The organism is Acrocarpospora sp. B8E8 (assembly GCF_039871605.1).
GTDB lineage: Bacteria > Actinomycetota > Actinomycetes > Streptosporangiales > Streptosporangiaceae > Acrocarpospora > Acrocarpospora macrocephala.
Window position 1 is genome coordinate 1 of the sequence record NZ_JBDPLV010000042.1, and the last position, 57,671, is coordinate 57,671.

Genomic DNA, 57,671 nt, shown 5'->3' on the forward strand with positions numbered 1-57,671 from the left:
GGTCGGAACTCAAGACGATAGGCTTTCTCGGCGTGAAGAACCCGCCCGCGGATCTGGCCCAACGCCTGCTCGATGTCAGCGAACACGTGCTGCACACCGACCCGCCGCCCCGACTGGAGGACGTCGCGCAGCTGGTGGGTGCATCGCGTGCAACGCTGTACTACTACTTCTCCGGCCGCGAAGACCTGCTGACCTTCCTGCTCACCGCACACGCCAGACGCGGTGCCGAGGCGGTGCAGGCCGTGACGATGCCCGGCGACCCGCCCGAGCCGCGGCTACGGGCCATGGTCTCCGCGCTGGCCGAGTACCTCGGCCAGCACCCCGGAACATGCGCCGGCCTGCTCGGCGCCCTGGGAGCCAGTGGACGCATGAGCGAGGTCCTCGCGGCCAATGACACTTGGATCGCCGGCCCGCTACGTGATCTGCTCGCCGAGGGCCGCAAAACCGGCGCCTTCGCCGTCGAGGACATCACCGACGCGGCCAACACCGTGCTCGGCGGCCTTCTCCTGGCGGTCCTCGGCCGGTCGATGGCCGGAGCCGATGCCACCGACGCCGCCTTCCGCCACCAGCTCACCGAACAGACGATCCGCGGCATCCTCACCCGCTGATCCGAATCAGGCCCCGGTCCGCTCCGCAAGGCGACTCGCACGCAGCTGATCGCACGCTACTGCGGGATCCCCGTACAACCTGTGGGGCTCGATAACCGGATTTGGCTATGCGACCTGGGCGTATTCGTTGATCAGCCCGCCGAGGACCGTGCGTCGGGTGACCCGTGCCTGCTCGAAGCTGATCGCTTCAGAGCGCGGGTCCGGCGGTCGTTGGTGCAGGGAGCAGTGCGGCCGGTGCCGGTTGTAGTGCCGGACGTACTCGGCCAGGACCGCGCGCAGGTGACGTTCGTTGAAGATCAGCATGCGGTCGGTGCACTCGCGGCGTACCGTGCCCACCCAGCGTTCGGCATAGCAGTTCGCGACCGGCGCCCGGGGAGGAGTCTGCAGGACTCGTACCCCGATCGAGGCGAACACCGCGTCGAAGTCGGCGACGAATTTGCTGTCCCGGTCGCGGAGCAGGAACCTCATCTGGCCGATCCAGTCGTCGGCGTCCAGGAGCAGGTTGCGGGCTTGCTGGGCCATCCACGTCCCGGTCGGGTGCGCCGTGACACCAACGATGTGTACCCGACGGGTGGCTACCTCGATCACGAACAGCACATAGATCCGCTTGAGGAACACCGTGTCGACGGTGAAGAAGTCGCAGGCCAGCATGGTCTTGGCCTGCGCGGTGAGAAACTGCCTCCACGTCGGTCCGGATCGGCGTGGCGCCGGGTCGATTCCGGCCTTCTTCAAGATGAGCCATACGGTGCTGGGAGCTAGTTCGTAGCCCAGGCCGATCAGCTCTCCGTGAATGCGCCTATGCCCCCATGTTGGGTTCTCGGCTGCCAGGCGCAGGATGAGCGCGCGGATCTCGGGTGAGATCGGTGGACGGCCCGGCCGGCGCTGCGGGTAGGTCCACTTTCGTCGGACCATGTCGCGGTGCCAGCGCAACAGCGTGGCCGGGGTCACGACGAACGCCGACCACCGGATCCTGGGCAGCAGCCGGGACAGCACCGCCAGCAGCGCCCGGTCCGTCGGCGAGGGGCGCATCGGGCCGGTCTGGCGGCGCAGAACGGCAAGCTGATGGCGCAGGACGATGATCTCGACGTCCTTACTGGTGTCGGTACGTAGGCGTAGCAGCAAGAACTGGCCGAGCCGAACCAGCGAGAGATAGAGCAGCGAGACGAACACGGGTCGCGATCCTGCCAGACGGACCATCCTGATCGTGCGGCAACATCGCAGGTCACAGCACGAATCTGAGTTTTCGGACCCGACAAGGTCCAGTGCCGCTTGACCAGCCGACGATGCCAGGCCAGCAGGATGCCCGACGTCACGATCCGATGCGCCCGAAGCCAGCGCGGAAGATGTCGAGTGAGAGCGGCCAGGATCGCCCGGTCGGCCCAGTCCGGCCGCGGAGCAGCGACCTGGCGCCGCAGCACCGCCACCTCATGCCGCAGCACAAGGATCTCCACCTCTTTGGAGGCACCGCTGCGGGCCACAAGGACCATCCAGCTCACGACTCGAACGAAGATCAGATGCAGCAGACGAAAGCACATGAGCCGTCACGCTAACCGCAGGTCAACCATCGTGCACGAGTATTGGCACATCACACGGCCGTCAACGTCGCGGAAGAGCGAGAACCTTCTTCGCGCGTGCCGATGGAGCTGAATTGGCGTGCGGATTCAGGCCACGCCGACGACGTCCAGGATCTCCTCCACATGGGCCAGGTAGGGATTCTGGCGCAGTTCCTGGTGCGCGGTATACAGCATCGACATGGCCCGAATCGAAGCGAGCCGGTGGAATTCGAGAAACTCCGTGAGTGATACCCGAGCTTCCCCGGACTGACCCTCGACCTGGACCAACACGTGCTCCCCCACAAGCCGGCAGACGAGCATGATCTGATTTCTTGAGGCAGCGGCCTCGACGAACCCTTCTCTGATCAATGATTTCCTGATCAGCTCAAACATCAGTATAAGGTCGACCACCGGGACGGTGAGGCGCCTGCGCTGAACGCTCAGTTGCGCTATGGCCAGGTCCACTTCCACGTGAAAGTAGTCGAATAGGAACGCGTACTGGTCCACCTCCTGCGGGGACACGTTCCTGCCGCTGCTACGCGGGCTCCATTTGTCGGTCCATGAGTCATCGGAAGCCGACGGGGTGAACTCGAAGGTGATCATGTCGGGGCTCCTTAGCGGCCGGGTGTGGGAAATGCGCTCTTCATTCTCCCCCACTCGTCCACGGGCACCTGCAGGCCGTGTTGGTAGTTTCGGCCGACTTCTTCCTCGAACGTGTTAACCCAGTAACGTCCATCGCGGTCGTCGTTCCTGCTGCGCTCGACCGGGTCACCGTTATCGAGAGTTTCCTGGATCATCCGGAAGTAGTCCTCCCTGGTCACGTTATCGGCGAGGACGTTGTTCTCCAGCAATCGCCGTTCGTCGTCCGAGAGGTCAGGGTTCTGTGACTCCTGATCGTAGGTTCCGCCGGGCCTGTGTCTGTTCCAGTGCTCCTCGAACACCTGCTCCGGAATTCTCGGATCGTGGAGGCCGTCGTCTTCCTCGACGTCTTCGACGTCTTCGACGTCCTCCACGTCTTCGACGAAGTCCAGGACGCCATCCCCGTCGTCGTCCGTGTCCACGATGTCGGGGACGCCATCACCATCGTCGTCGTGGTGAACACGGGTGCCATCGCACGAGAGCAGGACGACGGGGCAGTCGCCATTGGCGAAACCACCGGGGCCGCCGATTCCCGGGGGGAACAGGATACCGGGGCCGAACCCTCCGCCGCCGATAACGTACGGCGGCAATTCTTCCGGGATTTCGGGGAGGGTGCCAGGACAGCCGAGACACCATTCACCTTGGTCTCGTGGGGCCGGGGGAAGGATCTCCTCGATCGGGCCGATGGGTTCGGGGTTGGTGGTGCAGGCGAATGTTCCGGGATCGGTGGTCCAGATGCATTCGGGACGAATGTCGTCGGGAATGTCGATGATGGGCGCTCGGTCATTGCCGCCCCGGTCGATATCCACATTTACGGCCGCACCGCATTCGGACTGCGGCATGATGGAGCAAACGCCGTTAGCGTACGGATCCTTCTTCGGAGGCGGTGGAGGCGGCGGCTTGTCGTCGCCCTTGCTGGATCCCCCGCCGCCCTTTCCGCCGCCCTTTCCGCCGCCCTTGTTGCCGTTCCCACCGCCGTTCCCGCCGCCCTTGTTGCCGTTCCCACCGCCGTTTCCACCACCTGTCCCGCCGCCTGCGGGGGCGCTTCTCGGCGTGGACTCGGCGGAATTATTGCCGGTGCTTCCGTTGCCACCACCGCCAATGGTTGAGGGGTCCTTGACTTCACACGGGTCGCTGGGGACCGGGATCTTCTTGGAGGTGGACTTCTTGGAGGTGGACTTCTGTGTGGCGGCGGCCTTGGCCTCGCTCAGGGTGAGCGGGACCTTCGGAGAGAGCAGGCAACGGTCGCTAGGGCTGGCAGGTTCGCTACTGTTGCCGGGGGGCTCGGGGCGGTGGCCTGACGGGTCGATCTGGTTGAGCGGGTCGCCGTTGGCGTAGGCGTAGCGGTTGGCCGCGCCGGACGGGATCGGGGCGAGGTTCCAGGTGTCGCGGCTGAGGAAGCCGCCCAGGCCGGGCTGGTACCAGCGGGCATGCATGTTGGTGGCGCCGGTGTCAGCGTCGGTCCATTCGCCCTGGTAACCGAGCTGAGACTGGGCGCCGGAGGTAGTGAGGACCGTGCCGAACGGGTCGAACGCGGAGGAGCCGGTCAGCGCGCCCGTGCTGAAGCTCGCGATGATGTCGCCGTGCCGGTCGGCCATCAGAAAGCGGGCGGCGGAGACGCCGGTCTTGGCGGACAAGGCGTCACCGAACGCGCCTCGGCCGTAACTCTCGATCGTGGTTCCGGCGGCGTCGGTGACGGCCGCCAGATCGTTTCGGGTGTCGGCGTACCGGAAGCGGGTGGTGACCCCGAGCCGGGTGCGCGAAGCCAGGCGGTCCAGCGCGTCGTAGGCGTAGGTGACGTCGCCGTCGGAGGTCATTCGGCCGAAGGCGTCGAAAGCGTGGGTCTTGGTGGTGGCACCGGTGGTCGCGGTGGCGATGGTGCCGCGCGGGGCGTAGGTGTAAGAGGTGCTGCCATCGCTGATCAGCCGGTTGCGCTGGTCGTAGGTGAAGGTGTCAACCCCGGCACCGATGCGGTTGCCGGACTTGTCCCAGTCGTAGACGGTGACCGCTCCACCTGGAGCCGTCCACGAGGTGAGGCGTCCGGCCTGGTCATAGGCATATTCGTTGGTGCCGGAGCCAGCGGTGCCAGTGGTGGTCTTGGAGGTGAGACGGCCTTCGTTGTCGTAGCCGTACCCGATGGTGGCAAGCGTCGTGCCGCCGCCGGTCTTCAAGGTGTCGGTGGCCAGGCGGTTCAACGCGTCCCAGGTGTAAGTGCGGACCGGACCGCCGGCGCCGTGCGTGGCCGAAGTGACCCGGTCAGCCTTGTCGTAGCCGTAGGTGATGGTTACGCCGGTGAGCGGATCTTTCTCGGTGGTGAGCCGGTTGTCGCCATCCCAGGTGAAGTTGGCCGTTCCGGCCGCGTCCGTGCGCAGGTTGAGGCGGCCGTTGGCGTCGTAACCGAAGCTGGCCTGCCCTACGCCGCCGGCCGTGGTGGTGAGCAGGCGGCCCCGGTCGTTGAAGGTGAAGGCCAGATTTCCCGCGCCGGTGGCGCGACCGGCGAGGTCATAGGTGTAGGCGCGGCTCACGTCGGCGGACTCGGCGCCGGTGCCGTTCTCGGCGGTGATTCGGCCCAGGTTGTCGAAGGTGCGGTCGAGTTGGACTCCGCCTGGTTCCACCAGCTTGATCGGGTGCCCTGTGGCGTCGTAGGAGGTGGTCCAGGTCCGGTCGGCCAGCGCGGGATGCTGGATGGTGGCCGGTTCGATCAGGGATTCGCGCAGACCGAGTGTGTTGTAGGTGGTGATGGTGAGGTTGCCGCGCCCGTCGGTATAGCGGGTGCGGGCCCCGGCGGCGTCGTAGCCGAAGCTTGTGGTGATCGAGTCGCCCGACTCGATCGGCTCGACCAACTCGATCAACCGGCCAGCCGGGTCGTAGGCCCTGGTGGTGGTATGTCCTTCCGCGTTCGTGCTCGCGGTCACCTTGCCGTTGGCGTCGAAGGCCATCGAGCGGGTCCTCAGGACCTGGCTGGCCGCGTCAAGATCCTGGACCGAGGTCGGCCGGCCAGCCAGGTCGTAGTCGACCGTGGTGGCGTTGCCCAGCGGGTCGGTGATCTTCGTCTGGCGTCCGGCCAGGTCGTAGGCAAGCAGCGTCTTGTCGGTCGACGGTTCGATCAGTTCGGTGAGCTCGCCCGCCGCGTTGACGGTCCTGGTCGTGGTGTCGCCGACGGGACGCTTGGAGGTTAAGAGGTTTCCCGCGTCGTCGTAGGTGAGGTTGGTGGTCAGGACGAGGTTCGACGGCTTGCGCTCGATGATCGTCGAGGTGATCGCGCGGCCGAGGTCGTCGTAGGTGGCCTCGCGGCGAGCGCCGGTGGGGTCGGTGGTCGAGGCGAGTTCACCGTTGAGGGTGTAGGTGTAGTCCCAGTTACCACGGGTAGCGCCGGTGGTGGCGGGCGGGTCGGTGATCCGCACCAGACGGCCGAGCGCGTCGTAGACCTTGTTGGTGACCTGTCCGCGCGGGTCAGTGACCGTGGTCTGGCGGCCCGCCGTGTCATATCCGTAGGAGATGGACGGCGTGAGCGCGGTGCCGCCGGGCGGCGTGTACGGTGTCCCCGTGATCGATGTCAGGCGGCCGACATTGTCGTACACCGCTGTGGACGTCCTGCCCTCCGGCCCTCTGACGTGGGTTTTCCAGCCGCCCGAGTTGTACCCGAACCGGGTGGACGGGCGTTCGGTGACCGGCGCGTTTCCGTCGCGCTCTACGGCCACGGGCGGTGTCTCCACTTCCACGAGCTGACCGGCGGGGTCGTAGCGGAACAGGGTGGTGTGGTCCAGGCGAGTGGCGCCGACTTCGTTACCGCGCGGCGAGGTGACCTCCTCGACCAGGCCACGGTCGTCGTAGGTCCAGGTGGTGACCAGGTCGGTGGCACCGTTCTCGACGGTCGACTTGGTCGCATGGTTTGCGGAGTCGTACTCGAAGGAGATGCTCTCGGTGCGTGTGGTCCCGGTCGCGGTACGGGTTGCGGTGGTGATGTTGGTGTTGGCGTCGTGGGAGAAGGTGGTCTTGCGTGCCAGTCCGGCCGGGTCGAGGGTGGCGGAGACGAGCCGTCCGGCGGCGTCGATCACGTAGTCGGTGCGGGTCTTGCCGCCGCCGATGGTCTGCCGGGTGAGGTGGGTGGCGGCGTCGTAGAGGTTGTCCTCCAGGACGACGTCCCGGCCGGTGGTCGAGCCGTTGAGCCGGGCCTGGGTGGCGATCTTCTGGGAGAGCAGGCCGTCGGTGAAGTAGGTGTAGGTGGTCTTGCGGCCCATGACGTCGGTGTAGGTGGCGAGACGGCCGTCGGGGTCGTAGGCGTAGGAGGCGGTGACCACGTCGGCCGGTGGGGTCGGCGCGTTCGGATTCCCGGTCCATGCCTTCAGCGTGATCGTCGCGATCTCGGCGCGCGGGGTGTAGCCATAGGTGGTGAGGACACCGGCGGGGTCGGTGTAGGAGGCCAGGGTGCCGCGCGTGTTGTGGGTGTAGCGCGCTATGGCGGACTCCGGTCCGGTGATCGTCTCCAGTCGCCCGTGTGTGTCGTAGGTGTAGGACGTGGTGCGATCCGGGTCACCGCCGGTGGTGTCGGCCAGAGTGAAGGTCGCGCGGTTGCCGTCGGCGTCGTAGGTGAGCCGGGCTTCGGCGGTGTGCGAGACGGTCGAGAGTTCGTTGAGGAGGCCGGGGCCGGTCTGCCGGGTGAGGGCACTTCTGCCGTTGTACGCGAATGTGGTGGTGACTCCCGCAGGATGGGCGTCGGAGATGACCGTCCGGGATAGGACCCGGCCGATGGGGTCGTGCGTGAACCGGGTGACCAGTCCGGATGGCTCGGTCAGCTCGGCGAGGTCGCCCGAGGAGTTGTAGGCGTAGGTCGTCTGGTTGAGTTTGGGGTCCTTGGCCACCTCGACCAGTCCGGCGGGCATGGTGCCGCCGCCGGTCGCTGCCTCGGTGCCGTCGGTGAAGGTCTGGCTGAAGGCACGGCCGCTGGGGAAGTCGGCTGTGGCCGGGGCGGTGACCGACGCCAGCTCCCCCTGAGCCGTGTAGCCGACGGTGGTGGCGTAGGTGTTGTCCGTCGCGTTGGCCGAGCGGGCGTCCCGTACCACGGTGAGTCGGTCGTTGCGGGGGTCGAATTCGTTTCCGGCGGTGAGATGGTAGGAACGGTGTTCGGTTTGGCAGTTCCCGGCTGCCCGGCAGTACTTGACGCCGATCACGTTGCCGCGTGCGTCGTTGAACCACTCGGTCGGGTTGCCGTTGCGGTCGATCTTCTTGGTGACGAAACCGCCCGTGTCGTAGGTGTAACTGGTGACCTTGTTGAGCTGGTCGGTTTCGCTGACCAGGCGGTAGTTGCGCCACGCGTCGTGGACGTACTTCAGCGTGCCGCTCGCCGGATCGGTCACTGTGACCGTGGACAGGCCCGTGACCTTGTCGTAGGCGGGGACACCGATCTGCCAGACCCCGCCGTCCGAGTCGGTGTGCGTTTTGAGGCGGTCGGTGGCCGTGTCGTACACGTTGGTGGCCCAGACCCGGCCCGACGGTAACGTGATCTTGCTGAGCTTGTTCGGCTGCGCCTGACCTGCCGCGAAGTGGCGCTGAACCTCTTGTGCGGTGAGCGGGCGGTCGAAGACCGCTACCTCGTCCAACTGGCCCTTGAATGGGAACGTGGCCGTCGATGATGTCGGCGCGGACGGCCAGAAGCTCGCCCACGTGCCCATGACCCCGTTTCCAGCGGAGGCGAACGCGGGCCACGGGTCAAGTTTGCCGACACCGACGCCGGAACCGACAGAGACACCGTCCAGGTAGAGGGTCTCCACGCTGTCGTTCACGATCAGCACCGCGTGATGCCAGGCGCCGTTGTTCACGGTGCCGGAGGAGGTGATCGGGATGATCGGCGACGGACCGCCGGTCTCCGGGCGCTCCAGGAACTGGGCGCGCAACTTCCCGTCGTTGCCGACGTAGATGACCGGCTGCCGGGGAACGTTGCTGGTGGCCGCGCTGGCCGCCGAGACCACGATGCCGTTCTGGGTGGTCTTGAACCACGCCTCGATCGACAGCTGGGTGGACAATCGGGCGATGGTGTTCTGCGGGAGCCGTACCGAACCGGTGGTGGTCGAGATCGCGGTGTCGGTGCTGCCGCCGAGCGCGCCCGCCTGGCCGAGCGTCACACTCGTGTAGGTGGCCGAGGTTCCTCCAGAACCCAGGTCGACCGCTGAGGTCCCCGACGCCTCACCCAGCCGCCAGTACCCGACCGGGTCTGAGTCCAGCACCCGCGTGCGGTACTGCGAACCGCTGTCATAGGTGTACGCCGTGCAGTTCGGCGCGACGACAGGCGCGCAAACCTGGGTCAGGTTGTCGCCGGTGTAGGTGTAGTTCCAGGTCAGCGGCGACCCGGACACCGGATCGGTGGCCACGGAGGTGACATGGTTGCCGGTCCAGGTGAAGGTCAGCTTCCGCCCGCCCACCCCGGTGACCGTCGACAGCTTGCCACTGCTGTAGGTGAGATCCTGCGCGCGGCCACGCGCGTCAGCGACCTTGGTGAGCTTGCCGGTCGAATCGAAGAAGTAGGTGGTGGACGTCTTGTCCATCAGCTTCCAGCCCCCACCGGCGACGGTCGCCAGCGCGGCGTGCATGCCGGGTGGAGCCTCGTAGGCTCCCCCGCCCTTGGACGCGAACCGGAACTGTCGGCCGTCCGGATACGTCATCAGAAGGGTGTTGCCGCCGTTCTCGGAGACCACCTTCATGTCCCAGCGGGAGCTCCACCCGGGGCCGAACATGCCATCGGAACGTGGATCGAGGCTGTTGTAGGAGCGGGTCAGCGACAACGTCGGCCCCACCGTGGCCACAGTCGCGTCGGTGAACGCGGTGGTGTAGTTCCCCACGAGCTGGTGGAATTCCTGGCCTTCGGTCATGCGGTTGGCCAGGTTGGAGGTGACGAGGGGCTCCCGTACGCCTGTCGTGAAGGACCGGACCGGCGACAGCGCCGTCTGGGTGGAAACCCGGTCGATCAGCGTGACCTGCCAGAAGTACTCTTTGTCCCAGGCCAGATTGCCCGCCGGGACCTTCCAGACGCCGTTGGTCAGGACGGACGACTGCCCGCACCAGGTTGCCTGCGCGGGAGGTTTGTCGCAGACCAGGAACTGATAGTCGACCCCGCCCGCGGTACTCGTCGCGAACGCGATCAGTGTCGGCGTGGTGCTCCCGACCAGAGCCTTGTCCGCGGGAGCACCGTCCACCCAGACCGGCGCGACCATCTTCACGCCGCGTGAGGGAGCTAGCGGCGGCGCCCCGAACGCTCCACCCGGAGCCGCTGTCTCCCATTTTGATGGATCAACCCGCACGGCGGGCGGCGCCGGGTCGAAGCGCCCTTCTATCGGCAACGCGGTCTTTGGGCGTTTGGTGTCCGCACGGGGTCCATCGATCTTGACGGCCGACCGGGTGACCGACAGGTCAACCAGATGAGGCAGACCCTCCGCCGAACCGTCTAGTTGCACTGGGGTTGGGACGGTCTTCGGCGCTGCCACCGCCGGGCTGCCGGCGGCGGGGACCAGTTGGACCAGTGCGGGCACGATGGTCAACGCGGTGATCAACGCCAGTCGGCTGTGAAACCGGACAGCGCGCACGCCAAACCGACCCATGAGTCATCCCCCGGGGTTAGAGCGGGTCAACAGATCGCGAGACCCGCCTGACCACCCCGGTCAGTTGATCTCACAGGTGCCATTCAGAAAGTAACCCGGTGGTGATCAATCGACAAGACTTGATTTGTAGTGATTTGTACCAGTTGGCCTGAGTTGGATTTTCGGCCGTTGCTACGGGACCGACCCCATCACCTGGTGTGAGCACTCCGACATACGCCGCAAGCGATCGCCTCAATAGGTGCCGGATCGTTCCCTCCCGTGCTGCTCCTGCCACTGCTCGGGAGGCGGACGGTCCGGCGTGAGGTCAGGATGTGCTGCGGCCAAGGAACAGGCGCCGCAAGCGGAGGGCACGCGAGCAGTGCACGGGGCTGCCGTACAGGGCCGTGACCACCAGCGCCGCCGCCAGCGCGGCCTCAGCGAAGGCGATGATCACGCCCAGTACCGGGTGGATGAAGGCGGCGGCGGCCGGGGTCGCCAAGAGTCCGGTGCCAGCCAGCAGTGTGGGTGCCGATAATTCATCCGTGCAAGTCGCAGGGATGATCGGTGCTCTCATGCTCCGGGGATAGAGAGTCGCGAGGGGATACGGGCCACGGCATTATGCTCTGCCATGTTGGTGCGCCTGGCACACCCTGTCCCGCACGAAAATAGGATTCTGGCCTGAGCTGGGGCGTTCTTGGCGCGTCAGGCGGCGTTGCCATACTGGTTGATCAAGCCTGTCGGTGCCGAATATTCGGCCACCCTATGCGACCTGGGCGTATTCATGGATGAGCCCGCCAAGCCGGTCTCGTCGAATGACCTTGATGTCCGCGTCGACCGGGTCAGATAGCGCTCTCAGGGGGCTGGCCTGGTTCAAGGCGCGGTGTGGCCGACGGGCGTTGAAATGGTCCTCGTACTCAGTGAGAACCTTGCACAGATGCGCGGCGTTGACGATGAGGATCCGGTCGAGGATCTCTCGGCGGACGCTGCCGACCCACCGTTCCATGATCGCGTTCATGCGCGGCGCCTGAGGCGCAGTGAGCACGATCCGGATGCTCTCCGCGCGGAACACCTCATCGAACAGCGCGGTGAACTTGCCGTCCCTGTCGCGAATCACAAACTTGAACGACCCGGCCCGCTTCCCCAGGTCCATCAACAGGTTTCTCGCCTGCTGGGCGACCCAGCCGGCGGTCGGATTCGAGGTGACACCCAGGACATGCACCCGGCGCGTGGCGTGCTCAACGACCGCGAAGCAGTACAGCCGGGCGAGAGTGATCGTCTCGACATGAAAGAAATCACAGGCGAGAATCCCTTCGGCCTGGGCGCGCAGGAACTCTCCCCAGGCTGGCCCCGATCTGCGCGGTGCCGGATCGACACCCGCCTTCTTCAAGATCGCCCACACCGTCGACGGCGCGATCCTGCGGCCCAGACCGGCCAACTCCCCGGCGATCCTCCGATAACCCCACCCAGGGTTCTCCGCCGCCATCCGCAACACCAAGTCGCGGATCGTGGGACGCGTCGGTGGCCGACCAGGTTGGGTGCGTTTGTAGGTCCAGCGTCGCTTCACCAGGTCGGCGTGCCAGCGAAGCACCGTGCCAGGCGTGACGAACAAGCCGATCCGACAGGACCGGGACAGCAACCGTGTCAGCCCTGAGATCACCGCCCGATCGGCCCATGACGGCCGAGGACGTGCGACCTGCCGACGCAACACCGCCAGCTGATGCCGCAGCACCAAGATCTCCGCCACCTTGGAAGCGTCCGAACGCGCCAGCAACGCAAGCCAGCCGAGAAGACGAACGAAGATGAGATAGAGCAGTCGTAGCGCCACAAGTCTCGATCCTGCTCGACTCGAACATCGCCCGCCTGCCGAACAGGACACCCAGGTCACGACCGGTGGCCGAGTTTCCGGCACCTACACCCGCTCAGGGTGCTGACCTCGAAGAAATTGCACGCCGGCAACGCGTCGGCCTGGCCGCGCAGAAAGTCGGCCCACCCGGTGTGCGCACGTTCAGGCGAAGGGGCGATGCCGTGCTCTTTCAGGATTTCCCACACGGTGGAGGCGGCGACCTTGATCCCGAGAGCGGCCAGCTCACCGTGAATGCGCCGATACCCCCACGAGCTGTTCTCTCGGGCCAACCGCAGCACCAGCGCGCGGATGGAACGGACGGTGCGGGGACGTCCTGGCCGTCGGGGTGCGCAGAGGACAGCATGGCGACGTTTCAGCAGGTCCCGGTGCCAGCGCAGGATCGTGTCCGGGGCGCACCAGCAACGTCAACCGCCGGAGCCTGTCCACGGGCAGATGGTGCAGCAGGCCGGACAGCAGCAACCGGTCCTCCGGGGTGAAGACGGGCTTGGCAACCTGCCGCTGCAACACCCTCACCTGATGCCGCAGCGCCAAGATTTCGAGTTCCTTGTCCCGATCACTCCTGGGGAGCAACCGCATGAAGGAGAAGGTGTTCGTCACGGCGAGGTAGGCCAAGCGCACCAACATGGTCGATCATCATGCCGTGGCGGCACGTTCCCCACGACTCCCCCGGTCCCGAGCCATACGAACACGATCACCCCTGCGACCTGCACGGATGAATTCTCGGCACTAGCAATGCCAAGCATGGTCGGGTTCAGTGGAGAGGCGACCAATCAGCGATGGGCCGTTGCGATGAGGCGTCGTAGTGCGGCGTGGGCAGGTGGGCCCCAGGTGGTTTGCCCCCCGGGCGGCCGCTGCGGCCCGCGCAACTGCGCGAACTGGGGTTGACACCCTTACAGGTCCTGGGCCGCGCTCGGGGCTCGAGGAGGTGAAGGCAGTGGTGGCCCGTTCATGGCGCGGGCCATCACCATTGAGCGCCCGGGGATCTCACCGCGCCCGACACGACAAAAGCCCCCGACCGCAACGGTCTGGGCTCTGGCGCCGTCAGCCAGCCCGGTCGAGGACGTTCGCGCGGGCCACGGCGTACCGTTCGCGGATCGCCGGCACGGCGTCCGCCTCGTGCATCTCAACCTGCCCGACCGTCCACGATGGCGGCCGCTGCCCGCCCGACAACACCCAGGCCGCCTGACGGGCGGCGCCGTCGGCGACGTACTCCCCCAGCGGTGGGACGAGCACGGGGCGGCCGAAGACTGTAGGAGCGATCCGGCGCACCGCCTCCGAGCGGGCGCCGCCGCCGACCAGGATGACCCGGTTGACCGTCATGCCCTGCGCGATCATTGCGTCCAGCCCGTCGGCGAGTGCGCACAGCATGCCCTCCACCGCCGCGCGGGCCAGGTGTGCGGGGGTCGAGGTCCGCAGGGTCAGGCCGTGCACGGCTCCGGTGGCGTGCGGGCGGTTCGGTGTGCGCTCGCCCTCCAGGTAGGGCACCAGGACCAGCCCGTCGACGCCCGGCGGTGCGGACAGCGCCAGCGCCGACAGCCCTGCGTGGTCCACTCGCAGCATGGTCGCGGCCGCGTCCAGCACCCGGGCGGCGTTGAGGGTGCACACCAGCGGCAGGAACCGGCCGGTCATATCGGCGTACCCGGCCACGATCCCGCTCGGGTCCGCGGCCGGCACGTCGGAAACGGTGGACACGATGCCGGAGGTGCCAATCGACACGATCACGTCGCCCGACTCGGCACCGACACCCAGCGCCGCCGCGGCGCAGTCTCCGGCACCGGGGCCCAGCGGCGCGTCGGTGCGCAGGTGCCCGGCCTGACCGGTCGGCCCGAGCACCTGCGGCAGCAGCACATCGTCGCGACCGAACGCCAACCGGAGCAGGTCCAGGCAGTACTCACCGGTCGCGGCCGACCAGTATCCGGTCCCGCTGGCCTCGCTGCGGTCGGTGCGCAGCGCATCGAGCCCCGGTGCGCCGGACAGTCGCCAGGTCAGCCAGTCGTGCGGCAGACACACCGCGGCTGTACGGGCGGCGTTGTCCGGCTCCGCCAAGGCCAGCCAGCGCAGCTTGGTGACGGTGAAGCTGGCCACCGGTACCAGGCCGACCGCCTCCGCCCATGCTCGCTGTCCCGCCTCGCCACCGCCGAGATCGGAGATCAGGTCGGCGGCGGCGCCGGCCGAGCGGGTGTCGTTCCACAGCACGGCGTCCCGGATCACCTCGCCGCCGTCGTCCAGGCACACCATGCCCTGCATCTGCCCGGCGATCGAGGCAGCCGCTACGTCGTCCAGGCCGCCGGCCTGTGCGACTGCGTCGGACAGTGCGGCCTCCCACGCGGCCGGCGGCACGGCGGTGCCGACGGGGTGTGGTGCGCGACCTTCGCGCACCAGCTTCCCGGTCTCGGCGTCGCGGATGACGACTTTGCACGACTGGGTCGACGAGTCGACCCCGGCGACGAGGGGCACCGGTTCTCCGGGGGTTGTCGGGTGCGGGTCAGGTGGCGCGGTTGGTCAGCGGGGGCGCGGACCAGGTGGTCGACGGCGAGCCAGTTGAATCCGAAGCCCTCGGCGCCGACCGTGTCTGAGGGCGAAGCTCTAGAACGCTTTGAATCATTTGTCGAATGGCTGAAATATTCGGCTGCGCCAGATGCGTTGTCAAGATCATGACGCAGCCCACGGCGGGTTACCGAAGCTGATCATCAGCGGCGTTAACAACTGCCCTGGCAGCCAGCACGTCTTCGGTCGACGTACGGCCACCACGCCGGCAACGCCGGCTCGACCTTGCGCCTGACCGGCCACATAGTCGGCCGCTATGTCCGCCTGGGTGAGACCTCCGCCCGCGTCACCGCCGAAGCCGATCCCACCAGCGCCGCCGTCCTCGCAGAACTCTGCGTGTGCCGAAAATTCATCCGTGCAGGTCAAGCTGCATGTTGCGATGAGCCTGCGATGTCGCACACGATATCGCAGCGACTCCATACTCTTGCGAATGATCAAATGCGCAATTGCGGGCGGACGATTGCGAAGCTCGCAACCTCTCAGCCCGCCTGGCCACTTCGCGCCACTCCCCTACACCGATATGGCCAACGCCGGAAGTGGATGCGAATCCCGCAGACTGTCCAAGAAAGAGATCATCCGCTGCCTCAAGCGATACATCGCCCGCGAACTCTACAAAGTTCTGACCCACCCGAAAACCCACATGACCCTGACAAAAGATCTTGCTAAGACCGCTTGACGAACATAGGAGCATCCCACAGGTCAGCGCCTACCTGCCGCTGAGCATCATGCGTTGACCATGAGTCTGCGCGGTTTCACGTCTCGTCCGAGTCCCTGAATGGCAGTGTGCGGGTCCGGTCCCAGGCTGACATGACGATGAGAGTCTTGGTTCCCTCGACGATACCGGTCCGTCGGATGGCGTTGACGACCTGCTGAAGGTGCCCGACGTTGCGCACGCGGAACCGGACGAGGGCATCTGGATCGCCCGCGATCGTGTAGTACTGCTGGACCTCGGGCACCTGCCGGGCGATCTCTTCGATCTGTCGGGTATCAGTGCCTCCAATGAGTCGGATCTCGGTGAACGCGTCGAGGTCCCCGATTGCCGCGTCGCTGACGATCGCCACATAGCCCTGGATGACGTCTTCTGCTTCAAGGCGCTCGATTCGCCGAGCCACGGGCGCCCCGGAGAGCCCGACCCGCCGCGCGATCTCACTGACGGGCATCCGTGCGTTCGTTCGCAGAAGCTCAAGGATCTGGCGGTCGATCACATCCATGGGCGTCCTTCTTGGTGAGCTCAAATCCACCGTTAGAGGATCGATAGTATCAAGAATTTGGGAATATCAGCGAAGATATTCATCATAGTTCGCCCGACATGCGCTTAGTTATTGCGTTCTGGTTCTCGTGGCCGCCACAGTGAAATGCACTGATGAGCCAAGGAGTCCCATGACAGCAGAGGTCTGCCCGACCACTCCGTGGTCTGTCCTCGACGCAGCGGGCGTGTTGCGTCAGGATCCTCGCGTCCCAACTGGAGCCGCTGCGTTGGATCTACGCGCTGCATACCGAGACATGGTTCTCGCTCGTCGCGTCGATACAGAGGCGATCGCCCTGCAACGTCAGGGCGAACTCGGGCTCTGGCCGTCGATGCTGGGTCAGGAGGGTGCCCAAGTTGGGGCAGGCTCCGCTCTGCGGCCACAGGATGTCGTGTTCCCGACCTACCGAGAGCACGCGGTGGCGTGGTGCTTCGGTGTCGATCCGGTGCGGTCCGGTCCGGTGACGAAGTTTCGCAGGTCTCGACGGATGTAGCCCGCCTCGTCCACCACCAAGACCGGGATGCGCGACAGCTTGACCAACTCCGCCTGTATTGCGCCCTCTCCCTCCGCTTTCCCCCTGATCGCCGAGCAGGCACTGTTCCTGGCCGGCGTCAGGCCGGTACGGCCGGCGCCGTCACCGGCTCGTCATGCCGGGCGTCGCACGGCTGCCGGTGGATGTACGCGTCGAGCGCCAGCAGCGCGAGGTTCCCCACCGCGGCTGCGCCCACGATCGTGGTGAGCAGCGACGCGAGATCCGACGCCGCGCCGAAGCCGAGGGCCGCGCCGAGCAGGGCCCCGCCGGCCGCTGCGGCCAGGCCCGCACGCCGGGTCCAGGCCGGCCCGCCCCGCCGAGTCCAGGCCGCGTAGGCGCCGAGCCCCACGGCCAGGCCGACCGAGGGCACGGCGAGCGCGGCGCTGCCCACGAAGATCTGCGGCCGGATCGCCCAGACCAGCAGCACGGCCAGCAACCATCCGCCGAGGCCGAGCGGCAGCGGCGTGAGGACCCGCAGCCAGACGCCGGTCCGCCGGCGGAAGCCGCCGTTCCGGCGGGCGTGCCGGGCCATCGCCACGAGCAGGAGCACGGCGAGCAGCGCACCGCCGGTGGCGCCGCCGGCCAGGATCTTGCCGATGGCCGACATGCTCGTCGCGGGCTCGAAGTCGACGGGACGCGGGCCGAACCGCGAGGAGTCCACCGTGCCCTGGTCGAAGAACGTGGTCAGCAGCTGCTGGCCGGCCTCCAGCTGGTGCTCCCAGAAGTCGCCGGTGTGGCCCAGCTCGGGAAGGGTCACCTGCTTGCCCCGGGACAGCGCCGGCAACAGCTCCTTGGTGGCCAGCTCGGCGGGGGTGGAGAAGTCGACGGTGCCGCCGATCAGCAGGGTCTCGACGTCGCTCTTGCGGACCGTACGGTATTCGGCGTTGTCGGGGCTGTCCGGCCACACCTGGTAGAAGCCCGACGGGCCGCCCCAGAGCAGGTCGGTGGCCGCGTTGCCGAGGATCGAGCCGGGGTCGCCGCCGGCGTCGTAGTAGCGCTGGGCGGCCGGCGCGTCGATCATGCCGAACGAGGCGAACTCGCCCCATACGAACGAGCCGGGCACGACCAGGTCGGCGATCGTCGACAGCGCCCAGAAGGAGCCGGCGTCGCCGCGCAGGTAGGCGTCGGTCAGGGCGGGCGCGTTGAGCGGCGCGGAGCCCTTGCCGTTCTGGAACATGCCGTACATGCCCGCGATCCGGACGTTGCCCTCCTTGATCGGCAGCGGTCCCCAGCGGCCCGGGACGTCGGCGGCGGCACTGCGCATCGAGGCCGCGAGATCATCCGTACGGGCGGAGCACTTGGCGTCCGCGCGGCACAGTTCCGCGTACCGGGCGAACTGCTGGTCGGTGATCCGCGGGTCCCAGACGAAGTGGCCGGGCGGATTCACCGAGATCATCGCCGAGCGGAACAGCGACCGCGGGTAGCGCCAGGAGTAGATCATCGCGGTCCGCGTGCCGGCGCTCGAGCTGATCAGGTTGATCCGCGAATAGCCCAGCGCGGTGCGCGCGGCCTCCAGGTCGTCGACCCGCTGCGGGATCGAGTAGCCAGTGAGGTCGATGCCGTCGCCGGTCAGCCGGCTGGCGCACGCCTCGAAGGCCCGGGTGGCGGCGCGCAGCGACTCGGCACCGGCGAGGTCGGCCGACGATTGCAGGGTCTCGGTCACCTCGGGACAGTCGAGCCGCCGCGACCCGTCGACCCCGCGGTATCCGACCAGGACCACATCGTGGTTGCCGGTCAGCCGGCTCGCCTGCGGGAACTTCAGGTTGGTGGCGCCCGGCCCGCCGTTGAGCCGGAAGATCGGTTCCCCCGGACTGGGCCCGGTCGCCCGGATCCTGATCACCGGCAGGGCGATCAGGTCGGTCGCCGGGTCGCGCCGATTCTCCGGCACGACCAGCGTGCCGCAGTCGGCCGGCACGGTCCCGGCCTCCGTGTCGTAGTCGCAGGGCTCCATGGTGAGCGAACCGGGCCGCGCGCCGGCGGGAACCGCCAGGGTGTCCTCCGGCCGCAGGTTCAGGTAGGCGAGGGCGAGAACGAGGATGCCGATGACCGTGAGGGCGATGGCGCGGGCAACAGTTCGCTTTGTCATGCCCGAAACCTAGAAATTCGCGACCGTCCGGACGTCCCTCCGGGAAGGACAGTGCGCGTACCCCAGCTGGGGTACGCCCCCCGAGTCCTACATCAGGCCGCCGCGGTAGGCGACCACGACCGCCTGGGCTCGGTCCCGCGCATCGATCTTGGCGAGGATCCGCTTCACGTGCGTCTTGATGGTCGACTCCGCGATGGTGAGCAGGTCGGCGATCTCCGCGTTGGAGTAGCCCTCGGCGACCAGCTTCAGCACCTCCCGCTCACGCCCGGTGAGCTGGGCCAAGCGTCGCGACTCAGGCGATTCCGTACGGCCGGCGGACGATCGCGTGACGAACTGCCCGACCAGTTCGCGGGTGACCGCCGGGTCGATCAGCGCGTCCCCGGAGGCGAGGGTGTGGATCGCGTCGATCAGCCGCTCCGGCGACGCGCGCTTGAGCAGAAACCCGCTGGCCCCGGCCTGCAGCGCCCCCCACACGTACTCGTCGTGGTGGAAGGTCGTCAGCACCAGCACCCGGGTCGGGAACCCGGCCGCGACAATCCGCCGGGTCGCCTCGATGCCGTCGATCCCCGGCATCCGCACATCCATCACGACCACGTCCGGCCCGAGGGACCGGCACAGCGCGACCGCCTGCAACCCGTCGGCCGCCTCACCCGCGACTTCGATGCCCTCGGCAGTGCCGAGCACGACGGCCACCCCCGCCCGCAGCAACGCGTCGTCATCGGCGAGCAACACGCGTACGGTCATCGAGCCGGCTCCTCGGCAGCAGTCGTGACCGAGGTCAGCGGCAGCCGGGCATGCACCTGAAAGCCCCCACGACCGGCCGGACCGTAGGTCACCGTGCCCTCGAAGAGGGCAACCCGCTCCCGGATGCCGAGCAGCCCCCGGCCGGGCCGATAGCCGACCGCCGGCCCGCGCCCGTCATCCCGGATCACCACCTCCAGCCACTGCCCGTCCCGCCGCAGCGTGACGTCGGCGCCGCTGGCATCGGCATGCTTCAGCGCGTTGGTCAGGCTCTCCTGGACGATCCGGTACGCCGTGAGGTCGAGGCTGCGCGGCAGGTCGAGACCGGCCCCGACCTGGACGGTCACCCGCAGCCCCGCCTGGCTCATCCGCTGCGCGAGGTCGGGCAGCGTGGCGACACCGGACGCGTCCGCCGGCCGATCCCCGTCCGGGTCGTCGCTGCGCAGAACCCCGAGCACCCGATCGAGCTCGGTGAGGGCGTCCCGCCCGGCCCGCTCCAGATCGCTCAGCAGCCCCCGCGCCTTCGCCGGATCCTTGTCCAGCACCCGCCGTCCCGCCCCCGCCTGCATGAGCATGAGATTGACCGTGTGGCCGACGAGATCGTGCAGCTCACGGGCGATGCGGGCCCGCTCACCGGCCACCGCCCGTTCCTGGATGAGCCGCCGGGCGGTCTGCTGCTCCTCGCGCCGCCGCGCCATCGCATAGCCCACCGACCACATAGCCAGCCACACCAGCAAAACCCCCGCCGGCTGGGTAGGCGCCGTGACGTCGCGGGCGGCAAAGTAGACGCCGATGCACCCGAGCAGAATCCCCAGCCCCCACCACGCCTGCCGGCGACCGGCATACAGCGCCACCGAGAAGACCCCAAGCAGATTCGCGTACGGCGCCAGCCAGCTAGGCGACGCGACAAGCACCTCAAAACAAAGCGCCGCCGCGCTCAACACAAAGGCACCGAACGGAACCCGCCGCCGCAACGCCACCGCCACCGCGAGCCCCACGCCCGCCACCACCCCGGCCGCGGCATCCCACCCCGACGCTGGCGCCGCGTCGAGCATGAACCGCTCAACCAGCAGCGCCACCAGAACGCCGGCCCCCAGCACGCCATCGACGGCGAGCGCCGAAGTACGCCCGCTCACCAGCCGCGCTTCCAACCAGGAAAGCCCATGATGGACGCACGCTACCAGCCAAACCCCAGCAGTCCGCAGGAGTGATCCGGTCGTACCGGGCCGCCGCCGCGGCGATCTCGGCATCGCTCTTCGCGGCGAGTTCCTCGGGTTCTTCCTCTCGCCGGGGTGTACCGCGCGTTACGGCCTGACGGGCTCTTCGCCTTCCCGATCGGCGCGCCGCCGCCCATCGCATCGGGCCGGTACTGGGCGCTGCTCGGATTCGACCTGGCCATGCAGGTACGAAACGCCGTGTGGCATCCCCCGTTCGTCATGTACTACGGCACCTGCCGGCTGCACGCGGTCCGCAACGACCTGACAGCGGCCGGATTCACCGTGACGACGGTCCCCTTGACGGCCCTGGGCCGACGCGAGGACGGCAGTCCCCCGGTGCCGGCTTGTCCGCGCACGCAGAACCTAGGTGTACAGGTACTGGCGAACTCCAGCCACCACATGGACCGCGCGGCGGGATGGAGCTACCGTTGCTGGGCGCGAAACAGGTCCAGCGATGGCTCCCCCATTGTTTGAGCGCTGCTGCGGCTTGGGGGGATGATCCCTTCGGGCCGCACGTTACCGGCCGCCGTCGAACAGTCGCCGCGGCAGTATCCATGGGAGACGATCAACCGGCCCCTCGCCGGAGTGCAATCCTCGGCCGGTGCCGGAGTGTGCACACCATGGCATGTCCCACACTGAATGGGCTGTCCTTCAAGCATGATGCTCTCTCCGACGTTTCGTACAGGCCCGAGGGACCTGGTGGCGTGGGATGAATCATCCTAATAGCACCGTACGTGGTCTTCTCCGGAGGGGCAGGAGAACCATCCGCTCGCCGATGTCCATGAGGAAGTTTCTGGCCTGCTGCACGACCCACACCCCGCTCGGGTGAGCGGTCACGCCGGCCAGACCATGTTGTGGTCCTGTCACGCTTTGCCCGCTTTGAGCTGGCGTGCGGCCTGGCGGGTGTGGTGCTGGCGGAGCTCTTGTGCGGCTTGGTCGGGGATTTCCAGCTTGCGGCGTGACTTCCTGGTTTTGGTGTCGGCGTTGAGCCGCACCGAACGCCAGACGTAGACGGCGAACTCTCGTGATCGAACCCTGCTTCGGTGACCGATCGCCAGACCTGGTCCTTCTCGACCCCACATCTGGCGCGCCACGGCCATGACGTCGGCGGGTCGAAGAGGTCCTGGAACAGGACGGCGCAACTGACGAAGTAGTCGGAAACGGCGTCCTGGTCGTCCCAGTCCAGAGCACGGAACGGCCCGAACACCTCGTCCCGCAGCGTGTCGTCCATGAACGCGAGTGTGGATCAGCGCCCGGCCGCGGAACCACCGAATATTCGTGGCAAGACCGTGTCAAGGCGGGCTGGTGATGCTGTCGGGAAACGCGGCGTCGGCCCTCCGGCGTGACGGTCCGGTCTTCGCTTTCTCTCTCCGTCATCCCAACCCCTGGAGCGTCATGAGACACCACCGGCGGCGGCTGCTGACAGGCGCCACGATCGCCGCCTGTCTGACCACACTGATCACCCCGGCGAACAACGCGCTGGCCGCCCCCACGACGGCCCACGCCGTCCAAGCCTCTCCCGAGCCGGCCACAGCCCCAGGTCAGGACCTCGACCGATCGTCCGTCCAGCCGGCCCAGCGCGACCGCGTGTTGGGAATGAACTGGCAGAAATCAACCGATATCGCCGTCACCACATCCGGCGACGCGACCGGGTTCCACGTGCTCACGGCGACGGCCGCCACGGGCTACCAGTGGCGCACCGTCGCCACGCTCAGCGAGCCCGGCATGGACACCGACCAGTGGATCGGCAACGCCTGCCTCACCGGATCCGGCACCAAGATCGTGGCCGTCTATGCGCCGCGCTACTTCACCAACCGCTCCTGGCTGTTCAGCCGGGGCGCCTTCGCCGCGATCATCGACGCCACGACCGGCGCCGTCACCAAGCTCAAGGATCAGGTGACGCTCGCCTACTTCAACCCGGGCTGCGGGGCCGGCGACACGGTCGCGCTCACGCAGGGCGTAAGCGAGCAACGCAACACCACACGTCTGCTCATGGTGGACACCGCCACCAGGCGCGTGGCCCGGACCGTCGTGGCTTCCGGCCAGCTCACCTCGGCCATTCCGGTCGGGGACACGCTGGTCGCGGCCGACGGGGCCCGACTGGTGGAGGTGCGGAACGGCGGAGAGCTCAAGCAGCTCGCGGCCACCGGCTCACTGCCCTACGACCTGCACGCGACCGCCGACGGCGGCGTGGCCTTCGCCGCCCGCGACGGCGCGTCCGTCAAGATCCAGCAGTACCTGGGCGGGCGGACCCGGGAGCTGGCGTCGGGGCAGCTCGGGCAGTTGACGGTGCGGCCCGGAAGCAACGGACGCGTCTTCCTCGTGGGCAAGGCCGACCGGCGCAGCGCGCTGCCCCAAGCGGTGTCACTGCTGGACGCGCCGGCGGCGGCCGGGGTCTCCTCCGAGGGCGGGCTGGCGATCACGGCCGCGGCGCGGCGCGGGCTGCGCGCCGGACCCGGTGCGCCGCCCATCGGCGAGCCGGGCACCGGCACGCAGGGCGACGACAGGCGCGGGGGCAGCATCGAGGTGCCGAACGCCGAGCCTGTCGATATCACCGCACGAGTCGTGGGGACCAAGGCGGACGTCGCCTTCGAAGTGCGGCCCGGTGAACGGCTCGCCCCCGACGCCGGCTCAGGACTGGTGGCCAACCCCCGGCTGGCGCTGACCCTCAAGCCAGCGGGCGCCGCCGTGACCACGGCCGTCACCGGGACCATCGACCAGGGCTACACCTGCGCCGTCCCGCGCAACGACCCGGCGATCCAGGTGTACCAGCCGCACTGGCGGCAGGTGGAGTGGGCGGTTGATCAGCTCGTCTTCAAGAACCGGCTGAACGTGTGGCGGACGAACGGCTGGAAAGGCTCGGGGCTGCCCGGGTGGAACCCGCAGACCGAGTTCCCCGCCCCGGACCTGCAGGGCGGCGGCCGCATCCCGGTGTCGATCATGTTCGGCATCCTGGCGCAGGAGTCCAACCTCTGGCAGGCCCAGCGGAGCGTGCAGGAGGGCGAGACCGGCAACCCGCTCGTCGGCAACTACTACGGCGTGAACATCTACGACAACAACCCGTCCAACGACTGGGACGTGGACTTCTCCAAGGCCGACTGCGGGTACGGCATCTCGCAGCAGACCGACAACATGCGCAAGACCGGCTCGTCGTGGAGCGCCGACAAGCAGAAGCGGGTGGCGATCGACTACGTCACCAACATCGCCGCGGGGATGTCCACCCTGGCGAGCAAGTGGAACCAGATCTGGACCGACACCAACGGCCTGGCGAAGATCAACAACGGTGACCCGTCGAAGATCGAGAACTGGTATCTCGCCGTCTGGGCCTACAACTCCGGCTGGCACGTCAAGGCCGACGCATGGGGACGGGACGCCAACAACACGCCGAACAACGGCGCGTGGGGTGTGGGCTGGCTGAACAATCCCGCCAACCCCGCGTACCGGCCGGACCGCCACCCCTTCCTGAACTTCAACAGCTACGCGGACGCGGGGCACCCGCAGGACTGGCCGTACCAGGAGAAGGTTCTGGGCTGGGCGGCGTGGCCGATCGCCAAGACCTACCTGGACTCCGCCGGGAACCCTGTCACCGAGGGCGGGTACAACTACGCGTGGTGGACCACCGACGACAGGCGCACCTCGATCGTGCCGATCGCCCCCTCCACTCCGTCGTTCGTCGACGTCAACGCCTTCTGCGTGCCGACCTCGGCGGGACCTGACAACAACGAGTGCCAGCCGGAGGCGGGCAACTTCCGCGGCACGTGCCAGCGGGCGGACTCCAAGTGCTGGTGGCACCTGCCCAAGTCGTGGAAGTCCTGCCCGTCCGAGTGCGGCAACGAGGCGTCCCTGCGTTACGACTCGACCTGGGCGAGCACTGAGCGCGTCGAACCCACCGACCAGTGGACGCCCTGCATGACACCCGGGCTGCCGTCCGCCGTCGGGGATACGAAGGAGGTTCTGATCGTCGACGACGTGACCGTTCCCGCGATCCGCGGCGGGTGCGACAACTCCCAGTGGACCAACCACGGGACGTTGTCGTTCGAGTTCAACCAGGACTCCGCGGGCAGGGTGCCGGCCAGGGCCGACTTCCAGCAGCTCGGCAACGGGTTCGGCGGTCACGAGTGGTTCGGGTACACCCGGGCCTGGGCCAACAACGGCAACGTGATGCAGGTGACCGGCACCTGGACGCTCGACCGGGCCATCAACGACTGGGCCCGGGTCCTGGTGCACATCCCGAAGCGGCGGGCGGAGACCCAGCAGGCTCCGTACACCGTCGAACTGGGGAACAACCAGGTGGAGAAGCGCTGGCTGAACCAGAGCCGGGAGCAGAACGAGTGGTACAACCTGGGCGTCTTCCAGTTCGCCGGAACGCCCAAGGTGTCGCTCACCAACCTGAACCTGGAGGGTGACGGCTCGGCTGCCATCTCCTGGGACGCGATCGCCTTCCAGGTGCTCAAGAAGAAGCCCAAGCACTTCGTCGTGGCCATGGGCGACTCCATCACCTCGGGTGAGGGCGTCGGGAACTACTACCGGGAGACCGACTTCGAGTACCAGACCCCGCGGTGGAACGCCTGCCGGCGCAGCAAGGACGCCTGGATCAGGCAGTCGGTCCTGCCGAATGAGACCCAGACCATCGGCCAGCTCGCCGACTCCTTCGACCCGAAGCTGGACTTCGCGTTCGTCGCCTGCTCCGGCGCCACGATGATGGACATGACCCTGCCCCAGCCGTCATGGCTGCCGCGGCCGATCGGAGACTGGTCGGACTACCGCGGCGATGCCGAGGGCAGGTTCCGGGAGGCGGCGCAGTTGGAGAGCGGCTTCCTGAACCAGAACACGACCCTGGTGGCCCTGACCATCGGCGCCAACGACACCGACTGGGACGACGTCATCTTGACCTGCTACGTCAACACCTGTGGCGGCGGCACCTACGAGAGCGAGCTGAGCGACCGGATGCTCGAGACGCTCAACACCGGGACGCCGAACGTCGCCAACCTCCTCCAGCAGATCGAGGCCAAGACGATCCCGCAGAACCGCACGAATAAGGCGAAGATCGTGCTGATGGGCTATCCGGACGTGTCCGGGATGAACTCGTCGTGCTCGACGTTCGACCCGCAGGCGCAGGCCACCCTCGTCTGGGCCAGCGCGTACTTCGCCGCCGAGGCGGCGGACACGGTGCGGATCCTGAGGGACGCGGGACACGAGGTGTCCTTCGCCGACTCCATCCCGGCCTTCCGCGGCCATGGTGTGTGCGACACCGTCAAGTGGGTGAACCCCGTCATGTTTACCAGGACGGGCCCCGGCGACTTCGGCGACATCAACCACGTCTTCGACGGCTGTCTCGGTGACGACGGGCACTGCGCGAGCCGCAGTTCCATGCACCCCACCAAGACAGGGGCGACCGCCTACGCCACCGTGCTCAACACCCACCTCCGCAGTCCGGGGGTGAACTACACGGGCTGGTAGACCAGGGCGGCGGGGCGCCACCGGGGCGCCCCGCGGTCAGTTCGCGGACGCGAGCAGTCTCTACTGGACCAGATGCACCGGGCGGCGATCGGCGCCCACGACGACCTGATCCGGGCGGGCACTGAGGCCGCTGTCGCGGCGCGGGTCGGCGCGCTGCTCGCCGGTGGCGTCGATGAGCCGCCACGCCAAGACTCTCCGGCATGCGGGTCTGATCACCAGCACCCGCTGCGGACCGGCCGTCCCGCACGACCTCACCCCACTGGGCCGCAAGCTCCTGGACGGCACCCGCGGATGACCTTTGCATTACCGCGCAAAGGTCTTGGACGGGACAGATCACTGATCGAGAGTGACCGCTATGAGATTCACACGAGCACTGAAGTCGGCAGCGGTCGCCCTCCTCCTCGTCACGGCCGTTCCGCTGGTCACCACCCAGTCCGCGAGCGCGAAGGCGTGCGGGGGCCAGGTCCCCGGCAGCTTCAAGGCCTGGGGCACCCGCAGCGTGCAGGTACGCGGCGCCGGCTGCAGTACACGCTGGGCACACCTCACCCTGTGGCAGGACGACAGCTGCTGCATCCCGCTCTGGGTGAGGATCGAGCGGCAACTATGGGGCAGCTACGGCTGGCTGACCGCGAACACGAAGACCAGCGGGAAGATCTACTGGAACCGCAGCCTCGATGTGGACACCGCAGGCGTTCCCTACAGCCCCGGGGACGGCCAGCAGCGGTTCCACGCCTGCTACGGCACCGGTGACACCCTCCCCACTTCCTGGCTCTGCGGCGGCTGGGTCAGCTAGCTGACCGTTTCTCCCCTTCCGGCTCGGCGTCCGGCCGGAAGGGGAGGCGGATCAGACGTTGCGCAGGACCGACACCACGATGCCCAGCACCACAGCGCCGTCGCCGTCGCCGTCGTGGGCGGGTGGCGCGGTTCCATCCCCTCTGCCTCCTCCCCACTCCGTCCCGTCGGCCCCGGGGGCCGAACCCCGCACGGCCAGCGCCGCCGCGCTGTCGCCGCTGTCCGGATGGGTGGTTCAATCGGCCCCGTGCTTCTCGACGAACTGCGCGATCTGATCGATCGGTACGCCCGGCCCGACTTGAGCTGCGCCATCGACGACGTCCTTCTGTTCCGGGCCGAGCGGCCCTACCCACCGACGCCGACGACGTACGGCAAGGTGCTCACCATCGTGGCCCAAGGCGCGAAGCGGTTCGCGCTAGATGACCGGATCTACGAGTTCCGCGCCGGTCACTACCTCGTCGCGTCTGTCGATCTGCCGGTGACCAGCCATTTCACCGAGGCCAGTCCGGGGGCGCCGGGGCTCGGCGTCGGGCTGACCCTGCATCCGTCCGCGGTCGCCGAAGTGCTGCTGGCCAAGCCCGGTGAGCTGCCGGACACCGGGCCGGCCGCCCCGCCGGGGCTGGCGGTCAGCACCACGCCGCCCGAACTCCTCGACGCCGTCGTCCGGCTGCTGCGGCTGCTCGACACCCCCAGGGACATCACCGTGCTCGCGCCGCTGATCAAGCGGGAGATCCTCTGGCGGCTCGTCACCGGTGAGCAGGGCGAGATCGTCCGCCAGTTCGGCCTGCCCGACAGCAGCCTCAGTCACATCGCCCGCGCGGTGCGGTGGATCCGGGACAACTACGCGCGGACGTTCCGGGTCGAGGAGATGGCGCGGCAGGCGGGCATGAGCGTGTCCACCTTCCACCGCAGCTTCCAGGCGGTCACCGAGATGAGCCCGATCCAGTTCCAGAAGCAGATCCGGCTCCAGCAGGCCCGGCTGCTGCTGGCCGCCCAGCCCGGTGACATCGCCGGGGTCAGCCGTCGCGTCGGCTACGACAGCCCGTCGCAGTTCAGCCGCGAATACCGCCGTCAATTCGGCGAGCCGCCGAGTCAGGACGCGGCCCGGCTGCACGCCTTCGAATCGGAATGACGTTTGTACAAAACTCGCGATCTCTTGCTCGATCCTGTCTGGAGATAGGAAGTAAAGGCGCGCCGATATAGCCTGCCCGGACATTCATTCGCGATGGGGGGGTGTGGATGGCTGATACCGAACTCTTCGGACGCCGGGCGGAACTCGACGGGCTTTCCGAATTCTCGACCACGCGGCGGCGGGGCGCGGCTGATCTGCGGCAAGTCGGCCGTGGTGGGGACGCGGGTCCTGCGGGCGTCGGGATCGGAGTTGGAGGCGGACGTCAGTTACCTCTGCCTCAACCAGCTGTTCCCTCCGGTGCATGCCGATCTCGACCGGCTGCCGCCCGGTCCCAGGAAGGCGCTAGCGGCCCTCGGCTTCGGCACGTTCCCGGCGGTGGTCGGATGCCTGATGCGGTGTCGCCGGGCGGCGTCGACAGTGGAACCGGCGGCGGAAAAGAGAATCAGGCAAGGAGTCGCGACCATCGCACAAGGCCTTTCCGGTCGCCCGCTGATTACATGGAACGACATTCCAGAAACCCCTTCGGCCCTTTTTGCGTGGCGAGAGGAATGACGATGACTGATGACTTCTCCAGCGAGATCACGCTGGAGGTCAACGACGTGACCCACCGGCTCCGCGTAGACAACCGCAGGACACTGCTCGACGCGCTGCGCGAGGACGTCGGTCACACCGGCCCGAAGAAGGGCTGCGACCACGGGCAGTGCGGCGCGTGCACCGTCCTGGCCGACGGCCGGCGGGTGGTGTCCTGCCTGACGCTGGCCGTCGCCGCCGAGGGCGCGCGCGTCACCACGGTCGAGGGCCTTTCTGGCGAGGGCGGGTTGCGGCCGATCCAGGAGGCGTTCGTGCGGCTGGACGGGTTCCAGTGCGGGTTCTGCACGCCGGGGCAACTCTGCTCGGCGGTCGGCGCGCTGGCCGAACACGCGGCGGGCTGGCCGAGCGCCGCCACCGCCGACGTCTCCCCCGACGGGCCGCCGACGGAACTCGACGCGGCGGAAGTGCGCGAGCGGATGAGCGGCAACCTGTGCCGCTGCGGCGCGTACCCGTCGATCGTGCGCGCCGTGCTCGAGACCGCCGCGCGTGAGGCGGTGACGGGATGAGGGAGTTCTCCTACCGGCGCGCCGCCGGGGTCCGCGAGGCCCTCACCCTGGTCGCCGAGCACGACGACGCCCGGTACCTGGGCGGCGGCACCAACCTCGTCGACCTGATGAAACACGGGGTCGAGACGCCCGGCCGCCTGGTGGACGTGCGGCGACTCCCCCTGGGCGGCGTACGCGAGACCCCGGACGGCGGCCTGGCCATCGGCGCGACCACCACCAACAGCGACGCCGCCGCCCACCCCGAAGTGCGTCGCCGGTATCCGGCGCTGAGCCAGGCAGTGCTGGCGGGCGCGTCGGGCCAGTTGCGGAACATGGCCACGGTCGGCGGCAACCTGCTCCAGCGCACCCGCTGCGGATACTTCGCGGACCTGTCGCAACCGTGCAACAAGCGCGCGCCCGGCAGCGGCTGTGCGGCGATCACCGGCGCGCACCACAACCACGCCGTCCTCGGCTGGACCGGCCACTGCGCGGCGACCCACCCCTCGGACATGGCGGTGCCGCTGGCCGCGTTCGAGGCGGTGGTCCGGTACGAGACGCTCGACGGCCCCGGCGAGATCCCGCTGGCGGACTTCTACCTGCCGGTCGGCGACCGCCCCGACCTGGAGACGGCGTTGCCGCCCGGCGCGCTGATCACCGAGATCGTCCTACCGCCGGTCGCCGCCGCCCGGCGGTCGCGCTACCGGAAGGTCCGCGAGCGCGCGTCGTACGCCTTCGCCACCGTGTCGGTCGCGGTCGCCCTGGACGTCCACGACGGCTTCGTGCGGGACGCGCGCATCGCGCTCGGCGGGGTGGCCTCACGCCCGTGGCGGGCCCGTGCCGCCGAGGAGGTGCTGCGGGACGCGCCCGCCACTCCCGACCGGTTCCGCGGCGCGGCCGAGGCGGAACTGGCCGTCGCGGACCCGCTGCCCGGCAACGCGTACAAGGTGACGCTGGCGCGCAACCTCATCGAGGCCGTGCTGACCGAACTCGCAGAGAAGGACGGACGATGACCACCGAACAACCGGCCACCGCCGCCATCGGCGACGCCCGCCCCCGGATCGAGGGCCGCCTCAAGGTCACCGGCGCCGCCCGGTACGCCGCCGACGAACCCGCGCCGGACCTCGCCCACGGCTGGATGATCACCGCCACCGTCGCCAGGGGCCGGATCAGCGCCGTCGACGCCTCGGCCGCGCTCGGCATGCCCGGCGTGCTCGGCGTGCTCGACCACCGCAACGCGCCCCGGCTCGACCCCCGGGCGGGCAACTATTTCGGCCCCGACGGCAGTCTGCTGCTGTTGCAGGACGACGTCGTCCCGTACGCCGGCCGCCCGGTCGTGCTGGTCGTGGCGGAGACACCCGAACAGGCGCGGGCCGCCGCCGGGGCGGTCGTGGTGACCTACGAGCCGTACCCGCACGACGTGGACTTCCGGCTCGACCACCCCGCCGCCCGCGCGGCGTCCACCGCCTTCGGCCCGGAGGCCGACACCGGCGACATCGAGGCCGAACTGGCCGCCTCGGCCGTCGTGGTGGACGAGCGGTACCGCACCCCCGAAGAGAACTGCTCCGCGATGGAGCCGCACGCCGCGACCGCGTGGTGGCAGGACGGCCACCTGCACGCCGTGGACTCCAACCAGGGGCCGTTCAGCGTGTCGCAGGTCCTGTCGACGTTGTTCGGCGTCGACAGGGACCACGTGCACATCAGGGCCGAGCACGTCGGCGGCGGTTTCGGCGCCAAGGGACTGTGCGGCCCGCAGATGATCCTCGCCGCGATGGCGAGCCGGTCTTTCGGGCGTCCCGTCCGCGTCGTGCTCACCCGCGAGCAGGTGTTCCTGGCCACCGCGCTGCGCCCGCCGACCGACCAGTGGCTGCGTATCGGCGCCGACGCCGACGGCCGCCTGCGCGCCGTCCACCACCGCCCGGCGTTCGCGCTGTCCCCGCTGGCCGAGTACATCGAGTGGTGCACCGAGCAGGCCAAGACGTTGTACGCGGCCCCGGCGATCCGCACCGAGCTGACCGCCGTCCCGCTCGACATCCTGCCGCCGAGCCCGATGCGCGGGCCCGGTGCGACGCCCGGGTCGTTCGCCCTCGAATCGGCCATGGACGAGGTCGCGGAACGGCTCGGCCTCGACCCGCTCGACCTGCGGCTGCGCAACCAGCCCGCCGTCGGCCCGGTGTCCGGGCTGCCGTTCAGCAGCCGCCGCTCGGTGGCGTGCCTGCGGGAGGGGGCCCGCCGGTTCGGCTGGGCCGGGCGTGACCGCCGGCCCCGGACGCGCCGCGAAGGACGGCTGCTCATCGGCACCGGACTAGCCGCCACCTGCTTCAGCGCCGGCGTCTTCCCCTCGACGGCGTCGATCACGGCCGAGGCCGACGGCACCTTCACCGTGGCCGTCGGCGCGACCGACATCGGCACCGGGGCACGCACCGCCCTGACCGCCGTGGCGGCCGACACGCTGGGCGTCGGGACCGAGCGGGTCCGGATCCGGATCGCCGACAGCGACCTCAGCATGGCCTGGAACGCCGGCGGCTCCCGCGGCACGACGTCCTGGTCGTTCGCGATCACCCAGGCCGCCGCGAAGCTGCGCGAACGGCTCGGCGACCCGGCCCGGCCGGTGACGACCACCGTCGACACCACGGCGCTGATCGACTACCAGCCCGCGACGGAACGGCACACCTTCAGCGCGGTGTTCGCGGAGGTGAGCGTCGACCCGGCGACCGGTGAGGTACGCGTGCGCAGGATGCTCGGCATGTTCGCCGTCGGCCGGGTGATCAACCCGTTGCTGGCCCGCAGCCAGGTCGTCGGCGGAATGATCATGGGCCTGTCGATGGCCTTGCACGAGGAGGGCGTGCGCGATCCGGCCACCGGCAGGCAGGTCAACCCCGACTTCGCCGGCTATCACATCGCCGCGCACGCCGACGTGCCGGACATCGAGGCTGAATTCGTGCCCGACTACGAGCCGCAGGACCCGCTGGGTCTCAACGGCCTCGGCGAGATCGGCACGGCCGGCACGGCTGCCGCGATCGCCAACGCCGTCTGGCACGCCACCGGCGTACGTCAGCGCACGCTCCCGATCCGCCTGGACCGGGTGCTGGAGGACGAGGGCGCCGAGGTGCGGGGCGCCGTCGGTGTCGCGTGAGGTGTGGCCGTTCGCCCTGGCCGGGCGCCGGGCGGGCCGGCGGGTCGTGCCGGCCCGGCTGGTGGGCCGGGACGGCCCCGGGTCCCGGCCGCTCGGCGCGACCGTCGCGCATGCTTGAGCTCGGCGGGGAGGCACGGCCCCGTTCCGGGTCCGCGGTCATGCTGCTGTCCCTGTCGCTGGGCGGGCTGGCGTTCTCGGTGCTGCAGTCGCTGGTCGCCCCGGCGCTCCCGGCCATCGCCCGTGACCTGGGCGTCTCCACTGCCGACGCCAGCTGGGTGGTCACCGCCTATCTGCTGTCGGCCTCGGTGCTGACGCCCGTCCTCGGCCGGCTCGGCGACATGATGGGCAAACGCCTGGTGCTGCTGGCCGTGCTCGGGCTGCTGGCGGCCGGGACGCTGCTGGCCGCGCTGGCGACGGACCTCGCGACGCTCGTCGTGGCGCGTGCCCTTCAGGGGGCGGCCGGAGCGATCATGCCACTGTCCATCGGCATCGTGCGGGACGAGCTGCCGCGGGAGCGGGTCAGCGTCGTCATCGGGCTGCTGTCGGCGATGGTCGGGGTCGGCGCGGGGGTCGGCATCGTGGCCGCGGGGCCGGTCGTGGACCACCTGTCGTGGCACTGGTTGTTCTGGTTCTCCCTGATCGTCATCGCCGTCGCGCTGGCCGGAGCGGCCGCCGGGGTGCCCGGCCGGGGGCGGCGTTCGCCCGGCCGTCTCGACCTGCCGGGCGCCGCGCTGCTCTCGGTGTCGCTGGTGGCCCTGCTCCTGGCGATCAGCAAGGCCGGCGACTGGGGCTGGCGGCACCCCGCGACCCTCACGCTGCTCGGCATGGGGCTGCTCGCGCTGCCGCTGTTCGTCCGGGTCGAACGCCGGATACGCGAGCCGCTGATCGACCTGCGGCTGCTGCGGCCCCGGGGCGTCTGGGCCGCCGACCTGGTCAGCCTGCTGCTGGGGTTCGCGATGTTCGGCACGTTCCTGCTGGTGCCGGCCCTGCTCCTGCTGCCGGACGGCGGGTTCGGCGTGACCGTCACCGAGGCCGGCCTGTTCCTGCTGCCCACGACGCTGACGATGCTGGTCTCCGGGCCGCTGGCCGGTGTGCTGGTGCGCCGTCACGGGCCCCGGCCGCCGACGGTCGCCGGGGCCGCGGCGGTCGCGGGCGCGTTCGTGCTGCTCACCTTCGCGCACGAGGAGGCCTGGCAGATCCTGGCGGCCGGGGCACTCACCGGCGCGGGCATCGGCCTGGCGTTCGCGGCCATGCCCAACGCGATCATCGACGCCGTCCCCGCGGGCAACACCGGCGAGGCGACGAGCGTCAACAGCATCGCCAGAACCGTCGGCAGCAGCCTCGGCACCGCCGTCATCGCGCTCGTCCTGTCGGAAGGGAGCGGCCTGGCCTTCTCCACGGGCTTCGCGGTCTGCGCCGGGGTGGGCATCCTCGCGGTCCTGGCCTCCTTCTTCCTACCAGCACGACCGTGACAGCAGGGTTCTCGTTCCTGGAGGCACCCCGTCAGAAGCGCGCCATGGCTGGCTATATTGGATCCCAAGTATTCTAGATTGGATTCGGCGCGTTAGGGTAAAGCTCACCTTCGATCGAACGGGAGCCTGCCGTGACCGTAACCAATCGCCCCCTCGACGCCGCCGACCTGGAGGAGAAGCCGCTGGGGCCGCCGAGCGCCGAGCCCCTCGGTGGCACGATCCTCGTGCGCAGTCGCGTGGACTTCAGCAACGACGACCGGACGGTCGTCTCCGGCGTCTGGGAGAGCGAGCCGGGCAGGTCGCGCTGGGAGTTCCTGTCCCGTGGTGAGATCATCCACGTCGTCGCCGGGCGGATGACGGTGCAGCGCGACGGCGAGGAGCCGGTCGAGATCACTGCCGGCACCACGGCGTACTTCCCGATCGGCTGGTGCGGCGTGTGGACCGTGCACGAGCGGCTGCGCAAGGTCTTCGTCGTCTACAAGCCCTGACGTGGTTCCCCGTCGGTCTCCCACCGTACGCATGGGATCCATTTGTGCTATTTTTGGATCCCCATTGGAAGGGCGATAAGAGATGGATTCGATCGAGGCGGCATCTGCGCTGGTCGTCGCGGCCTGGCTAAGCGTCGCCGCGAGCGCCGCCCCCGAGGGGGGCTGAGGCGTGGGCGCCCTGCCGCAGGAGGCCGAGTACGTCGTCGTCGGCGGCGGCACCTCGGGCAACGTCGTCGCGGCCCGGCTCGCCGAGGCCGGCCTGGACGTGCTCGTCCTTGAGGCCGGTCCCGACTTCGGGCCCGAGGGCAGCGCCGCGTGGCCCGCCGACCTCGTCGACGCCACGCGGCTGGGACGCTCGCACGACTGGGGCTATGACTCCGGCGACAGCTACCCGTGGCTCGTCGGCTTCGAGCGCGCCCGCGCGATCGGCGGCTGCTCCGACTTCAACGGCTGCACCCAGACGTGGGGGCACCGGCGCGACTACGACTCGTGGGCCGAGGCCGGCCTGACCGGGTGGTCGACCGAGGACCTGCTGCCGCTGTTCGAGGAGGGCACGCGACGGATGCGCGTGCACACCTATCGGGCGGACGATCTCACGCCATGGCAGCGCGCGTGGTACGAGGCGGCACCCGCCGCCGGGATGCCGCGGCTCGCCGACCTCAACGACGTCGACGAGTCCGCGGGGTTCGCCCCGGAAGCGGTCAACATCGTGGACGGCGTGCGCATCAACACCGCCTTCGCCTACCTCGACCCCGTACGCCCGCTGCCGAACATCCGGATCGCCGGCGACGCCCTCGTCGACCGTGTCATCGTGACGAACGGACGGGCGACCGGCGTCGTCGTACGGCACCAGGGCGAGACGGTGACCGTGCGAGCCGGGACGATCGTGCTGGCGGGCGGCACCTACAACTCGCCGACCGTCCTGCTGCGCTCCGGCATCGGCCCATACGCACAGCTCGCAGTACTGGACATCCCGCTCGTGCAGCACCTGCCCGGCGTCGGCGAGAACCTGCACGACCAGCCGTTCCTGCTGATGAGCTGGTCGGGCTCGGAGGAGATGGGCGCGGCGATGGAGCGGGCGCGGGCGGCGGGCTGGTGCCCCGACGAACAGGCGATGGGCAAGGCGGCGTCGAGCTTCGACACGGAGGCGTTCGATCTGCACTTTCTGCCGTACAGCCCGACCCATCTGATCGGGCGCAAGCGTTGGAGCGTGGGCGTGTCGGCCCTGCAGCCCCGCTCCCGCGGATTCGTGCGGCTGCGCGGCACGGACCCGGAGGCGAAGCCGGTCATCGACCATCGCTTCCTGGCCGACCCCGAGGGCGTCGACGTCGCCGTGCTCGCGGAGGGCGCCACGATGTTGCGCGAGATGGCGGCGGACCCGGAACTGGCGCCGCTCGTCGGCGCGGAGATCCACCCCGGGCCTGAGACGTTCGACCGGGACGCGCTCGTCGCTCACCTGTACCGCAACCCCGACAACTACTGGCACCCCGTCGGCACCTGCAAGATGGGGACCGGCGACGACGCCATGTCCGTCGTCGACGAGCGGGCGCGGGTGCATGGTATCGACGGCCTGCGGATCGCCGACTGCTCGATCATGCCGAGGATTCCCCGCGCGACGACGGCGATGCCGGCGGTCGTGATGGGCGAGAAGGTCGCCCGGCTGCTGCTCGAGGAGGTGGCTGGGTGGCGAGCGACGAACTGACCCGGCTGGGGACCCGGATCGGAGCAGGCTCGACCATGACGCCAGCCACCTGGCCGGCACCGAACCCGACGTTGCTCGGCACCCGGCACGCGGTGTCGTCCGGGCACTACCTGGCCTCGGCCGCGGCGTTCGCGATCCTCGAAGCGGGTGGCAACGCGGTCGACGCCGGCTGCTGCGCCGGCATGGCGCTGGCCGTACTGCACGCCGACGAGGTCAACTTCGCCGGCGTCGCACCCATCATGATCCGCCTCGCCGACGGCACCACCGTGAGCCTGGACGGGCTCGGGGTCTGGCCGCGGCGGCTGCCCCCCGACCTGTTCATGACCGAGTACGGCGGCACGATCCCCACCGGCATCCTGCGCACCGTGGTCCCGGCCGCGCCCGACGCCTGGATCACGGTGCTGCGCGACTACGGCACCATGACCTTCGCGCAGGTCGCGGCGGCCGCGGCGCGGCTCGCGCGGGACGGCTTCGCCGTCTTTCCCCTGCTCGCTGACGGCATCGCGAAGCGGCAGGCGGGCTATCGGAAGTGGGCCGCGAACGCCGCGATCTTCCTGCCCCGCGGTCGGCCGCCGCGCGTCGGAGAGCGGTTCGTCCAGGCCGACCTCGCGCGCACGATCCAAACCATGATCGACGCCGAGGAGCGCGCCGGCGGCGAGCGTGTCGCCGGCCTCGAGGCCGCCCGCGCGGCGTTCTACGAGGGCGGGATCGCCGACAGCGTCGTGGCCTACCACGAGGCGAACAACGGCTACCTGCGCCACGACGACCTCGCGGAGTTCCGCTCGCGCTACGAGCCCGTCGTCGAGACCCGCTGGCGCGACTTCACGCTCCTGACCTGCGGCGCATGGTGCCAGGGCCCGATCCTCGCGGAGGCGCTGCTCATCCTCGAGCGGCACGGCCTGGACGGGCTCGACCACAACGGCCCCCGGTACGCGCACACGGTCATCGAGGCGCTCAAGGGCGTCTTCGCCGATCGCGAGCACCACTTCGGCGACCCCGAGTTCGTCGATGTGCCGCTCGACCGGCTCCTCGGCGAGAAGCACATCGCCGCCCGGGCGGCGGCGATCGACCCCGAGCGCGCCTTCGCGGGCCTGCCGCCCGCGCTCTTCGGCGAGTCGCAGGTGCTGCCCGACGCGATCCGATCGGAGGAGGTGCGCCACATCGGCGAGGGCGGCACCAGCTACGTGTGCGTCATCGACCGCTGGGGGAACGCCTTCTCGGCGACACCGTCCGACGGCGCGTCGACCTCGCCCGTCATCCCCGGCACCGGGATCGTGCCCTCGCTGCGCGGCCTGCAGTCGCGGCCCGACCCAGCGCATCCGTCGGGCGTGGCGCCGGGTAAGCGGCCTCGGCTGACTCCCAACCCCGCGATCGCCGTACGTGACGACGGCAGTGTGCTGGCGTTCGGCTGCCCTGGTGGCGACATGCAAGTGCAGGCGATGCTCCAGGTCTTCCTGAACGTCTTCCACTTCGGCATGGATTTGCAGGAGGCGGTGAACGCGCCGCGCTTTTCGACCTGGAGCTTTCCGAACTCGTTCGCGCCCTTCGACTACCTCGCGGCGCACGTCTTCCTGGAGGACCGTTTCGACCCCGGCGTCCATGCGGAGCTGGAACGACGAGGGCACGACGTGCGGCTCTGGCCCGCCTACACCCGGGACGCGGCGGCCGTCGAAGCGATCTACCGCAACGCCCGGACCGGATTCCTGGAGTCCGCCGCCGATCCACGCCAGCCTGCCCAGGCGGTGGTCGCATGAATGGCGCCGCCACACCGGACACGCCCGTCGTCTCCATCGCACCCGTCGTGACGATGGACCCGCAGCGGCGGCCGCGCGCCGCGGTCATGGTCCTGAAACGGTTGTGGGATCGGGGGCGAAGCGGATTGAAATGACCGGAATCGCAGCCATCCCCGCGAAGAAGAGGCCGAGACCTATCGAACCCAGCACGGCCACGTACAGCACGGCACCCGGGACGATGGCCAGCAGAACGAACAGCAGAGCTCCCAGAAGGTGCAGTGCGCTGACGGCGACGAGCGGCGGCACCGACAGCTTGTCCCGAATCTTGGGGAGCACGATGAGATCGCGCGTAAACAAAAAGGCGAGCGCCACGGCTATCATGACCGCACCAACCCGGAACAGGTCCTCGTTGAGGTATACGGAGGTGCCGGATTTCGTGCTGATGGACGCCGCGCTGAATCGAACGGCGATATAGAGCGGAACGGTGACAAAGATATTGTCCAGAATGATGTACCAGTACCTGTACGGCGCCTGGAACCGCACGTGTAGCGCCAGGATACCGACCGTTGTCGCGAGTAATAAACCGAAAACCAGCCCCATGACGAACACGGCGGCCCACACCTTCGTGTCCACCTTCTGTGTTACGGAGGTAACGGATACGATCGCGTCCGAGGCCCGCTCCAGAACCAGGGCGACGATGAGCAGCATGGCCCAGACGTTGATTTCGAGGAGCTTTCGGTACAGCTCGTCACGGTTCGGATCGATTTTGTCAGCAGTCATCTTTGCTACGCCCCCCAGCGTCCCGTCAAGCCCAGTGGGATCAACGCCAGTACGTTGATTAGAACTAGAATGTGCGATCGATCGCGGCTTTCGGCGAGCGAGTCTTTCCAGCGGAGGGCAATCGCCGCGGATAAGACGGGGAGAAACCCGGGGAGCAGCCAAAGTGGCGACAAGTGGCCGAGAAAGACAAGAAGTGCAACCGATAGAGCGTAGCTGGATGAAGCACCAAAGGGAATCAGAAGCGCCCGAGTGCGGCCGAAAGCAGTGACAAGTGTGCTGATGCCGGCAACTCGATCGCCGCGCGAATCTCTTATGTCCCACGCCACTTCTATGATGAACACACTGCACGATATCAGTGCGATGGCCAGGAAGAGCTGAAGAATGTGCGGGTCCGGGCTGGATATACCCGGATAGAGCACGGCGGCAATCGGCCACGCGACAGATGGGATGATATTCTTGAGACCGATTACTTGCTTGATCCGGCGGGGCTCGCCCCGTTTTCGCTTGAAAAACGGAACCGAGTACAGGACGCCCGCGAGCAGTGTCACCGTCAGGAGAGCCGTGGCGGCGGGTCCCACGAAGAGCGCCGACAGAAGAAGGCTTGCGAGTATTGCGGCCGTGGCCATGTTGCGAAGCGCGAATCTCGCAAGATAGGCCTTGGCGTATGCGCTCGGGTCGTTGATCTCGTCTTCGACGAAATCGAAAACTCGATTGAGCTGATATATGCCAAAGCCGGCCAGCAGCACGGACGGCGCCGCCATCCAGGATGGGCTCGATTCATACCACGGCGGCATGGCCCACATGATAAGAATGGCGCCCGGCTGAAGGTGGATTCGATTGCGTATCGCAAAATCGACTACGCCCCGCCCGCCGCCCACCACTCTGGATATCTCGTTAGAGGCGTTGGCCAATCGTAGGACCCCCGAGGTGTGACCGTCAGCAAGGCCGATACTTCGACTGTCATCGGTCGACACAACCTCGAGAATCCGTAACCGCACGGCAGCAATGCTAGCAACGCCCCCTGAAACTGTGGAGGCGCTGACACGGGTGGTTTGTATCGACTTCAATGCGATTCAGCTCAAGGATGCCCCTGACCTCGATGGCTCAGGGCTCGCCTGTCCGTCCGCGATGTCGAAGGCGCACTGGCCGATGCGCTCGGCCCGGAGGCCGCCCTGTCCAAATCGACGGTCTCGACGATCTGCCCGGCCATTGTGGCCGAATACGACTCCTGGTCTTCGGGGCCGTGGACCTGATCTGCGACGTCACAGGCCAGTTTCACTTCCTGGAAACCAACCAGAGCGGCGAGTGGGGACGGCTGAACCTGAAGACGGGCCTGCCCGTCGGCCATGGCCGACATACTCCAGAAGGGACCTGAATGGGCGCGCTGACGCCTCCGGACGGCCAGGCGGCCGAAGGGCTGGCCGCCTGGCTGGCCGATCAGCTACGAGTCCGGGGCTCGATCACCCAGCCCTGGTGGGAACAGGCACTACGCGAGGTGCCCCGGCACCACTTCGTGCCTGCCGCCGCCTGGTTCTCCCCCAACCATGCCGACGCGCCGAAAGACAGGTTCGACGTCCACGCCAACCCTCCGGCCTGATGGGCGGCGGTGTACGTCGAGGGCCTCACTGGTTTGCGCCCGGCCGCGTGGACGACCGCTCGGGCCGTTGCTCTGGCTGCTCCACAACGGAACGCCGGTGGCGGGCATAGGTCGGGCACGCGAGGTGCTGGTCCGATGAACATTTTGTGGCAACGGGGAGTTGGCTTGGGGTTCAGGTGAGACTCCAAAGCTCTTCAGGTCGGGGGACCATCGCCTCTGGCCGTACCGCAGGAGTTACGTATGAGCATTTCTCGTCGCCAGATCCTTACCGGAAGCGCCGCCACCGCCACCGCCGTCGGCCTGTCCGTCGCCGGTGTGCTGCCGAGCCTCGCCGGGACCCCGGCAATGGCCGACGCCAGCACAGGGGCCAGCGGGCGTCCGTTGCGTCCGTTCCCGCCGCTGAAGGACGACCCGAACGGGATCCTCGCCCTTCCCGAGGGCTTCTCGTACAAGATCGTCACCCGGGAAGGCGTGACCGATATGTCGTTCGGCCAGGGCAAGACGCCCGGCTGGCACGACGGGACCGGCGTCGTGTCCATGAAGCACGCCGGCCTGACGATCATCCAGAACCACGAGATGTCGCCGCACATGTCGCAGTACGGCGTCCCGCACATCCCCGGGACAGTCTACGACCCGGGCGCGCCGAACGCGGGCGGCTGCACCGTGATCACCACGGACCCCAACGGCAATCTCACGGCCGAGTGGGTCGGCATCTCCGGTACGGTCCGCAACTGCGCGGGCGGCGTGACGCCGTGGGGTACCTGGCTCACCTGCGAAGAGTCCTCCAACGCCGCGGGCACCACCTGGTCGGCCGGCGGCCAGACCGGCAGGTACGAGAAGAACCACGGCTACGTCTTCGAGGTCTTCCCGACCGACTCGGCGAGCCAGCTGCCCAAGCCGATCAAGGCGTTCGGCCGCTTCGACCACGAGGCCCTCGCCGTCGAGCCGAAGAGAAGGCGCGTGTACCTCTCCGAGGACGCCAGCGGCCCGAACGGGCTGTTCTACCGGTGGACCGCGAGCGCCGGCCGCCTCGAGCAGGGCATCGCCAACCAGCTCGGCGACACCGAGGGCACGCTCGAAGCGATGCAGATCCGCCTGGACGACGGCAGCATCGTCCCGGATGTCGCCTACATCACCTCCGCACAGCTCGGGCGTCCGTTCAACGTGACGTGGATCGAGGTGCCGGACCGGGATGCGACCACCAAGACGGTGCGCACCCAGTTCGCCGACGGCACGGTGACCAGGGGCAAGAAGTTCGAGGGCGTGTGGAGCAACGGCGACGGCTGCTACATCGTCAACAGCTTCGCCTTCGCCGCCAACGACCTGCCCCCTGACGCGGCCAAGCACGACGGCATGGTCTGGTTCTACGACTACAAAGACGAGACGATCACCCTGGTCACGTACTTCCCGCACAACCCGTTCGCCGAGGGCGAGGGCGCGTCCCCGAAGTACACCGACATGACCTTCGACAGCCCCGACAACGTCACCGTCACGCCGTGGGGCACGCTGGTCCTGGCCGAGGACGGCGTCCGCGCCTCGCACGTGCTCAGCTCCATCCCGGGCGGCCCCACCTACGCGATCGCCCGCAACCAGCTCGCCATCGGCACCAGCAACGGCTTTCCGACGTACTCCGAGTTCACCGGTCCGACGTTCTCCCCGGACGGCGAGATCCTTTTCGTCAACATCCAGTCTCCGGGCATCACCCTGGCCATCACCGGCCCCTGGCAGGATTACCTGCGCTAACCTGACGGGCCCTGAGGCGCATCCGCCTCAGGGCCCGTCCTCACTCGCGCGCCAGCACCCGGGCCGGCGGCAGCCGCTGGACCAGGACCGCCGGGGCGACCGAGGCGAGGCCCGCCAGCAGCACCGCGACCGCTCCGGCCACCAGCGCCCCCACGGCGACAGCGGTCCCGGTGACGGCCAGCGTGACGGCCAGCCCCACGCCCGCTCCCGCGACGGCGCCGACCACGCCCACACCGACCCCTTCGGTCACGATGAGCCGGGCCAGGGCCGCCGACGGCCAGCCGAACGCCTTCAGCGCGGCGAGCTCGCCGTCCCGCTCGCGGACGCCGAGGTAGGGCACGTCGGCCACGGCCAGGGCGGCGAGCGCGAACATCAACCCGATCGCCACGTAGTCGACGGCCCGCGCCTGCAGGACGATCGCGTCGCCGAGCAGCGACGACCCGGCCGCGGAAGCCGTACGTCACCTGTACCAGATCCTCGACCGGCTGGTTCGCGACGGCCACGTGACGAGGAACCACGTCTCCCAGAACGACCGTCCCGACAAGACGATCTATCGCCTGACCGACACCGGCCTCGCCGAGTTGCGCGACTGGGCGGCCAGCCCGGTGGTGCGCGCCGGCGGCTTCCGCGACGAGCTGTTCCTCAAGCTGCTGGGCGTCGCCCGGCTCGGCCCCGAGGCGCTGGCGGCGTTCGTCGACCGGTCACGACGCGTTCCACCCGGTCCGGTCGTCGCGGACGATCCGGCCGCCCGACATCACCCAGCGCACGCCCCGGAAGGCCGAGGTCGCCGTGAGGGGATCGCCGTCCATGGCGATGAGGTCGGCGTACTTGCCGGGTTCGACGGTGCCGAGGTCGGCCTCCGCGCCGAGCCAGCGCACGGGGCCGAGCGTGCCGGCGTACAGGGCGCGGGCCGGGCCGAGACCCGATTCGGACATGTGCTCCAGCTCCCGCACCGAGGCGTTGGTGCCCTCGAACTGCCAGAACGGGGGCATGTCGCTGCCGAGCAGCACCTCCACACCGGCGGCGAGGGCCATCGCGTAGCTCTCCAGATGGCGGGGACCCGCGTCGAGCGAGCGCCGCCGCATCCACTCCGGCACGCCCAGCTGGTCGAAGAACTCCTCGCAGCGGGTGACCAGCAGGGTCGGCACCAGGGCGGTGCCCCGCTCCGCCATCAGGGCCGCCACCTCCGGGGTGAGCTGGTAGCCGTGCTCGACGCAGTCCAGTCCCAGCTCGACCGCCTCGGCGATGACCGGCGCGGGCCCGGCATGCGCGGTGACCTTGCGGCCCCAGGCGTGCGCGGTCTCGATCACGGCGGCCAGTTCGTCGGGGAACAGCTGCCGGGTGTGGATGGACTCGTGCTCGCCGGCGATGCCGCCAGAGATCATCACCTTGATCAGGTCGGCTCCGGCCTTGACCTGGCCGCGCACCCCGCGCCGGAACCCGTCGGCGCCGTCGCACTCCAGCGTGTCCGTGCCCTCGTGCCCGTGCCCGCCGGTGCAGACCAGCGCCTGGCCGGCGGTGAAGATCCGAGGGCCGGTCACCCGCCCAAATGCGATCGCGCGGCGCAGCGCGAAGTCGGCGTGGTCCTTCTCGGCGACGCAGCGGACGGTGGTCACCCCGCAGCGGAGGGTGCGCCGGGCGCCGTCGGCCATGTAGTGGGCGAGTTCGTACGCGCCCAGCCCCTTGACCGCGTCGCCGCCCTGGCCCGGCAGGGACAGGGACAGGTGGGTGTGCATGTTCACCAACCCTGGCGTCAGATACGCGCCGGCCAGGTCGACCTGCCGGAAGTCACCGGCCGCCCCGGCCGCCGCGAGCACCTCGGGCGCGGGCCCGACCGCCTCGATGCGCTCCCCGCGCACCCACACCGCCGCGTCCGCCAGCGGGGCGACCCCCTCCAGGGCCCGGCCGTCCACCACCGTGCAACCCGTCAGCACGATCGCGGACCGTTCCGCGTGACGTGCGGCGTTCATCCCGTGCCACCGGCCACGTCGGCGGCGAGGACCGGCAGCACCTCCGTGCCGAGCATGTCCACCGCCTGGCGCAGGTCCGGGCCGAGCGGCGGCCCGAACGAGAGGTGGGTGGCACCCGACGCACGCAGCGACCGGCACCGCTCGACCACCTCAGCCACGGTGCCCGTGATGCCCAGCGCCAGCATCCGGTCGTCGACCAGCCTGGCGGCGGCGGCGAGGCCCTCGTGCTCCAGCACGGCCGTCACCGGCGCGAAGTCCTCGACCGCGAGCCCGGCCCTGGTCAGCAGATACGGCGCGAAGGATGGCCCGTAGTAGGCGATCTTAGCGGCCATGGCGAGCCGGGCCGCCGCCACGTCGTCGCCCACCGACACCCAGAAACAGGCCGGGATGTCGAGCTCGTCCGGCGATCGCCCGGCGCCCTCGGCTCCCCGCAGCACCTGCGCCCTGGCGTTCGGGAAGTGCTCCGGGGGGTAGAGGAGCGGCAGCACGCCGTCGGCCAGCCGTCCCGCCATCTCCAGCATCTTCGGGCTCATGGCGCCGACGTACACGGGCACTGGCAGCACCGGCGGAACGCGCAGTTTCGACAGCGGCCCGAACCAGTCGGGCAGCGGGCCCCGGACCTCGTCCGCGCCCAGCAGGACCCGGGCCACCGTGACCGTCTCCGCCGTCCTGGCCAGCGGGCGCGGCCGGTCGATCCCCGCCCAGGCGAGGAACTCCGCGGATCCGGCCGCGACACCGAGCAGGAACCGGCCGCCGGTCGCCTCCTGCATGGTCACCGCCATCATGGCGATCTCGGCCACGTGGACGGAGTACGGATTCATGATCCCGACGCCGAGCTTGATCCGCTCCGTCTTAGCCGCGAGCACCCCGAGCAGCACCGGGGCCGACCGCAGGAACAGGTCGTTGGACACCCACAACTGGTCGAAGCCGTACCGCTCGGCCCGCTGAGCCAAGTCCACGAGGGTCGCGACGTCGAGATCGTTGTTGACCCGCAGGGAGTACGTCATCTGCTGACCTCCGCATCGACCTCGACCTCGACGAGGAAATCAGCTCCGATCAGCGAGCCGACCACGTAGGTGCTGTTCGCCGGCGCCACGTCGCCGAGCACCTCGGCGTGGGCGCGTGACGCCTCCCGCCAGTCCGCACCTGGCGCCAGCAGCATCCGGGTGCGCAGCACCGATGTGCGGGCACCGCCCAGCTCCTCGACCGCCGCCACGGCCCGGCGCAGGCATTCGAGGGCCTGCGCGTAGGTGTCTCCCGGGTACAGGGCCGAACCGTCAGGCCCGTGGGCCGTCGTCCCGCTCACCGCGATGCTGCCGCCCTGCCGTGCCGCACGAGAATAGCCGGCCTGCTCCTCCCAGCCAGTGCCGTCCCGGAACCGCGGACCGGCCCCGATCGCGTCCGGTCCGGCCGGGGGTTCTGGAACGGCGCCCTGCGCGGGGTCGGTGTATTCCTCGATCCGCACGACCCGGCCGTCCCTGACCTCGACGTGCATCATCGCGTCGACCGCCAGCTCCGCACCCGTGCTCCGGTCACGGCCGCGAAAGACGCACCGCTGCACGTAGCCGCCCGGCACCGGATCGATACGGACGCCGGTGGCGTGGAAGCCGTCATAGTGCGCACCGATGCGGCGTACGGCATCGAGACTCTCCGCCTTGTCCCGTCCCACGCCGTCATAGTTGTGCCACACACGTATGTCGGCGGCGTAGAGCCGGTCGGCACGCGCCACATCCCCGGAGGTGATGGCGTCCAGGAGATCCTCGGCGAAGCGGCGCATGTCGACGCCGGTCCCCGCGAGGGTGTCGGCCCGCACCAGGTCGTCCGCGTCGCCGAGCAACTGCAGTCGCTGTACGGCCAGCGGCACGTTGCCGTCGGACCACAACGCGTCGTGGAAGGCCCGCAGATCGAAGCCGTCCCGAGCCCGCCGCGCCGCGTCCGCCAGCAGTCGCAGCACCTGCGCCTTGCCGACCTGGTACGACAGGCCCTGTCCCGGTGTCGCCGCGAAGAAGGCGGCCTCCTCCCTGGCGGTCTCCAGGTCGACGGGCACGAGTTCGTGCAGCATCCGCGCGGCGCCATCGATGTCGATCTCGCCGAGCGCGAGCCGAACGTCCACCTCGACCCGGATCGCCCGCAGCCGCATGAAGTTGTAGACGATGGCGCGGGTCAGCGGCGCGTGCTCGAAGAGGCCGGCCTGCAGCATCATCTCCTCGTTGTAGAAGGCGATCCCCTCGTTGGGCACGGAGTCGTAGAACTGCCGGTGCGCCGGATCCGGGTGCCGCCAGGTGCGCGCCAGCTGCTGGTAGTGCACGCCCTCGTGGATGATCCCGGCCCTGGGGTCGGCGGCGTTGGCCCGGTAGAAGTACGGCAGGCCGGGCCCCGGCGCGGGCACGTAGCTGATCCCGTCCTGGTCGAGCCGGTGCTCGTCGGTGAGGTCGTCGGTGACCCCCAGCCAGCGCAGCGGCTCCAGGTGGTCCGGCAGCGGCAGGTTCCGGTAGTGCCGGAGCGTCTCCGGCTGCGAGAGCAGCCCGCGCTCCTCGTAGAACGCGCGCACCTCCAGTTCGGCCGCCCGCTCCGCCGCGCTCTGGTCCTGCGCCGTCGCGGGCGGGGGCGGCCACTCGGGCGGCCCGGACCTGACTCCTTCGAACAGCTCGAACGCCTCGGCGCGGTCCCGTTCCCGGGCGGCCAGGGCGAGGATCTCGGCGGTGGACCAGGGCAGCAGGGCGACCCGGTGGAGGAAGAAGCCGAAGGCCTCCCGGCCGACCGGCCGGTGCGGGGCGAACGTGGCCAGCCGCTCGGTCAGCCAGGACCGCCAGTCGGCGAGCGCCCGCGCGGCGTCGGCGGCGGCCGTCACCGCGGCGGTGGCCCATTCCCCGCCGAGCCGCGGCGCGAGCCGGTCGATCGACGTCTGGAGCTGCTCGGGCGCCGCCGCGCTGTCCCGCAGCGCGAGCTCGGCGAACTCCCGGGTCGCGGTGTCCGCCAGGTTGTCCCTGGCGGTGTCCAGGGTGGCGGGGATCCAGCGCAGCCGTTCGACGAGGTCCGCGCTGCGGGCCGCGTCGAAGGGGCCCGGCGGGAGCAGCGCGTCGAAGACGTGGCCGATCGTCTGGTCGAGGTAGAACCAGGGGTCGCGCCGCCAGCTCGCGACGATCTCCAGCTCCCAGCGCACCCGGGCGGTGGCCGAGCCGAGCAGCCGCCGCGGCACCTCGACCGCGGCGTCCCGCGACGGGGCGATGGCGTCCAGCTGACGCTCGATGTCGGCCAGTAAGCGCAGGCCGTCGTTCACGGCGGCGGCGTTCCACTCCGGGTGCCACCCGGCCGGCCGGGTCACGCGCGGGATGTCGTCGCGCGTGCGCGGGGTGGTGGCCAGCCGCCAGGCCCAGAACCGCTCGGTCAAATCGGTGAGAGCTGACCTGGCATCGGTCATATCGCGTCCTTCCCTATGTGCGTGGTCGAATCCGCCAGCGGGCGCGCCGGCTCACCGGCGTTCTGCAGGACGCACGCGGCCGACCGGCCCTCCCGCAGGATGGCGAGCGGCGGGTCGTGCCGGGAGCATTCCGGCCGCACCAGCGGGCAGCGCGGGTGGAACCGGCAACCGCCAGGTGGCCGCGCCGGGTCGGGGACCTCGCCCGGCAGCTCGACCGGCAGCACACCCGCCCCGTCGGCCCGGGGCACCGCCGAGATGAGCGCCCGCGTGTAAGGATGGGCGGGCGAGGACCAGAGCTCCTGGGTGGGCCCGGCCTCGACGACGCGGCCCAGGTACATGACCGCCGTGCGATCCGCGATCTGCCGGACCACCGACAGGTCGTGCGAGATGAACACCAGGCCCATGTCGAGTTCGCGGACCAGGTCCACCAGCAGGTTGGCGACGGAGGCCTGCGCCGACGCGTCGAGGGCGCTGATCGGCTCGTCGGCGACGATGCAGCTCGGCTCGGCGGCGAGCGTCCGGGCGATGGCGATGCGCTGGCGCTGGCCACCGCTGAACTCGTGCGGGTAACGCCGGGCGGCGTCCGCCGGCAGCCCGACGCGTTCGAGCAGCTCCCCGGCCCGGCGCAAGGCCTCCCGCCGGGAGGCTCCGCCGAGGAGGTACCCGTCGCCGACCTGGTCGCCGACCCACCGGCGGGGGTTGAGCGAGGCGTACGGATCCTGGAAGACCATCTGCAGTCCGCGCATGCCGGGCGCCCGGCGGCGACGGCCCAGCGGGACGATCGGGTGGCCCTCGAAGCGGATCTGCCCGGCGGCGGGCAGCAGCCCCACCACCGCGCGGCCCAGCGTGGACTTGCCGCAGCCGGACTCGCCGACCAGCCCGAGAATCTCGCCGCGCGCCAGGCTCAGGTCCGCCCCGTCCACGGCACGCAACGCGGGGGCGCCACGCCGGTGGTAGTCCACGGAGACTCCGCTCGCCTCCAGCAGGGCGCTCATGCGATACCTCCCAGCGGGTCGGGCGGGCAGGCCGACGCGTGCCCGGGTTCGACGAGAACCGGCACCGGGCGTTCGGTCCGGCAGTCCGGGACGGCGTACCCGCAGCGGGGGTGGAACGGGCAGCCCTCGGGCACCTCGCCGAGGGAGGGCGGACTGCCCGGAATCGGCCGGAGCGCCGCCGCCCCGCCCTCCGGATGCGGCAGCGCGTCGAGCAGGCCCCGGGTGTACGGATGCCGGGGCCGGGTCAGGACGTTCTGCCGGGGGCCGACCTCCGCGGTCCGCCCGCCGTACATCACGCAGATGCGGTCGGCCACGGCGGACAGCACGCCCAGATCGTGGGTGATCACGACGACGGCCAGCTCCCGCTCGGCCCGCAACCGGTGCAGCAGCCGCAGGATGCCCGCCTGGACGGTGACGTCCAGCGCGGTCGTGGGCTCGTCGGCCAGCAGCAGACGCGGCTCGCAGGCCAGCGCCACGGCGATGGCGATGCGCTGCCGCATGCCGCCGGAGAACTGGGCGGCGTGCGCGCCCAGCGCCTGCTCGGGATCGGGGATCCGCACCGTGGCGAGCAGCTCGACCGCCCGCCCGCGGGCCTCCGACCGGCCCAGCCCGAGATGGTGGCGCATGTGCTCGGTCAGCTGCGTCTCAATGCTGAGCATCGGGTGCAGGCTGGTCGAGGGATCCTGGGAGACCATCGCGATCCGGCGCCCGCGCACGGCGCGCAGCTGCCGGGCCGACATCGAAAGCAGGTCGCGGCCCTCGAACACCGCCTTGCCGCTGGTCCTGGCGGCGTGCGGAAGCAGGCCGAGCAGCGCCATCGCGGTCATCGTCTTGCCGCTGCCGCTCTCCCCCGCGATACCGAAGATCTCCCCGCTGCCCACCTGAAACGAGAGGCCGTCCACGGCCATGCGCGGGCCGCGACGGGTGGCGAGCCATACGGTGAGGTCCTCGACCTCCAGCAGCGCTCCCATGATCACCCCCTGATGGCACGCGCGGTGCGCGGATCGAGCGCGTCCCGCAGCGTGTCTCCGACGAAGTTGAAGGCGAGCACCACGGTCAGGATGCACAGCCCGGGGAAGAGGCCGACCCACCAGCGATCGAAGTTGGCCGCTCCGGCCGCCACCATGGCGCCCCACTCGGCGGCGGGCGGCTGCGCGCCGAGTCCCAGGAAGGACAGGCCGGACAGCAGCAGCACGGCGTTGCCGACGTCGAGCGCGGCCATCACCAGGACCGGACCGGCGATGTTGGGCCGCAGATCCACCAGCATCGTACGGACGGCCGACGAACCGAGCAGCCGACTGGCCACCACGTACTCGGAGTTCCTGGCCGACAGCACCAGGCCGCGCACCAGCCGCGCGTACGAGGGCCAGGACACCACGACGACCGCCAGGACGGCGTTGCGGAGCTGGGGACCGAGCGCGGCGGCCACGGCCATCGCCAGGATGATGCCGGGGAAGGCGAACACCAGATCGGCCAGCCGCATCAGCGCGCCGTCCACCCAGCCGCCGAAGAAGCCCGCGATGCCGCCGACGACGGAGCCGATCACCGCGGCGAACGCCACCAGCAGGAACGCCAGCGGCAACGACACCTGGGAGCCGTAGATCACGCGGCTCAGCACGTCGCGGCCGAGCTCGTCGGTGCCGAACAGGTGCTCCGCGGACGGTTCGAGCAGCTTCGGCGAGAGCTGGTCGAGCGGCCCCTGCGGGGCGAGCAGCGGTGCCAGCAGCGCCACCAGCACCCAGAGCACGATGAACGCGGCGCCCACCAGGGCGAGCGGCTGCCGCCACGGCGACCGAGCGGCCGGGTCGCGGCGGGAGCGGGCGGCGGGCGGGGAATCGCTTGCGGTCACGTCAGCCTGATCCTCGGGTCGATGACTCCGTACAGGAGGTCCACGAGCAGGTTGATGAGGATGTAGACGGCGGCGACGACGATGCTGACGCCCATGATGCCGGGCAGGTCCAGGTTGACGGCGCTGCGGTAGGCGTACTGCCCGAGACCCGGCCAGGAGAAGATGTTCTCCACCAGCACCGCGCCGGACAGCAGGCTGCCGAAGGCGACGCCGGCCACCGTGATGATCGCGACCATCGCGGGGCGCAGCACGTGCCGCAGGATGACCACCCGCTCGGGCAGCCCCTTGGCCCTGGCCGCGCGGACGTAGTCGTTGCCGAGGATCTCCAGCACGGACGCGCGGGTGAAGCGCATCAGCATCCCCACCGTGTAGACGGCGAGCACGAGGGACGGCAGCACCAGGTGCCCGGCCGCCGACGACAGCACGTCCCATTCACCGGCGAGCGCCGCGTCGATCGTGTAGAAGCCGGTGGCGTACGGCGGCGGGTTCATCCCCGGGTCCAGGCGACCGCCCCCCGGCAGCAGGCCGAACTTGAAGAACAGCAGGTAGAACGCGACGAGCGCGACCCAGAAGGTCGGCATCGACACCCCGCCCAGGCTCACCACGCGGAGCACCTGGTCGGGCCAGCGGTCCCGGTTGACGGCGGCGACGACGCCGAGGGCGACACCCACCAGCAGCGACAGCACGATCGCGAAGAGCGCGAGTTCGATCGTGGCCGGCACGTATTCGGCGAGGTCCTGCGCCACCGGCCGGTGGCTCTGCTGGGACATCCCGAAGTTGCCCTGGAGCACATTGCCGATGTAGGTCAGGTACTGCACCGGGACCGGCTTGTCCAGGCCGTACTTGGCCCGGAACGCGGCCACCGCCGCCGGGTCGCCGATGGCCCGCTGCCCGAGATTCGCGGCGGCGGGATCGCCGGGGACCAGCTGGGTCAGCACGAACGCGACCAGCGTGATCCCGACGCACAGCAGCGCCGCGGCCACCAGGCGGCGGGCGAGGAACCGCGCCAGCGGCAGCCCGCCGGGGCGGGCCGGACGACGCCGGCCCGCCCCGGTGGAACCGCTGGCAGGCTCAGCCGAGTTCACGGACGTTGACCAGCCAGAGGGCGTTGGACTGCAGGTTCCGCACCGACTTGGAGGCGACCAGGATCTGGGCCGGCTGGATCAGCGGCATGATCGGTCCCGCCTCGTTCATCGAGTGCTGGATCTGCTCGTACAGACCGGCCCGCTGGCCGTCGACGACGGTCGTCGCGGCCTTGGCGCCGAGTTCCTCCAGCGCGGGGGCGGCGCCCTCGGCCCACCCGGCGCGCAGGCCGACCAGCTGGCCCGGCAGGAAGTTGAGGTAGTTGCTGGGGTCGGGGAAGTCCGGGCCCCACTGCCACAGGCCCATCTCCTCCGTGCCGCCGCGGTAGGTCTCCAGCGCGGTCTGCACCGACGCGGGCGCCAGCTCCACCGTGATGCCGACCTCCTTCAGGTTGGCCTGCACGCGGGCCGCGAGGTCGCCGAAGTTGAGCCCGTTGACCTGGACGTCGCTCGGGTAGCTCAGCTTCACGGCCGGGTTCCGCAGGCCGGACGCGGCCAGCGCGGCCTTGGCCCTGGCGACGTCGCGGACGACGGCGTCGCTGCCCGGCAGGGCGCCCAGGAAGACCGAAGGGACGACGCCGGGCGCCTGCACGGCTCCCTCACCGGCGAGATCGACGAGACTCTGGTAGTCGATCCCATAGCGGACGGCCTCCTGGAACTTGGGGTTCGACGAGGTCTTCGAGATCTCCGGGTTGTTGTTGGTGAACACGAAGAACACGTTCGGCGAGGCGCCGTTGACCGTCTGCAGCTGGTCGAGGCCCTTCGCCTGTTCGGGCGAGAGGTCGACCGCGATCTGCGACTCGCCCTTCAGGACGTTGAGCCGCTGCACGTTGGCCTGCACGTTGCGGACGACGACCTTGGCGTAGGCCGGCTTGGCGCCCCAGTACTTCTCGTTCACGGTCAGCACGACCTGGGAGGTGGTGCTGTAGCTGTTGAGGATGTACGGCCCGCTGCCGGCGGACTGGGAGTTGAGGAAGCTCTCCGCCGTGTCGGCCTTGTCGGCCCCGACAGCGTCGCTGGCCCCGTTCTTCTTGGCCACGGTGGAGTTGAGGATGCCCAGCGCGGGGTTGGGCAGGATGAAGGGAACGGCCGTGTTCGGCTTCGCACTGGTGACGACCACGGTGGCCGGGTCCGGGGCGGCGACCGTGAGGCCGTCCATGAGGAACGACGGGTTGCCCTTCACGTTCTTCACCCGGTTGAGCGAGAAGACGACGTCGGCCGAGGTGACGGGCGAGCCGTCGGAGAACTTCGCGTCGGTGCGGAGCTTGAACGTGAAGGTCTTGCCGTCGGGGGCCGCGGTGTAGGACTCCGCGAGCGCCGGGACCGGCTTGGTCACGTCGCCGCCCTTGAAGGTGAGCAGCGTGTCGTAGATCGACTCGTCGATGAGCAGCCCGGTCGGCTCGAACATGCGGGCGGGATCGACGGTCTTGAGCTGGAACGCGGTGTCGATGACGAGGGTCTTCTCGCCCTGGGAGCTGGTCGCGGACGGGGCCGAGCCACCGCCGCCACACGCGGCGAGCAGGCTGGTCAGCGTCAGGACGGCGGCGAGCACACCGGCAGACCGGATCTTCATGGGGGTCTCCAAGGCCGGACTACGGACGGGATCGCGGATCGGTCGCCAGGACCGTCGGGCGCGGACGTTCGGAATAGCGCAGGGGCCCGGCGGGAGGCCGCTCGGGCGGATGGAGTGATGTCATGACTCTCCTGTGGTGGCGGCGACGTGACCACAACCCGGACGTGCAGCCTTACTGCACGTTGAGCGGGCACGTTAGGCCGTCCGGCGGGGCCGCGTCAATACCCCTGATCGCGTCCGGGGCACGATTGACCTGCTCACGGCACTGGTTGACGCGGAACACGGCCACCCTTACGGTGCATGGCACGCGTGTAGTTAACCTGCACGTGACAGAGCGATGGTAGGAAGGACGACGTGGGTGATCGGAGACCGCTTGCACGAGCTGCGCACCGCGCGGGGGATGAGTTTGCGTGTCCTGGCCCAGCAGGCAGGGGTGTCTCCGACGCTGCTCAGCCAGATCGAGCGCGGCGTCACCGAGCCCAGCCTGGCGACCCTCCGCCGGCTGGCCGGCGTCTTCGGCGAGTCCATCGCCTCGCTGTTCGAGGACCCCGCCGCTCCTTCGGTGTGGCTCAGCCGGCCCGGTGAGCGGACGACCCTCGGCGCGCCCAACGGGCAGATCCGCTACGAACGGCTCACCCCCGGCAACGGGCAGCTCGAGGTGCTGCACGCGGTCCTCGCCCCCGGTGAGGTCTCCAGCGAGGAGCTGTGGAGCCACCCGTCGATGGAATGCGTCTACGTGGTCGGCGGAACGCTGACCGTCGAATTCGAGCGCACCACCTACACCCTCGTCGCGGGCGAGAGCATCACGCTCGACTCCACCCGGCCGCACCGCTACCTGAACAGCTCCGACGCGCCCGCGGAGATCGTCCTCGCCATCAACCCGCCGACGCCCTGAGCGCCGGTCGCGACAGAAGGAACCGGCATGGAGGACAACCACGGCGACATGGAACTCTACGATCTGCGGGTCAGCGTCGACCGCATCGAGGGCCGGTCGGTCTGCGGCATGGAAACGGGCGACTACTTCGAGCTGACCGAGAGCGCCCGCCTGCGCCTCCCCGAGGGGCGCCACTTCTGCGTCTACGCGCTGGCCGCCGTACTGCCGTTCCTGGCCGCCAAGCAGCGTGACCTGGCCTCGGGAGACTGGCTGGCGCAGGACTCCCACTTCGCCTGCCCCGACCCCGAGGAGCGGCTGATCATGCGGGTGGAACGCACCTGCCGACGTCGGCTGAACTCCGCTGACCTGACCTGACCTGACGCGCGCGAGGAGAAGTCTGCCGTGACCGCCGTGGAGATCGGGCTCGGGCTGCAGGGCGACAAGCGACCCGGCGACTACGCGCGGCTGGCGCGCAGCGCCGAGGAGCACGGCTTCGACGTGCTGACCGTGTTCGGCGACCTGATGTACCAGCCGCCGATCTTTCCCCTGCTGGAGATGGCCGGCGTCACCGAGCGCGTCCGCCTGGGGACGGCCTGCCTCAACCCCTACTCCATGGCGCCGTACGAGATCGCCGGGCAGGTCGCCGCGCTCGATCTCGCCTCGCGCGGCCGTGCGTACCTGGGATTGGCCAGGGGGACCTGGCTGGACGCGGTCGGCATCGACCAGCGGCTGCCGCTGACCACCCTGGAGGAGGCGGCGCAGGTCGTCTACCGGCTGCTCCGCGGCGACTCCGGAGGATATCCGGGGAAGGTGTTCCGGCTGGCGCCGGGCACCGCGCTGCGGTATGCCGTGCACCGGCCCGACCCACCGCTGCTGCTGGGTGCCTGGGGCGCCAAGGGGGCGGCCCTGGCCGGGCGGATCGCCGACGAGATCAAGGTGGGCGGCAGCGCCAACCCGGCCATGGTGACGGTGATCCGGGACCGGGTGCGGCCCGGCGCGGAGGCCGCCGGCCGGGGCGCCGAGGAGGTCGGCATCGTGCTCGGCGCGGTCACCGTCGTCGACACCGACGGCGCGGCGGCGCGGAACCGGGCCCGCGCCGAGGTCGCCATGTACCTCGCGGTCGTGGCCGGGCTTGATCCGACCGTCGAGATCCCCGCGGACCTGCTCGCCCGGGTGAAGGGGCTGGTCGACGCGGGCCACCACGGAGCGGCCGGCCGGCTGGTTCCCGACGACCTGCTCGACCTGTTCGCCTTCTCCGGGACGCCGGAACAGGTCGCCGGGCAGGCGCAGGCGCTCATCGACGCCGGGGTGCGCCGGGTCGAGTTCGGCACCCCGCACGGTCTCAGCGACCGGCGCGGGGTGGAACTGCTCGGGTCGGCGGTGCTGCCGCTGCTGCGCCGGGAGCCGGCTCGCGTCGATCCGTGCGGCTGATCAGCGATCCCGCAGCCAGGACCGCGAGAAAGACGGATAAACGGGTAGGAACTACCTAAAGAATCACAGATTTCACGGTAGGCGGCACCGCCGAAGGAGATTGTGATGCGTGTCAAGGTTCAGGACGTCATGACCACGGAAGTGGTGTCGGTGAAGGGCAGCACCCCGTTCAAGGACGTGGCCGAGGTCCTGATCGCTCACGGTGTGAGCGCTGTTCCTGTGGTCGACGGCGAAGGCCACGTCCTCGGCGCGGTGTCCGAGGCGGACCTGCTGGTCAGGGAGGAGTTCAAGGAGCAGTACTACGGCGAGGGCTACCAGCCGCCGCTGCGCGCCCGGCTGCGGCGGCGCCTGAGCAAGGGGGGCGCCAGGGTCGGCGAGAAGGTCCACGGCGACATCGCGGCCGGACTGATGACCGCCCCAGCGGTCACGGTCCGGCCCCACGCCTCGGTGGCGGCGGCGATGCGGCTCATGGCCGGGCACGGCGTCAAGCGACTGTTCGTGGTCGACGAGAAAGGCCGCCTGATCGGCATCGTCAGCCGCGGTGACCTGCTGAAAGTGTTTCTGCGCTCCGACGCCGACATCGCCGGGGAAGTGCGCGAGGACATCCTTGATCATTCCCTGTGGGCGGCGACCTCCGACGTCCAGGCCGCCGCGGAGCAGGGCGTGGTGACACTGACCGGAACGATGGAACGACGCAGCGACGCCCAGCTCGCGGTCCGCATGACCGAACGGGTCAACGGCGTGGTCGACGTGATCGACCACATCACCTGGAGAGTGAACGACGTCCCTGTCTGGAAGGGCCGCTGACCACCGAGGTCGCGACCCCGTCCGCGGGCGCGTCTGGAGGCAGAGATGCGTCATGTCACCGTCAAGGACGTGATGACCTGGCCGGTGATCTCCGTTGGGGAGAATGTTCGCCCTTGGCGAACCGGTAGGCCGTTTCAGTCAGGCGGGTGCCCGCATGCGCAGAGGCCCGCACCCGAAGGCGCGGGCCCCAGCTACGTGCTTCAGCGTTAGGCGGGGACGATGTTCTCCGCCTGCGGCCCCTTCTGGCCTTGCGTGACGTCGAAGCTCACCTTCTGGCCTTCCTGGAGCTCGCGGAAGCCCTGGGCGGCGATGTTCGAGTAGTGGGCGAAGACGTCAGCGCCGCCGCCGTCCTGCTCGATGAAGCCGAAACCCTTTTCCGCGTTGAACCACTTCACGGTGCCAGTAGCCATATTGCATCTCCTTCGGGGCTGTGCCCGGGAAGGCTCGCACTGTGCAAGCCCTCGCGTCGCCGCGATGATTACCCCGTCCGGAAAAGCACCGGCAATAAAAAGTGCCACCAACAGCGCAGAATGCTGGTGGGGGCACTTGAAGTCTTTGGGAACCACAACCGCAACTGAAATCGACAGTATCACGGAGCGCGCAGCGTTCGTAGCGGTGGTGCGGGCGACGGCGGCGGGTGGCGCGCCAGACGGCCGTCGACCTTCGTGACGCCTGGGTCCCGGTGGGCCAGGCGCCGATGTCGGTGAGCAGGGGCCAGAGCTCCTCCGGGTCGCCTCGACGAGGGAGCTTGCTTCGTACGAGCGCCTTGATTTTCCGTACGAACCGGTGACGGTCGCCGGACTCGGCGTCGGCTGTTCGACGCAGCGCTGGACCGCCCAATCGCTCGAACTGTGGCACGCGAGGAGTGCCGGCATCCGTCAAGACCGTCTCGTACGGATGCCGCCGTGGCCAACCCGGCAACCCGTCTATTTCCTTTGGCGATCGGATTACCGAGCGGTCAATGATTCCCCTAAACGGAAATCGAAACCGAGATCAACATCGATCGAATTTCAGTTCCAAATCAGGGCTGCCTCAGCGGCAAACATTAGGGTCCTGGCAGTTGACGCGCCGAATTCTTTCTTTGTAGCTGGAGGAACCCGTGAGTTCAACGAAGAAGTTCCCGAGGAACGGTAATTCTGGTCGCCGTGCCACGGTGGCTGTCACCTTGGCCGTGGCGTTCGCGTCGTTCGGCGTGGAAGGTTCCGCCCAGGCTGCCTCGGCCGACCTCGTGGCCACGGCACGGGTGATCGCGACGGGAATTCCGGGAGCGGGTGCGGTCGCTCCCGTGGGGACCTTCCTGCCGGCACCGTCCAACCGTTGCAGGGGCGCCGCTGGCTGCTTGACAGGAAGACGACTCCGCGCCTCGGCGCCCTGTTGAGCTACGAACCGAACTTCGGTCTCTTCATCAGCCGGCCGTTCGACGACTCGATCAAGCCGTCCGGTCGCGGACCGATGGAGAAGTATGGCGCGTTTCTACTCGCGCGTCCTGGCGCTGCAGATCGCCGCCAGGTCCCTCGGGATCGTCGACCGGTCATATGACCACCCACGTTTGCCGGAACGTGGTGGAACGGAATGGAACGCGGAATTGAGGAGGCGACTCGCGTAGAGCGACGAGGAAACAGCAAGTGGGGCAGGCGGTTCTCATCATGTCGGTGCTCATTCGACTGCTCGGCCCGGTGGATGTGACGGTGGCCGGCACGGCCAAGCCGTTGCCGGGTCTGCGGCGCAAGGCCGTGCTGGCCCGGCTGGCGTTGCGGCCCGGCGAGGTGGTCAGCGTCGATCAGCTGATCGACGCCGTGTGGGACGGCGAACCTCCGGCCACCGCGGTGAACTCGTTGCAGAGCCACGTGTCCTATCTGCGGCGCGCCCTCGGGGCGCCGGAGGCGATCCTCGCGCGGGCCCCCGGATACGTGCTCACGGTCAGGGAGACGGATCTGCGCCGGGCTGAGGACCTGA

48 protein-coding genes and 1 pseudogene (1 of these 49 running past the window's edge) are annotated in these 57,671 nt (G+C 69.3%); 23 read left to right on the forward strand and 26 right to left on the reverse strand.

Going from position 1 to position 57,671, the window contains the following annotated elements:
- Nucleotides 1–608: TetR/AcrR family transcriptional regulator (locus ABGB08_RS33130; protein WP_347598377.1), on the forward strand; the 608-nt coding region annotated here is incomplete at its 5' end.
- A 105-nt stretch (nucleotides 609–713) separates the two neighbouring features.
- On the opposite strand, the gene ABGB08_RS33135 is transcribed toward ABGB08_RS33130, so the two are convergent.
- The 7 genes from ABGB08_RS33135 to ABGB08_RS33165 form a co-directional block, all read right to left on the reverse strand.
- Complete coding sequence (locus tag ABGB08_RS33135; RefSeq protein WP_347598380.1) at nucleotides 714–1,778, reverse strand: integrase core domain-containing protein; 1,065 nt, start codon at nucleotides 1,776–1,778, stop codon at nucleotides 714–716.
- 491 nt (nucleotides 1,779–2,269) lie between these two features.
- The gene (locus tag ABGB08_RS33140; protein WP_347598383.1) at nucleotides 2,270–2,764 is read right to left on the reverse strand and encodes a hypothetical protein; all 495 of its coding nucleotides are present in this window, start codon (nucleotides 2,762–2,764) and stop codon (nucleotides 2,270–2,272) included.
- A gap of 11 nt (nucleotides 2,765–2,775) precedes the next feature.
- Entirely contained in the window at nucleotides 2,776–10,392 is a 7,617-nt protein-coding gene (locus ABGB08_RS33145) for an RHS repeat-associated core domain-containing protein (protein ID WP_347598386.1), read from the reverse strand.
- Nucleotides 10,393–10,696: 304 nt separating this feature from the next.
- The gene (locus ABGB08_RS33150; RefSeq protein WP_347598389.1) at nucleotides 10,697–10,870 is read right to left on the reverse strand and encodes a hypothetical protein; all 174 of its coding nucleotides are present in this window, start codon (nucleotides 10,868–10,870) and stop codon (nucleotides 10,697–10,699) included.
- A 261-nt stretch (nucleotides 10,871–11,131) separates the two neighbouring features.
- Nucleotides 11,132–12,115 carry an integrase core domain-containing protein gene (locus ABGB08_RS33155; RefSeq protein ID WP_347598392.1) on the reverse strand — a complete coding sequence of 328 codons (984 nt, stop codon included), beginning with the start codon at nucleotides 12,113–12,115 and terminating at the stop codon, nucleotides 11,132–11,134.
- A 137-nt stretch (nucleotides 12,116–12,252) separates the two neighbouring features.
- Nucleotides 12,253–12,615, reverse strand: a complete 363-nt coding sequence (locus tag ABGB08_RS33160; protein WP_347598587.1) for an IS3 family transposase — start codon at nucleotides 12,613–12,615, stop codon at nucleotides 12,253–12,255.
- Nucleotides 12,616–13,276: 661 nt separating this feature from the next.
- Nucleotides 13,277–14,692, reverse strand: a complete 1,416-nt coding sequence (locus ABGB08_RS33165) for an FGGY-family carbohydrate kinase (protein WP_347598395.1) — start codon at nucleotides 14,690–14,692, stop codon at nucleotides 13,277–13,279.
- A gap of 445 nt (nucleotides 14,693–15,137) precedes the next feature.
- On the opposite strand from ABGB08_RS33165, the gene ABGB08_RS33170 reads away from it, so the two are divergent.
- Nucleotides 15,138–15,458: a hypothetical protein gene (locus ABGB08_RS33170; RefSeq protein WP_347598398.1), complete on the forward strand. Its 321-nt coding sequence runs from the start codon at nucleotides 15,138–15,140 to the stop codon at nucleotides 15,456–15,458.
- A 76-nt stretch (nucleotides 15,459–15,534) separates the two neighbouring features.
- Here ABGB08_RS33170 and ABGB08_RS33175 read toward each other — a convergent pair whose 3' ends face one another.
- A complete protein-coding gene (locus ABGB08_RS33175) occupies nucleotides 15,535–15,993 on the reverse strand; it encodes an Lrp/AsnC family transcriptional regulator (RefSeq protein ID WP_347598401.1) in 459 nt (152 codons plus the stop codon).
- 262 nt (nucleotides 15,994–16,255) lie between these two features.
- Between ABGB08_RS33175 and ABGB08_RS33180 the strand changes: the two are divergent.
- A pseudogene (locus tag ABGB08_RS33180) lies at nucleotides 16,256–16,474 on the forward strand (thiamine pyrophosphate-dependent enzyme); the annotation flags it as partial.
- Nucleotides 16,475–16,640: 166 nt separating this feature from the next.
- Here the strand turns inward: ABGB08_RS33180 and ABGB08_RS33185 are convergent.
- From ABGB08_RS33185 to ABGB08_RS33195, 3 genes are all read right to left on the reverse strand, one after another.
- Nucleotides 16,641–18,647 carry an alpha/beta hydrolase gene (locus tag ABGB08_RS33185; protein WP_347598403.1) on the reverse strand — a complete coding sequence of 669 codons (2,007 nt, stop codon included), beginning with the start codon at nucleotides 18,645–18,647 and terminating at the stop codon, nucleotides 16,641–16,643.
- Between the two features lie 87 nt (nucleotides 18,648–18,734).
- A complete protein-coding gene (locus tag ABGB08_RS33190) occupies nucleotides 18,735–19,391 on the reverse strand; it encodes a response regulator transcription factor (protein ID WP_347598406.1) in 657 nt (218 codons plus the stop codon).
- Nucleotides 19,388–20,524 (reverse strand): sensor histidine kinase, encoded by a 1,137-nt coding sequence (locus tag ABGB08_RS33195; protein ID WP_155351824.1) that lies wholly within the window; start codon nucleotides 20,522–20,524, stop codon nucleotides 19,388–19,390. Before ABGB08_RS33195 ends, ABGB08_RS33190 begins: the two co-directional genes overlap by 4 nt.
- A gap of 156 nt (nucleotides 20,525–20,680) precedes the next feature.
- Here ABGB08_RS33195 and ABGB08_RS33200 point away from each other — a divergent pair, with 156 nt between their 5' ends.
- Complete coding sequence (locus ABGB08_RS33200) at nucleotides 20,681–21,079, forward strand: hypothetical protein (protein ID WP_347598410.1); 399 nt, start codon at nucleotides 20,681–20,683, stop codon at nucleotides 21,077–21,079.
- Between the two features lie 389 nt (nucleotides 21,080–21,468).
- Here the strand turns inward: ABGB08_RS33200 and ABGB08_RS33205 are convergent, their stop codons facing one another.
- Entirely contained in the window at nucleotides 21,469–21,705 is a 237-nt protein-coding gene (locus ABGB08_RS33205) for a hypothetical protein (protein WP_347598413.1), read from the reverse strand.
- 295 nt (nucleotides 21,706–22,000) lie between these two features.
- On the opposite strand from ABGB08_RS33205, the gene ABGB08_RS33210 reads away from it, so the two are divergent.
- The gene (locus tag ABGB08_RS33210) at nucleotides 22,001–26,065 is read left to right on the forward strand and encodes a hypothetical protein (RefSeq protein ID WP_347598416.1); all 4,065 of its coding nucleotides are present in this window, start codon (nucleotides 22,001–22,003) and stop codon (nucleotides 26,063–26,065) included.
- A gap of 60 nt (nucleotides 26,066–26,125) precedes the next feature.
- On the opposite strand, the gene ABGB08_RS33215 is transcribed toward ABGB08_RS33210, so the two are convergent.
- Entirely contained in the window at nucleotides 26,126–26,254 is a 129-nt protein-coding gene (locus ABGB08_RS33215) for a hypothetical protein (protein WP_347598419.1), read from the reverse strand.
- Between the two features lie 166 nt (nucleotides 26,255–26,420).
- On the opposite strand from ABGB08_RS33215, the gene ABGB08_RS33220 reads away from it, so the two are divergent.
- On the forward strand, nucleotides 26,421–26,858 hold the full coding sequence (locus ABGB08_RS33220) for a hypothetical protein (RefSeq protein WP_347598422.1): 438 nt from the start codon (nucleotides 26,421–26,423) through the stop codon (nucleotides 26,856–26,858).
- A gap of 51 nt (nucleotides 26,859–26,909) precedes the next feature.
- On the opposite strand, the gene ABGB08_RS33225 is transcribed toward ABGB08_RS33220, so the two are convergent.
- Nucleotides 26,910–27,050 (reverse strand): hypothetical protein, encoded by a 141-nt coding sequence (locus tag ABGB08_RS33225; protein ID WP_347598425.1) that lies wholly within the window; start codon nucleotides 27,048–27,050, stop codon nucleotides 26,910–26,912.
- A 54-nt stretch (nucleotides 27,051–27,104) separates the two neighbouring features.
- Between ABGB08_RS33225 and ABGB08_RS33230 the strand changes: the two genes are divergently transcribed.
- The 10 genes from ABGB08_RS33230 to ABGB08_RS33275 all read left to right on the forward strand — a co-directional run bounded on the left by ABGB08_RS33230 (nucleotide 27,105) and on the right by ABGB08_RS33275 (nucleotide 37,614).
- Nucleotides 27,105–27,989, forward strand: a complete 885-nt coding sequence (locus ABGB08_RS33230) for an AraC family transcriptional regulator (RefSeq protein ID WP_347598428.1) — start codon at nucleotides 27,105–27,107, stop codon at nucleotides 27,987–27,989.
- A 249-nt stretch (nucleotides 27,990–28,238) separates the two neighbouring features.
- On the forward strand, nucleotides 28,239–28,541 hold the full coding sequence (locus ABGB08_RS33235; protein WP_347598431.1) for a hypothetical protein: 303 nt from the start codon (nucleotides 28,239–28,241) through the stop codon (nucleotides 28,539–28,541).
- 2 nt (nucleotides 28,542–28,543) lie between these two features.
- Entirely contained in the window at nucleotides 28,544–29,086 is a 543-nt protein-coding gene (locus tag ABGB08_RS33240) for a 2Fe-2S iron-sulfur cluster-binding protein (protein ID WP_347598434.1), read from the forward strand.
- Nucleotides 29,083–30,075, forward strand: a complete 993-nt coding sequence (locus tag ABGB08_RS33245) for a xanthine dehydrogenase family protein subunit M (protein ID WP_347598437.1) — start codon at nucleotides 29,083–29,085, stop codon at nucleotides 30,073–30,075. Before ABGB08_RS33240 ends, ABGB08_RS33245 begins: the two co-directional genes overlap by 4 nt.
- Nucleotides 30,072–32,198: a xanthine dehydrogenase family protein molybdopterin-binding subunit gene (locus tag ABGB08_RS33250; RefSeq protein WP_347598440.1), complete on the forward strand. Its 2,127-nt coding sequence runs from the start codon at nucleotides 30,072–30,074 to the stop codon at nucleotides 32,196–32,198. Before ABGB08_RS33245 ends, ABGB08_RS33250 begins: the two co-directional genes overlap by 4 nt.
- Nucleotides 32,188–32,316 carry a hypothetical protein gene (locus ABGB08_RS33255; RefSeq protein ID WP_347598443.1) on the forward strand — a complete coding sequence of 43 codons (129 nt, stop codon included), beginning with the start codon at nucleotides 32,188–32,190 and terminating at the stop codon, nucleotides 32,314–32,316. Before ABGB08_RS33250 ends, ABGB08_RS33255 begins: the two co-directional genes overlap by 11 nt.
- A 40-nt stretch (nucleotides 32,317–32,356) precedes the next feature.
- A complete protein-coding gene (locus tag ABGB08_RS33260) occupies nucleotides 32,357–33,670 on the forward strand; it encodes an MFS transporter (protein WP_347598446.1) in 1,314 nt (437 codons plus the stop codon).
- A 131-nt stretch (nucleotides 33,671–33,801) separates the two neighbouring features.
- Nucleotides 33,802–34,158 carry a cupin domain-containing protein gene (locus ABGB08_RS33265; protein ID WP_347598449.1) on the forward strand — a complete coding sequence of 119 codons (357 nt, stop codon included), beginning with the start codon at nucleotides 33,802–33,804 and terminating at the stop codon, nucleotides 34,156–34,158.
- A 169-nt stretch (nucleotides 34,159–34,327) separates the two neighbouring features.
- Nucleotides 34,328–35,860 (forward strand): FAD-dependent oxidoreductase, encoded by a 1,533-nt coding sequence (locus ABGB08_RS33270; RefSeq protein ID WP_347598452.1) that lies wholly within the window; start codon nucleotides 34,328–34,330, stop codon nucleotides 35,858–35,860.
- A complete protein-coding gene (locus ABGB08_RS33275; protein WP_347598455.1) occupies nucleotides 35,842–37,614 on the forward strand; it encodes a gamma-glutamyltransferase in 1,773 nt (590 codons plus the stop codon). Before ABGB08_RS33270 ends, ABGB08_RS33275 begins: the two co-directional genes overlap by 19 nt.
- A gap of 84 nt (nucleotides 37,615–37,698) precedes the next feature.
- On the opposite strand, the gene ABGB08_RS33280 is transcribed toward ABGB08_RS33275, so the two are convergent.
- Together ABGB08_RS33280 and ABGB08_RS33285 are read right to left on the reverse strand one after the other, a co-directional pair.
- Nucleotides 37,699–38,373, reverse strand: coding sequence for a hypothetical protein (locus ABGB08_RS33280; RefSeq protein ID WP_347598458.1), 675 nt, complete (start codon nucleotides 38,371–38,373; stop codon nucleotides 37,699–37,701).
- Nucleotides 38,374–38,378: 5 nt separating this feature from the next.
- Nucleotides 38,379–39,347, reverse strand: a complete 969-nt coding sequence (locus ABGB08_RS33285; RefSeq protein ID WP_347598461.1) for a UbiA family prenyltransferase — start codon at nucleotides 39,345–39,347, stop codon at nucleotides 38,379–38,381.
- Between the two features lie 401 nt (nucleotides 39,348–39,748).
- Here ABGB08_RS33285 and ABGB08_RS33290 point away from each other — a divergent pair, with 401 nt between their 5' ends.
- Both ABGB08_RS33290 and ABGB08_RS33295 read left to right on the forward strand, forming a co-directional pair.
- Nucleotides 39,749–39,970, forward strand: coding sequence for a hypothetical protein (locus tag ABGB08_RS33290; RefSeq protein ID WP_347598464.1), 222 nt, complete (start codon nucleotides 39,749–39,751; stop codon nucleotides 39,968–39,970).
- Between the two features lie 240 nt (nucleotides 39,971–40,210).
- Nucleotides 40,211–41,713, forward strand: coding sequence for an alkaline phosphatase PhoX (locus ABGB08_RS33295; RefSeq protein WP_347598467.1), 1,503 nt, complete (start codon nucleotides 40,211–40,213; stop codon nucleotides 41,711–41,713).
- A 40-nt stretch (nucleotides 41,714–41,753) separates the two neighbouring features.
- Here ABGB08_RS33295 and ABGB08_RS33300 read toward each other — a convergent pair whose 3' ends face one another.
- The 9 genes from ABGB08_RS33300 to ABGB08_RS33340 all read right to left on the reverse strand — a co-directional run bounded on the left by ABGB08_RS33300 (nucleotide 41,754) and on the right by ABGB08_RS33340 (nucleotide 52,603).
- The gene (locus tag ABGB08_RS33300; protein WP_347598470.1) at nucleotides 41,754–42,101 is read right to left on the reverse strand and encodes an FtsX-like permease family protein; all 348 of its coding nucleotides are present in this window, start codon (nucleotides 42,099–42,101) and stop codon (nucleotides 41,754–41,756) included.
- Nucleotides 42,102–42,414: 313 nt separating this feature from the next.
- Nucleotides 42,415–43,683 (reverse strand): amidohydrolase family protein, encoded by a 1,269-nt coding sequence (locus ABGB08_RS33305; RefSeq protein ID WP_347598473.1) that lies wholly within the window; start codon nucleotides 43,681–43,683, stop codon nucleotides 42,415–42,417.
- Nucleotides 43,680–44,690, reverse strand: a complete 1,011-nt coding sequence (locus ABGB08_RS33310) for an LLM class flavin-dependent oxidoreductase (protein WP_347598476.1) — start codon at nucleotides 44,688–44,690, stop codon at nucleotides 43,680–43,682. Before ABGB08_RS33310 ends, ABGB08_RS33305 begins: the two co-directional genes overlap by 4 nt.
- Entirely contained in the window at nucleotides 44,687–47,104 is a 2,418-nt protein-coding gene (locus ABGB08_RS33315) for a DUF885 family protein (protein ID WP_347598479.1), read from the reverse strand. The genes ABGB08_RS33310 and ABGB08_RS33315 overlap by 4 nt, the downstream gene beginning before the upstream one ends.
- Nucleotides 47,101–48,099: an ABC transporter ATP-binding protein gene (locus ABGB08_RS33320; protein ID WP_347598482.1), complete on the reverse strand. Its 999-nt coding sequence runs from the start codon at nucleotides 48,097–48,099 to the stop codon at nucleotides 47,101–47,103. The genes ABGB08_RS33315 and ABGB08_RS33320 overlap by 4 nt, the downstream gene beginning before the upstream one ends.
- The gene (locus ABGB08_RS33325; protein ID WP_347598484.1) at nucleotides 48,096–49,070 is read right to left on the reverse strand and encodes an ABC transporter ATP-binding protein; all 975 of its coding nucleotides are present in this window, start codon (nucleotides 49,068–49,070) and stop codon (nucleotides 48,096–48,098) included. The genes ABGB08_RS33320 and ABGB08_RS33325 overlap by 4 nt, the downstream gene beginning before the upstream one ends.
- Before the next feature lie 2 nt (nucleotides 49,071–49,072).
- Nucleotides 49,073–49,948 carry an ABC transporter permease gene (locus tag ABGB08_RS33330; RefSeq protein ID WP_347598487.1) on the reverse strand — a complete coding sequence of 292 codons (876 nt, stop codon included), beginning with the start codon at nucleotides 49,946–49,948 and terminating at the stop codon, nucleotides 49,073–49,075.
- Nucleotides 49,945–51,033, reverse strand: a complete 1,089-nt coding sequence (locus ABGB08_RS33335; protein WP_347598490.1) for an ABC transporter permease — start codon at nucleotides 51,031–51,033, stop codon at nucleotides 49,945–49,947. The genes ABGB08_RS33330 and ABGB08_RS33335 overlap by 4 nt, the downstream gene beginning before the upstream one ends.
- Nucleotides 51,020–52,603, reverse strand: a complete 1,584-nt coding sequence (locus tag ABGB08_RS33340; protein WP_347598493.1) for an ABC transporter substrate-binding protein — start codon at nucleotides 52,601–52,603, stop codon at nucleotides 51,020–51,022. Before ABGB08_RS33340 ends, ABGB08_RS33335 begins: the two co-directional genes overlap by 14 nt.
- A 358-nt stretch (nucleotides 52,604–52,961) precedes the next feature.
- On the opposite strand from ABGB08_RS33340, the gene ABGB08_RS33345 reads away from it, so the two are divergent.
- The 4 genes from ABGB08_RS33345 to ABGB08_RS33360 all read left to right on the forward strand — a co-directional run bounded on the left by ABGB08_RS33345 (nucleotide 52,962) and on the right by ABGB08_RS33360 (nucleotide 55,715).
- Nucleotides 52,962–53,498, forward strand: a complete 537-nt coding sequence (locus ABGB08_RS33345) for a helix-turn-helix domain-containing protein (protein WP_347598496.1) — start codon at nucleotides 52,962–52,964, stop codon at nucleotides 53,496–53,498.
- A 27-nt stretch (nucleotides 53,499–53,525) separates the two neighbouring features.
- Nucleotides 53,526–53,852 (forward strand): TIGR04076 family protein, encoded by a 327-nt coding sequence (locus ABGB08_RS33350; RefSeq protein ID WP_347598499.1) that lies wholly within the window; start codon nucleotides 53,526–53,528, stop codon nucleotides 53,850–53,852.
- Nucleotides 53,853–53,879: 27 nt separating this feature from the next.
- On the forward strand, nucleotides 53,880–54,908 hold the full coding sequence (locus tag ABGB08_RS33355) for an LLM class flavin-dependent oxidoreductase (protein WP_347598502.1): 1,029 nt from the start codon (nucleotides 53,880–53,882) through the stop codon (nucleotides 54,906–54,908).
- Nucleotides 54,909–55,013: 105 nt separating this feature from the next.
- Nucleotides 55,014–55,715: a CBS domain-containing protein gene (locus tag ABGB08_RS33360; RefSeq protein ID WP_347598505.1), complete on the forward strand. Its 702-nt coding sequence runs from the start codon at nucleotides 55,014–55,016 to the stop codon at nucleotides 55,713–55,715.
- A 206-nt stretch (nucleotides 55,716–55,921) separates the two neighbouring features.
- Here ABGB08_RS33360 and ABGB08_RS33365 read toward each other — a convergent pair whose 3' ends face one another.
- On the reverse strand, nucleotides 55,922–56,125 hold the full coding sequence (locus ABGB08_RS33365; RefSeq protein WP_034275260.1) for a cold-shock protein: 204 nt from the start codon (nucleotides 56,123–56,125) through the stop codon (nucleotides 55,922–55,924).
- Between the two features lie 1,236 nt (nucleotides 56,126–57,361).
- On the opposite strand from ABGB08_RS33365, the gene ABGB08_RS33370 reads away from it, so the two are divergent.
- Nucleotides 57,362–57,671, forward strand: the 5' portion of a protein-coding gene (locus tag ABGB08_RS33370) for a winged helix-turn-helix domain-containing protein (protein ID WP_347598511.1). It continues 1,382 nt past the right edge of the window; the window shows 310 of its 1,692 coding nt (coding positions 1–310); it begins with the start codon at nucleotides 57,362–57,364; its stop codon lies off the right edge, out of view.

Coding starts and splice junctions, on each gene's coding strand:
- ABGB08_RS33140 (WP_347598383.1), bottom strand. CDS start 2,764: ATGATCACCTTCGAGTTCACCCCGTCGGCTTCCGATGACTCATGGACC.
- ABGB08_RS33145 (WP_347598386.1), bottom strand. CDS start 10,392: ATGGGTCGGTTTGGCGTGCGCGCTGTCCGGTTTCACAGCCGACTGGCG.
- ABGB08_RS33175 (WP_347598401.1), bottom strand. CDS start 15,993: ATGGATGTGATCGACCGCCAGATCCTTGAGCTTCTGCGAACGAACGCA.
- ABGB08_RS33185 (WP_347598403.1), bottom strand. CDS start 18,647: ATGACAAAGCGAACTGTTGCCCGCGCCATCGCCCTCACGGTCATCGGC.
- ABGB08_RS33190 (WP_347598406.1), bottom strand. CDS start 19,391: ATGACCGTACGCGTGTTGCTCGCCGATGACGACGCGTTGCTGCGGGCG.
- ABGB08_RS33205 (WP_347598413.1), bottom strand. CDS start 21,705: ATGGCCGTGGCGCGCCAGATGTGGGGTCGAGAAGGACCAGGTCTGGCG.
- ABGB08_RS33210 (WP_347598416.1), top strand. CDS start 22,001: ATGAGACACCACCGGCGGCGGCTGCTGACAGGCGCCACGATCGCCGCC.
- ABGB08_RS33220 (WP_347598422.1), top strand. CDS start 26,421: ATGAGATTCACACGAGCACTGAAGTCGGCAGCGGTCGCCCTCCTCCTC.
- ABGB08_RS33240 (WP_347598434.1), top strand. CDS start 28,544: ATGACTGATGACTTCTCCAGCGAGATCACGCTGGAGGTCAACGACGTG.
- ABGB08_RS33245 (WP_347598437.1), top strand. CDS start 29,083: ATGAGGGAGTTCTCCTACCGGCGCGCCGCCGGGGTCCGCGAGGCCCTC.
- ABGB08_RS33250 (WP_347598440.1), top strand. CDS start 30,072: ATGACCACCGAACAACCGGCCACCGCCGCCATCGGCGACGCCCGCCCC.
- ABGB08_RS33260 (WP_347598446.1), top strand. CDS start 32,357: ATGCTGCTGTCCCTGTCGCTGGGCGGGCTGGCGTTCTCGGTGCTGCAG.
- ABGB08_RS33280 (WP_347598458.1), bottom strand. CDS start 38,373: ATGACTGCTGACAAAATCGATCCGAACCGTGACGAGCTGTACCGAAAG.
- ABGB08_RS33290 (WP_347598464.1), top strand. CDS start 39,749: ATGGGCGCGCTGACGCCTCCGGACGGCCAGGCGGCCGAAGGGCTGGCC.
- ABGB08_RS33295 (WP_347598467.1), top strand. CDS start 40,211: ATGAGCATTTCTCGTCGCCAGATCCTTACCGGAAGCGCCGCCACCGCC.
- ABGB08_RS33305 (WP_347598473.1), bottom strand. CDS start 43,683: ATGAACGCCGCACGTCACGCGGAACGGTCCGCGATCGTGCTGACGGGT.
- ABGB08_RS33310 (WP_347598476.1), bottom strand. CDS start 44,690: ATGACGTACTCCCTGCGGGTCAACAACGATCTCGACGTCGCGACCCTC.
- ABGB08_RS33315 (WP_347598479.1), bottom strand. CDS start 47,104: ATGACCGATGCCAGGTCAGCTCTCACCGATTTGACCGAGCGGTTCTGG.
- ABGB08_RS33320 (WP_347598482.1), bottom strand. CDS start 48,099: ATGAGCGCCCTGCTGGAGGCGAGCGGAGTCTCCGTGGACTACCACCGG.
- ABGB08_RS33325 (WP_347598484.1), bottom strand. CDS start 49,070: ATGGGAGCGCTGCTGGAGGTCGAGGACCTCACCGTATGGCTCGCCACC.
- ABGB08_RS33340 (WP_347598493.1), bottom strand. CDS start 52,603: ATGAAGATCCGGTCTGCCGGTGTGCTCGCCGCCGTCCTGACGCTGACC.
- ABGB08_RS33350 (WP_347598499.1), top strand. CDS start 53,526: ATGGAGGACAACCACGGCGACATGGAACTCTACGATCTGCGGGTCAGC.
- ABGB08_RS33360 (WP_347598505.1), top strand. CDS start 55,014: ATGCGTGTCAAGGTTCAGGACGTCATGACCACGGAAGTGGTGTCGGTG.
- ABGB08_RS33365 (WP_034275260.1), bottom strand. CDS start 56,125: ATGGCTACTGGCACCGTGAAGTGGTTCAACGCGGAAAAGGGTTTCGGC.